Below are 56870 nucleotides of genomic sequence, written 5' to 3'. Positions count from 1 at the left end.
GGCAGGCGCCCCGTACGGCGTTCGCAGATGGGTCAGTCTTGTTCGGCCTGGAACATCCAGTATTGCTTCTCTAGGTCGGCGGTGACGGCGATGAGCAGGTCCTGGGTGACCGGGTCGGTGTAGGCGACCTCGGTGATCCGCTCGCGCAGCCCGGCGATGACCTTGGCGTAGGCGTCGATGAAGTAGGCCAGTACGTCGCGGTCGTTCTGCCAGCCGGCGGGTGCCACGCTGAGGCGGCTGCCGGCCGCGACGGTGGCGGCCCGCCCGTCGGGTGCCACGCCGATCGCGGCGGCGCGTTCGGCGACGGTGTCGGCGTGCCGGCGGGCGGTCTCGACGACCTCGTCGAGGTGCAGGTGCAGGGCGCGGAAGCGGGGGCCGGTGACGGTCCAGTGGGCCTGCTTGGCGACCATGCCGAGATCGACCAGGTCGACCAGGGTCTGCTGCAGCGCGACGCCGGTGACGTCGCGGGCCTGCGGTTCGAGCACGGATTCGATGCGCGCCATCGTTCGTCGTCCTCCTCTGCTGTGCCGATCTGCCTATGTTCTATGCGGTGGCCGGGCCGGTCGGGGTGGCCGGAGCCGGGCTGGGTGCGCGGTGATGCGGCGCGCCGCCGGTCAGCCGCCGCACCGGCGTGCGCGGCCGGCTGCGGCCGGCGAGCCCGCGACTCCGGTCGTGGGCCGCCATGCTGCGTCCCGCGCCGTCCCTCGCCGGCTGGGCCTCGCTGTGCGGCGGCCAGGGATGGTGGCGACACGTCGGGGTGCACCAGCGGGTCGGGTAGCCGCGCCGGTTCAGCTCGGCCCGGGCGACGCTCATCCACTCCGGTGGCCCGTAGGGGCTGCCGGAGCCGTGAAGGTAGACGGGGAAGGCCTCGTCGCCGTTGTAGCGGGGCTGTTCGTCGTCGATGCACAGCTCCCGCAGCACGGCGGTGACCTGGCTGGTGGTGGCGGCGACGTGCAGCACCCACCGGTTGGTCACCGGTGGCGGGCTCTGGAGCCACATCGTGATCACCTCCTCGAATGCTGTGCGATTGGGTATCCCCTACAGGTCAGGCTGCTTGAGCGCCAGGCTGCGGCGGGCTCTGCGATGGAGTCCAGGTGACGATCAACGCGGCGCCGGTGTAATCGACGACCACGGTGCTGCCGTCGACGACGTCGCCCGACAGCAGCGCCCGCCCGATGCGGGTCTCGACCTCGCGCTGCAGGTAGCGGCGCAGCGGCCGGGCCCCGTAGACCGGGTCGAATCCTTCGGCGGCAATGTGTCGGCGCGCCGCCTCGGTGAGCTGCAGGTCCAACTGCCGATCCGCCAGCCGCCGGCGCAGATCGGCCACGAGCAGGTCGACGACCTTCTCGATCTCGGACAGGGTGAGCGGCTTGAACAGCACCACGTCGTCGATCCGGTTGAGGAACTCCGGCCGGAAATGGCGGCGCAGCTCGGTCATCACCGCGGAACGGGCGTCGTCCTTGATCTCCCCTTCGCCGGTGACGCCCGCGAGCAGGTACTGGGAGCCGATGTTGGAGGTCATCACCACGACGGTGTTGCGGAAGTCGACCGTGCGGCCCTGCGCGTCGGTGAGCCGGCCGTCGTCGAGCAGTTGCAGCAGGGTGTTGAACACGTCCGGGTGTGCTTTTTCCACCTCGTCGAACAGCACCACGCTGTAGGGCTTTCGGCGGACGGCCTCGGTGAGCTGGCCGCCCTCGTCGTAGCCGACGTAGCCGGGTGGGGCGCCGACGAGCCGGGAGACCGTGTGGCGTTCCTGGTACTCGCTCATGTCCAGGCGGATCATGTTGTCCTCGGTGTCGAACAGCGCCGCCGCCAGGGTCTTGGCGAGTTCGGTCTTACCGACGCCGGTGGGGCCGAGGAACAGGAACGAGCCGATCGGTCGGCGCGGGTCCTTCACTCCGGATCGGGCGCGGATGACCGCGTCCGCGACGAGCTGGACGGCTTCGTCCTGGCCGATGACGCGCTCGTGCAGGATTTCATCCAGGCGCAGCAGCTTCTGCCGTTCCCCCTCAACGAGGCGGGAGACCGGGATGCCGGTCCACCGGGACACGATGCCCGCGATCTCCACGTCGGTGACCACCTCGCGCAGCAGCCGCCGCTCGCCTTGCTTGGCAGCCAGCCGCGCCTCCTCCGCCGCCAGGCGGCGCTCCAGTTCGGGGAGCTTGCCGTGGCGCAGCTCGGCGGCACGGTTGAGGTCGTAGGCGCGCTCGGCCGCCTCCGCCTCGTGACGGATCTGCTCGATCTCGGAGCGCAGCGCCTGGACCTTGCGGATGGCTGACCGTTCGGCCTGCCACTGCGCCCGCATCGCGTCGGTGTCGGCGCGCAGGTCGGCCAGTTCCTTACGCAGCTGATCCAGCCGCGCTGTAGAAGCAGGGTCGTTTTCCTTCGCCAGCGCGGCTTCCTCGATCTCCAGGCGCATCAGCCGGCGGCTGGCCGCGTCCAGCTCGGCCGGCTGGGAGTCGATCTCGGTGCGCAGCATGGCGCACGCCTCGTCGACCAGGTCGATGGCCTTGTCCGGCAGGAACCGGTCGGAGATGTAGCGGTGCGACAAGGTGACGGCGGCGACGAGGGCGGCGTCCTGGACGCGGACACCGTGGAACACCTCCAGCCGCTCACGCAGGCCCCGCAGGATGCTGATCGCGTCCTCCACACTCGGTTCGTCGACCAGCACCGGCTGGAAACGGCGTTCCAGGGCGGCGTCCTTCTCGATGTGCTTGCGGTACTCGTCGAGGGTCGTCGCGCCGATCATGTGCAACTCGCCGCGCGCCAGCATGGGCTTGAGCATGTTGCCAGCGTCCATCGCCCCTTCGGCGGCGCCGGCACCGACGGCGGTGTGCAGCTCGTCGACGAACAGCAGGATCCGCCCCTCGGCCGCGCGGACCTCGGACAGCACGGCCTTGAGCCGTTCTTCGAACTCGCCCCGATACTTCGCCCCGGCCACCAGGGAGCCCATGTCGAGGGCGAAGACGGTCTTGTCCCGCAGGCCTTCAGGGACGTCACCGTTGGCGATGCGCTGGGCCAGACCCTCGGCGATGGCGGTCTTGCCGACGCCGGGATCGCCGATGAGCACTGGGTTGTTCTTGGTCTTGCGCGACAGGATCTGCACCACCCGGCGGATCTCGGTGTCGCGGCCGATGACCGGGTCGAGTTTGCCGGCGCGGGCGTCGGCGACCAGGTCGCGGCCGTATTTGTCCAGCGCCTCGTAGGCCACCTCGGGGTTGGCCGACGTGACGCGCTGGTTGCCGCGGACACCCGTCAGGGCAGTCAGCAGGCGGTCACGGGTCAGGCCGTGCTCCTTCAGCAGGCGGCCGGCCGCCGTGGCCGAGCCCTCCTCCACCAGAGCGAGCAGCAGGTGCTCGACGGACACGTACTCATCCTTGAGGCGTTTGGCCTCTCGGTCCGCCGCGTCCATCAGCCGGGACAGGCGCTGGGTGACAAACACCTGGCCCGGTTCCACCCCGGGTCCGGACACCCGCGGGCGCCGGCCCAGTTCGGCCTCGACGATGGCGCGTACCGTGTCGGGGTCGGCGCCGGCCTGCGACACCAGGCGGGGGGCGAGGCCGTCGGCCTGGTCGAGCAGGGCGAGCAGGAGGTGCTCGCCGTCGACCTCCACGTGGCCGAAGCGCAGCGCCTTGGTCTGCGCGTCGTGCAGCGCCTCCTGCGACTTCTGCGTCAACCGGTTGGCATCCATCAGCTGATCACCTCCGATAGCCAGTCGGGCGGGCGCGCAGCGCCGCCTCCAACTCCTCGATGCGGTCCAGCAGGTCCAGCACCACGCCGACCGCGGTGTAGTTCAAGCCGAGCCCGGCACGCAGCCGCACGATCCGCGCGGCCCGCGCGACCTGCCCGACGGGAAGAAGTGCCGCACCGGCCGGGCCGGGGTCCGCGTCGAGCAGGCCGAGCGCGACCATCCGGCTGACCATGCCCGGATGCAGCCCGGCCGCCGCGGCGAACTGCTCCACCGTCAGACCCACTGAGGCGGCACGTCGGACGAGGGCGTAGCGGCTCATCGCCCGCCCCCTTCCGCCCCGACGCGCTGAGCACGCGGATCGAACCCGGAGGTGGCGGCCAGCTGCTGCCACAACTGCCGTTCCGCGTCACTCGGCTGTGGCGGCACGACGATCTTGACTTCGGCGTACAGGTCACCCGCCGACCCTTTGGGGTTGGGCATGCCGCGTCCCCGCAGCCGCAGCCGCCGCCCGGACGACGAGCCCGCCGGCACCTGCACCTGCACCGGCCCGCCGGGAGTCTCCACCGGCACGCTCGCCCCGAGCGCGGCCTCCCACGGCGCCACCGGCAGGTCCACGGTGATGTCCCGGCCGTTGACGCGGTAGCGCGAGTGCGGGGCCAGCCGCACGACCAGATACAGGTCCCCGCGGGCGTCGCCGACACCGGAGGCACCCTGCCCGGCCAGGCGGATGCGCTGCCCGTCGGTGACACCGGCCGGGATGCGCACCTCGTAGCTGCGCGGCCCGGCCGCGGTCTGCAACGTGATCCGCCGCCGGCCGCCGGCGTAGGCGTCCTCCACCGACAGCTCCATCTCGGCCTCCGTGTCGGCGCCGGGCGCCGACACGCGGGGCCCGCCGAAGCCGCCCGTTCTGCTGGTCCGCCCACCGAACAGACCACCGAGCAGGTCCTCGAAATCCACGCCGGCGAACCCGGCGTCACCGAAGCCGGGACCGCCGGTGTTGACGTACACCCGCCGCCCGCCGCCACTGTTACCGCCGAACGGGCCGACGCCGGGCACAGGGCCGTCGTAGTCTTCCGGGACTTGCCGCCACGCCTCGCCGAACCGGTCGTAGCGGGCGCGTTTCTTCTCGTCGGAGAGGACCTCGTAGGCCTCGTTGATCTGCTTGAACCGGTCTTCGGCGCCGGGGTCCTTGTTGATGTCCGGGTGGTACCTGCGGGCCAGCTTGCGGTAGGCGCGTTGGATGTCCTGCTGGCTGGCCGACCGGTTCACTCCCAGCACCTGGTAGTAGTCACCTGTCGTCGTGGCCACCGCTTCGCTCCCTTACTTCTCCTGCGACTCCCGCTCGGACTCGGATGCCTGAGCGACCGTGACGACCGCCGGGCGCACCAGCATGCCGGCGCCGTCGATCAAGCCGTGCCGGTGCACCTCCAGCACGGTGCCCGACTCGACGCCCTCGGCGGCGGGCACGACCCGGGCCGCCTCGTGCCGGGCCGGGTCGAACCGCTCACCCACCGGCTCGATGCGCCGGTATCCCAGCCCACCGAGGACTTCGAGGGCCTGGGCGTGCACGGCCTGCACGCCGGTCAGGATCGCGGTCGGGTCAGCGCTCGCGTGCCGCAGGGCCAGTTCCAGGTTGTCCAGCACCGGCAGGAACGCCGCGGCGGTGCGGGCGCGTTCGGCGCGTGCCTGCTCGGCCAGCTGCCGCTCGAATCGCTTGCGCAGGTTGTCCAGCTCCGCCACCGCACGCCGCCACCGGTCCTCCAGCTCCGCCGCGCTCGGCCCCTCGCCGGCCGGGGCGCCGGCCGGCGCCGTATGAGCGTCAGCCGGCACCCGCGGGTGCTCCTCGACGATCTGGCTATCTCCCTGACCGGCCGGCGTGGGGGTCGGCTCGCGGTCCTCCGACCGCTGCCGGGTGGGGTTGTGCGCGCTGCTCATCGTCGGTCACCTCCTCTCGCAGGCTCAGCTGGTCGGGGTGTAGTCGGCGTCGATCACGTCGTCCCCGCCGGCCGAGCCGCTACCGCCCGGAGCGCTGCCGCCGGCCGGGCCGCTGCTGGCCGACTGGCCGCCGGACTCAGCGGCGCCCGCACCGGTCAGGCCGTGCAGCATCTGCTGCAGATCCGCTGTCAGGGACCGGACTCGGTCGAGCGGGGCCTCGTCCTTGATCGCCTGCCGGGCGTCGCCGATGAGCATCTCGGCGCGGGCCTTGTCGTGCACCGCCACCTGCTCGCCCAGCTCGGCGAGGCGCCGCTCGACCTGGTAGGCGGCCGAGTCGAGGCTGTTGCGGGCCTCGACGGCCTCGCGCAGCCGGACGTCGTCGGCGCGGTGGCGTTCGGCGTCGGCGACCATGCGCTGCACCTCGGACTCGTCCAGTGTGCCGCTGCCGGAGATGGTGATCTTCTGTTCGGCGCCGGTGGCCTTGTCCTTCGCCGAGACGTTGAGGATGCCGTTGGCGTCGATGTCGAAGGTGACCTCGATCTGCGGTACCCCGCGCGGCGCCGGAGGAATGTTCTCCAGCCGCAGCCGGCCCAGCACGCGGTTGTCGGCGGCCTTCTCCCGCTCGCCCTGCAGCACCACCACGTCCACGGCCGGCTGGTTGTCCTCGGCTGTCGTGAACGTTTCGCTGCGCCGGGTGGGGATGGTGGTGTTGCGCTCGATCAGCTTGGTCATCAGCCCGCCGAGGGTTTCCACACCGAGCGACAGCGGGGTGACGTCGAGCAGCAGCACATCAGAGACCTCGCCCTGCAGCACCGCGGCCTGGACTGCGGCGCCGAGCGCGACGACCTCGTCGGGGTTGACCGACATGTTCGGTTCCTTGCCGCCGGTCAGCCGCTTGACGAGGGCCTGCACGGCCGGGATACGGGTCGACCCGCCGACCAGGATCACCTCGTCCAGGTCGTCGGCGGAGACCTTCGCGTCGGCGAGGGCCTGCCGGACCGGGCCCATGCACCGCTCGACCAGGTCGGCGGTGAGCTGCTCGAACGTGGCCCGTGTGACGGTCGTGATCAGATGCTTCGGGCCGGAGGCGTCGGCGGTGATGAACGGCAGGTTCACCTGCGTCTGCGCCACCGACGACAGCTCGACCTTCGCCTTCTCGGCCGCCTCGTACAGCCGCTGCAGTGCCTGCGGATCCTTGCGCAGGTCGATGCCGTTGTCGTTCTTGAACTGCTCGGCGAGGTGGTCGACGAGGCGGCGGTCGAAGTCGTCGCCGCCGAGGTGGGTGTCACCGGCGGTGGAACGCACCTCCACCACACCGTCGCCCACGTCGAGGATGGACACGTCGAAGGTGCCGCCACCGAGGTCGAACACGAGCACCGTCTCGTGTCCCTTCTTGTCCAGGCCGTATGCGAGGGCGGCGGCGGTGGGTTCGTTGATGATCCGCAGCACGTTCAGCCCGGCGATGCGGCCGGCGTCCTTGGTGGCCTGGCGCTGCGCGTCGTTGAAGTAGGCCGGCACGGTGATCACCGCGTCGGTGACCTTCTCGCCCAGGTGCTTGGCCGCGTCGTCGGCCAGCTTGCGCAGGACCTGGGCGCTGATCTCCTCCGGCGCGTACTGCTTGCCCCGCACCGAGAACCGCACCGCGCCCTCCGGCCCGGAGATCACGTCGTAGGAGACCTGGTCGGCCTCGTTTGTGATCTCGTCGAAGCGGCGTCCGATGAACCGCTTCGCCGAGGAAATCGTGCCCTTCGGGTTCAGCACCGCCTGCCGGCGGGCCAGCTGCCCGACGAGGCGCTCACCGGTGTCGGTGAACGCGACCACCGATGGCGTGGTCCGCCCGCCCTCGGCGTTGGCGATCACCTGCGGCTGGCCGCTCTCGTACACGGCGATCACGGAGTTCGTGGTGCCCAAGTCGATACCTACGGCGCGTCCCATGATCAACCTCCTTCTCGCTCTGGGATGTGCACCGGCGAGTAGCTGCCTCTACCCACTGATAGAACTTGAGCCTCATGGTGTCAACTCTTGCAAAGTCATCCCCGGCCAGAAGAGGCGGGACTTGCACTCGCCTCCGCTGAGTGCTAATACAGGTGTAGCGCACCTGATCCGGTTGCGCGGGGCCGGGACCGGTTCGGCGATGGCCCAGAAGATCATCAGCGCCCGCGGGGGCGATGAGCCCCTGCGGGCGCGCGACGTGCCGCTTCGATCCGCGCCCGGCGCCGGCGGCCGTGCACGTGACAGGGCTCCGCCGGCGGCAGCGTGGGCACATTCGGTGCTTCAGCAAACTTTTCCGCGCCCCCGTCGCGCGCGTGATCTCAGGACCGTCGGTGTGACCGCCTCGCCATCCGGGCACGGAGAGCGTCGAGTTCGGCGCGCAGCGACGCCACCTCGGATTCCAGGGCCAGGATGCGGCGGATGCCGGCCAGGTTGATCCCCTCGCCGGACAGGGCGGCGGCGCGGCGCACGACGGCCAAGTCGTTGCTGCTGTACCGACGCATCCCCCCGTCGGTGCGCCGCGGCCGCAGCAGCCCGGCCCGCTCGTAGCCACGCAGCGTGTGCGCGCCGACGCCGGTCAGCTCGGTGACCACCGAGATCGGGAACAGCCCCTCATCCGGTCCGACCGGGAACGACCCGCGCGCCGGAGAGGTAGGAGTTGACAGCGACATGAGTTCGTTGTATCCGTGGAATTAAGTTGAGTCAAGGGGACTCAACTGCCCGGTGACTCCCGGGCTTGAGGCTTTGGTGAAGGAGCACTGAAGGAGGAGATGACCATGCTGATGCGTACCGACCCGTTCCGGGACGTGGACCGCATGTTCGAGCAGCTCGTCGGCACGTCCAGCCGGCCCGCGGTGATGCACGTCGACGCCGAGCGCGACGGCGACTGGTTCCACGTCTCCTTCGACCTGCCGGGCGTCGACCCGGACTCGATCGACCTGACCGTCGAGCGCAACGTCCTGTCGGTCAAGGCGGAACGCCAGCGCCCGCAGAAGGACGGCGTCGAGACCGTGATCGCCGAGCGGCCGATGGGCGTGTTCAGCCGGCAGCTGTTCCTCGGCGACACCCTCGACACCGACAAGCTGGAGGCCAGCTACGACAACGGAGTGCTGACGCTGCGCATCCCGGTGTCCGACCGGGCCAAGCCACGCAAGATCAGCATCGGGTCGAACGGCAGCACCCGCAAGCAGATCCAGGGCTGACGGCGCCGCCGCGGCCCCTGACGCTCCGGGCTTCGCTCCTGGTCACCTCCGCAGCGGTCCGGCGCCCCTCCGCAGGAGGGCACCGGGCCGTGACTGGGCGCCTGGCCCGGGGAAGCCGCGAACCCCACCAGGCATCGAACCGACCGCGTGGAGGAGAACGATGACGCTTCCCGTGCTTCGACCCACCCAGCTGCGGTCCGCCGAGAACGGCGGCGCGCTGGACCCGCTACGCGAGATGGCGCAGCTTCACCAGCGGATCAGCCAGCTGATGAGCGCCGTGCTCGGTGCCGATCCCCTCGCCGGGACGACACAGGGGTGGACGCCGCTGGCCGACGTCACCGAGACCGACGACGCGTACCTCATCGACATCGAGGTGCCCGGGGTCAACCGCAAGGACCTCACCGTGGAGGTCGCCGGCACCGAACTGCGGGTCAGCGGCGAGATCGTCGAGAAGGAGAAGGTCGGCTGGCTGCGCCATCGCACCCGCCGTGTCGGCCAGTTCGCCTACCGAACGACCCTGCCCGGCGACATCGACGCCGAGCACATCACCGCGAACCTGGCCGACGGTGTGCTGACCGTGCGCGTGCCCAAGACCGAGACGGCCAAGCCGCGCCGGATCACCGTGAACGCCACCTGACACCACGCACTAACCGGTCCGTCACCGACACGCGAAGGAGGATGTCTCGCGATGACACCGACCTCCCACCACCCCACCGCCGCGCCCGCGCAGCGGGTGGTGGCCTCATACCCGACCTACGCCGCCGCGGAGCAGGCGGTGGACTACCTGTCCGACCAGCGGTTCCCCGTCGAGCACGTGGCCATCGTCGGTCGCGGCCTGCACTCCTACGAGCAGGTCACCGGCCGCATGACCTGGGCCAAGGCCGCGGGCTACCAGGCGGCCGGCGGCGCCGTCCTCGGCGCGCTGTTCGGCTGGATCCTCGGGCTGTTCGACCTGGTCAACCCCCTGGTCTCCGGGGCGCTGCTCGCGCTGTACGGGGCAATCGTCGGCGCTGTCCTCGGCGCCGTGCTCGGCCTCGTCGGACACGCCCTGACCGGCGGCCGACGCGACTTCGCCTCCATCAGCGCATTCCGCGCCGACAGCTACGACCTGCTCGTCGACGACACCCACGCCGCACAGGCCACCCAGATGCTGGCCGCACCCGGCGCCCCCAGCCGAACCTGAAGCCCTTGATCCCGGGCCTCGGCCACCCGGGGTGGCCGAGGCCGACCATGCTCGCCTTCACGCGGTGACCACGCCACGTCGAGGGCAGGCAGTCAGCTCCTCGTATCTCGGCGCTGTCCTGCACCTAGCTGTCCCCCGGGGTGCTGCTGTCGCGGCGCTGCCCGTGGCTCCGGTTGGTCAGCTCTATCGACAGATGCCCTGGTGCCGCACTATCGAAGCCGCGAGATCGGCCTGAGCGGACGGTGGAACCTGGTGGACACAGTCGCCCTCACCGACGGTGTAACCGGCAGGTCCAGCCGAGGAGACGCTGGCGGTTTCTGAACTACCCGACGGCGGCTAGGTCGCGGGCTGACAGGCCGTATGCAGATATCCCTCGTCTCATGGGCTAACCGATGCCAGTCGGCGGTCGGTGGGGCACCGTCACCCGTGGAACGTCGGGTCGTGGGCGAGTGCCGCAACCCTACGGTGTCAGAAATCCGTCGTTGTCCCGTTGATGAGACCGCGCGTAACGTCGGCTGTACATCCCGCTATGGAGGTGCCGTGCTCGACCCCGCCGCTCCGCAGCTAGTGGTGCATGCCCGCATGCTCTTGTTCAGCTGGCTGCCGGCGGACCCGGACGCGGCCGACGCCCTCGTACCGGCCGGCCTGCGGGCCGCGCCCGGTCACCCGGTGTTCATGAACCAGTACGTGGTGGACGACGACAGCCAGACCTGCGGCTTCGGGGCGTACTCCCTGACCTACCTGGGGATCACCCTGGCCGGCATGGAGGCGCCTGACGGGGCGACGCCCGGCGGTTGGTGGACGCACTACCTCAACTCCAGCCCCCGGGTCCGGCAGTACGCGGCCGCCCTGGGCGCCCCGGCCGCCCCCGGCCACACCACCCTCGAGGTGCGCCGGGAGAGCCTGGTCGCGGTCACAGAGGTCGACGGGGCGCCGCTCATCCGCACCCGGGCCCGTGTCGGGCACACGGGCCACGCCATCCGCAGCGGGCAGCACCGCTACCTCACCTCCCGCGACGGGCAGCTGCTCAGCGGCATCTACCCGTACATCGCCGAACCGGTCGACCCATTTGAGATCGAGTCAGTGGAGTTCCTCAACACGGCCCACCCGACCTACGCGCTGCGGCCCACCAACCCGCTGATGATCCTCTGGGGCTGGCACTCCCCACGAGCCTCTTTCGCCTACCCGGGCGGGGACAAGGTCCGAGGCAAGCCTGCGCTGGCCCACAGCTCCCGGCGCTGAGGGCCCTGCAGCGGCAGGACGTCCGGGTCGCAGACCAGCCAATACGCCGCAGCGAGAAAGCCGGGTATACCAGGGCAGCCGCTCCGGCTGGCAGTGGCGGGCGCGCGCGCCCGTCTCGATACAGCGGCGAAGAACTGAACACGCCACGGCGCCCAGCCGCCCCGGAACGATGGGCCGATCCTGCAGACCGCCGGCGATGTAGCCGCCGCCGGCGGTCCGCGTCCACCGAACCGGCGGCGTGATGGTTGATCACCGGGGGCCGAGCGCCCGGCGGAGGTGAATGCGGGTCTTGCTCGAAACGGCGTAGTGGCGGCGGCCACTTCTTTGCACGTTTTGACTTGTGGAAGTACTTTCGCGTGGCTTTGCACGATCACGGCTTCTCCCGGCTTAAACAGGTGCCTTCGGAACACGCCGTTGGCTGTAACATGGTTAGGCGGTAGAAAGTGGAGCAGGTCGTCAACCTCGGCGGAACTTGCTCGTCGGATTGATGACGGCGAATTGTCTGCCAGCTGTGGTCGCCGTGTTCCGGGCGTTGATCAAAGCACTGATGACGGTCGGGTCGATGAACGGGACCGCTTCGATGTCGACGTCGACCCGCTGCGTCGCGTGGATCGCGTTCTCGAGGAGGTCCAGGAGCTGGTCAGCTCGTTGACATCGATTTCCCCAGAGAGCAGGATCCTGCGGTCCGGCTCGACGCGGACCTGGTGCTGCCAGCTCGGCTGGGGGTTCATCGCTCGTTGTACTCCCCAAGGCTGCTGATCCTGTCGTTCTGCGGCGCTGCGGGTGCCGACTGGATGTCGGGGCTGTTCGAGGCCTCCAAGCGTACGGTAACCGTGGCGGTCACCCCGTCGGGTCGGCGGGTGATCATGAGCCCTTCGGTCAGCTGGTGCGCGAGCCACAGTCCGCGACCGCCGGCGACGTCCGCCGCCGGCGACCACGGGCAGTGTGTCAGCCGCCCCGCCGCGATCAGTGATCTCGCATATCAGGACGTCGTCCTGACGGCGCAGGTGCAAGGCACAGCTGAGTGATCAGGTACAGCAATGCCGCGGCTGATCCCCGTCAGGTAGCTCTCGAGTGGCCCTCGTGGAAGCGCCAACGGGCGGTGCGCCCCACCCGGGGTGAACGTCATGGGGGTGGACTGGAACGCGAGTCTTGACCTCGTCCTGCCGCCGGGCAGTCCCCACGCTCGCCCAAGCTGCGGCGGCCTCTCTACCTCCGCCAAGCCCCAGGGCCGTTTCTTGTTGTGCTCCTCGGGTACGGGCAGGGTCAGATGACGATGAGCGACGCCTTGGAGGCGGTGGTCCCGATGTTGCTGCGGTTGTCACTGGACCTGCCTCGTGACGCGGCGACCGTTGCCGTGGCCCGTCGCGCGCTCGACGGCGCACTGGCCGGCGTGGGAGTCGAGGACGACTGCCGGGCCGACATCCAGCTGGCGCTGACAGAAGCGTGCGACAACGTGGTCGCCCACTCGTTGGCGGCGGTCGACTACACGGTCGACGTCACCGTCGACGGTGACCGATGCACGATCGAGGTCTGCGACCAGGGCGATGGCTTCGTGCCTTCGCGCTCGAGCATGCCCGGCCCGTCGGCAACCTCCGGGCGCGGTCTGCACATCGTTGCCGCGCTCGTTGACCACCTCGACATCGTCTCCAGCGCCGGGGCGGGCACCCGGCTGCGCTTCACCAAGACGCTGACCTGGGCCACAGCCAGCCGGCCCGCCTGAGGAGGACCGGAATGGTGCCTACCCAGTGCGACACGGCCGGTCTGGGTGGTCGGTAGCTTTCGGCGCCCGAGCGTGCCACCCCCGATCCTTCACCTCAAGCTCGCTTGGCCCCGGTTCAGGCCACTCCCTCTCGTCTTCCTTCGGCGCATGTCGATTTCCTCGTGTGTCGGAGAGTGTCTCGCAAGACCGCGTCACAGCTGATCCGACACAGCGGTCTGCTGGTCGACGGCACATCGGGGGTAGGGGGATGACCGGCCGGTTCATGACTGGCGGAGACTGCCACCACGTTGATCGCGACGGCCAGGACACGGCCGCAGGTGCGCAGGCGCAGAGCAGGTCCAAGCGCGGACCCTCCGGACCACGTGTCCACCCCTCCGGCGACCCCAGCTGGCTGCAAACGCGGTGGCGTGCGGCGCATCCACAGGGGCCGGCGAGTTGCAAGCGCGGCGCAATTGCGGGTGCGGCGAACAGCACCAGGGCCCACCCATTCTCCGCGGCTCCCACTGCTCTGCCGCCCGGCGCCGAGTCCCTTCTCAAGGCGTGTCTGGTTCATCACGTAGGGAAATGTATGTCTGTCTCATTTGCTCGTGACAGAGATGCCCGCCTCGAATGCGGGATGGGCACGGGTTTCCTACGAACGAAGGCTTGGGTGCCGATGTCTAGACCATCCACTACACGACAGGGCCCCTGCGGCGGCTGCCGGTACAAGCCAGGAGCACCGCCCTCGTCCAGCGAATCCTGGACACCTGCGGTGGCCTCATCGACGAAATCGGCTACGACCGGCTGACCACAACCATGATCGCCGAACGCGCCGGCATCGCGATCGGCTCGCTCTACCAGTTCTTCCCCGACAAACGCGCCATCGCACAGGCGTTGCTGCTGCGCAGCCTGAACACCTACACCCAGAGGCTCAACGAACGGCTCGCCGACGATGGCCTCACACACTGGTGGGACGGCGTCGCGGCCGCAATCGACGAGTACATCACCCTGCACCGCACAGTTCCAGGAATCCGCATCCTGCATCACCCCAACGTGGTAGACGCGCATGCACTCGACGCAGTCGGCGACAACAACATCGTCCTCGCCGATCAACTCGCCCGCGCGCTGATCGAGCGGTTCGCCATAGCCGACACCCCGCGCATGCGCCTCACGTTGAAGATCGTTGTCGCGACGTCCGGCGCGCTGACCACGCTCGCCTTCCGCCGGCAGCCCGACGGCGACGAGAAGGTACTGAGCGAAGCGAAGGAACTGATCCGCGACTACCTGCAGCGCCAACTGGCAAGTCATGGCTGAACAGACGACGGTTCAACCACCGGTTCCGTGGACTATGGTCATGAAGTCCGGCTCCGCGTTATCAGGTCGGCGCCGGTGAGCCCGGGGGGTGGCGGCGCCCATGTGTCGCCGAGCCGGACAGAGCCGGAGTGACCTCCCCGGTTTCGCGGCGTTCGACGGCCCACGCCACGAACGTCACTGGTACCAGGAAACTGCCCAGCAGCACCAGGGTCGGCACGAGGTTGGGGTTGCCGGTGAGGAAGATGACCCCAGGGTGGCAATCCACAGCGCCAATCCGCCCGAAAAGATCCGCAGCCACGGGTCGTCGGTTTCCCCGCTTGGACGGGTCGCTGGACCCTTGGGCCACCGCTGCCTCCTCAGGTCCCTCGCGTCGTACACGTCCGGGGCGTCCACCACCGCTCGACGCAGGCGCTTGAGCTGAAAGCCGTGTTCCCCCGTCATGCATTGTAAAAGGTGCGTAGCGCACGGACGGGACGTTACGAAAGCCGGAGGCCGCCCTTACGCCGGCGTCACATCGCTGGACGTTTCGGCCTGCGGGCGATTGTTCAACGACCTGGTGGGGGCTAACGCCGCGCAAGCCGGCCCCCGGACCTGGATAGCTAGCCCTCGCCGAACGGTTGGCCAATCGGATCGATCAACACCATCCACCGCTCGCCGCCGATATCCCGGGGGAGGCCCGTCCAGGCACAGACGCCCCCGCCTCGGGCCTGTCACGATCAGGGAAGCCAGATGACCGCGCCGCAGGTAAATGGTGGGATCTGAGCCGGTCGCCGAACAGTTCGACCGGTTTGGGGGATGACGGGTCACCCGCTTGGTTATGCCTGCCGCGATGTGCAGACGGTGCGGGCGTGGGGGCGAAGCATCAGGTCAGGAAGCCACGAGCCTGGAGGGAACAGGAATGACTGCGGCGACGATGACCCGGAGCGATGAGCAGATCCAGCGAGATGTGCTGGCTGAGTTGAAGTGGGATGCCCGCGTCCAGCCCAATGAGATCGGGGTGTCGGCCAAGGACGGGGTGGTGACCCTGACCGGGTGGGTCGACTCGTTCGTGAAGAAGTGGGCGGCTGAGCAGGCGGCGTACCGGGTGCGTGGGGTGAAGGCGGTCGCGAACGACATCGAGGTGCAGTTGCCGACCTCGACGGAGCGCACGGACGCGGATCTGGCGGCGGCGGCGGCCCGGGCCCTGGAGTGGGATGCGCTGGTGCCGAGCCAGAACATCCACGTAACCGTCACCAGGGGATGGGTGACCCTGAGCGGCGAGGTCGAATGGGAATACCAGCGACGGGCCGCGGAGCGGGCGGTGCGCCGACTGTCCGGGGTGCGGGGAGTGACCAACCAGATCTCCCTGCGGCCGCGAACGAGGGTGGACCTGGCGGAGGCGCGGCGCCGGATCGAGGAGGCGCTCGTCCGTACCGTGGACACGCCCGGCGAGCGGCTCACCGTGACCATCGAGGGCGACAAGGTCATCTTGACCGGTGTGGTCCGGTCCTGGCGCGAGCGCGAAGAGGCAGCGCGGGTCGCCTGGTCGGCCCCAGGAGTGACGCAGGTGGAGAACCGCATCGTGGTCGTCCCCGAGGACTAGACGCGGCCCCTGTCGTTGTCCTCCGGCGTCCGCTGGCCCCGGTCGGACGTTCGCGTGGCGATCCGTCAGAGAGGGCCGCGCTGGCGTGGCCGCCTGCCGTCTCACATCGGCCCAGCCCTCTCTGACGACCCACGCCGCACCTGCGGATCCCGCCTAGGAACGTCGCCGCACCCTCGGCAGGTGCATGCACACGTGCTGCCGCTGGCAGCGGCGCGAGGCGAAGGCGGGGAGGAACCGACGCGGGGGACCGCGTTTCCATCGAGGAGTAGGGTGATGCGAAGTAGACAGGACGTCTGGTGGCAGGCCCTTCGGGGGGCCGCCGCGATCGTGTTCGGATTGCTCGCCCTGGCGTGGCCCTCGGTGACGGCGCTCGCCCTCGCTGTGCTGTTCGGCGTGTACGCGCTCACCAACGGAACGCTCAACCTGACTGGGGCTTTCAGCCGCGACAAGGCGGGCAAAGCTAGGCTGCTGCTTGTGCTGCGGGGTCTGCTCGGGATCGCGGCCGGCGTGGTGGCGCTGTTGTTGCCTGCGATCTCGGCCCTGGCGTTGGCTGTGGTTATCGGGGTGTGGGCGGTCGCCACGGGCGTCCTGGAAATCGGGACGGCGGTGGTAGTGCGGCAGCACGGCCGAGGGCTGCTCGCCGTGGTCGGGGTCTTGTCGATTGTGGCCGGCGTCCTCTTGCTGCTCCGCCCCGACGTCGGCGCTGTGGCCATCGCTCAGGTGATCGGCGCCTACGCCATCGTGGTCGGCGCGCTGACACTGGCAGAGGCCTGGCGACGGCGCCGCTCCGCAGCCAAGCCTGAACGCCACGTTGGCTAACACGAACGCCACCCCGACGAGACCTTGACTTGTAGGTGTACTGTCCCCGCCACCTCGGCGTACACCCGAACCGAGGCGGCCCTGGCGGCCACGTCCAAGATGCGTAGGCCGTCCAGGTAAGGAAACACCACGCGCACAAGATCGAGAAAGCTGACATAGCGGAAGAACATCGATCAACGAGTCTCGATCACCAAGTTCGTGCCAGAGGCAAATCTGATTGGCCGTCGACAGTATCCCAGCAGCGGGTCCTCCTGCCAGCGCAGCCGGGGCTGGCTTTGCACAGAACCGCACGTCAGCACGGCTGAACCCCTTTACGAGCCCGACACCCTCGCCAACGGCGCCCCATCCTTCAAGGGCCCGACAACGGCATCCCGGACCACCGCTGGCACGTGGTCGGGTGAGCCGTGCAGCGGCCCCGCCGACACTCGTCCGGAACGGGCAAGTAGGCACCCCAGCCACCGCCGCGTCTCCAGCGCCTCGGCCTGCGACGCACAAAGCGACGCGCATACCCGGGTGCCGAGCAGCGCGGTCAGGGCAGGGCCGCTACGACATCCAGAGCAACATGTGCGACATTGATCGTGTCGAGTCCGACCTCGTATCGAGCTCCCAGTTCATCCGCTTGATCGGCTGGAGGGATTTGCTCAAGCAGTCCTAGTCCTTCACGGCAGCGCGTCGGTAGATCGGCTCGTAGTCGCGGGCCATCCGCTGCGTGGAGAAGTTCTCCGCCACGTGGGCGACGCAGGCCGCCGGGTCGAGGGCCGTCGCCTCGTGCAGCGCCGCCGGCAATTCCTCGTCTGCCTCGCAGACCAGGCCGGTCAGGCCGGGTCGGACGAGTTCCGGGACGGCGCCGCGGTTGAGCGCGACCACTGGGGTGCCGGTCGCCATGGCCTCCACCATGACCATGCCGAAGGGCTCCTCCCACTGGATGGGCATGATCAGGCAGCGGGCGTCGATCAGCAGCTGCAGCACGGCCTCCCGGTCGGCGTTGAACACCACCGTGACGTCCTCGTCGAGTAGTGGCCGGATGACCTCGTCGTAGTAGCGGCGTTCGATCGGCTCATTGCACTTGCCAACCAGCATCAGCGGCAGGCCGGCGGCCCGGCACGCCTGGATGGCAACGTCCGGTCCCTTGTCCGGGCTGAAGCGGGCCAGCCAGAGCACCGGCCCCCGGCCGGGCGCCGTCTTGTGGGGGATGCCGGCGAGGTCCATCGCGTTGTGCACGGCGCCGACCCAGGGCAGCTGCGGATTCAGTCGGAGCTGGGCGTGCGAGATGGCGACCAGGGCGACGCCCTGGTCGGTGAGGCTGAGCACGTCGCCGTACTCGCCTACCGGGTTGCCGTGCACGGTCGCCACGGTGGGCACGGCGCGCCGGCCGGCGATGATCGGGCCGATGGTGGTGTGGTCGTGGATGACGTCGAAGTCGGCCGCGCTGATCAGGTGGGTGACCCGGGCCGCGTGGGCCAGCTCGGGCAGCGTCTCGCCGAGCCGCTCGTACTGCAGTTCGGGCACCGTCGAGACGAAGTCGGCGGCGGTGCCGTGCTGCCGCCCGGCGCCGAACAGGGTCACCTGGTGACCCCGATCGACCAGCGCGTCCACCAGCCCGGCCACCAGGTGCTCCACCCCGCCGTAGCCCGGTGGGGGCACCGACAGCCAGGGCGGGAGCACCATCGCGATCCGCAGCGGCCGCTTCTGCGAGCGTTCGGCCGGCCGGTGGTTGGTGGCCACTTAAGTCCTCCCGTTGATCCACTGAAGTGGATTCGATGTGCGCCGTGCTGTCGTTTCCCGTCGCCGCCAGAAGATAACGCCGGCTTCCCCGTGCAGGGATGCCGTGCAGGCAGGCCGCGTCCGGAACGTCGTCATCCCGGGTGGGCGCAGGTGGTGATCAGGTTGACTGACCCGAGGATGGTGCCGAGCCGGACAGCAATGGCCCCCCTTGGGCATGGTTGACCCCTGGGATGACTGGGGACGGCTGACTACCTGACCCTATGTCTAGCAAAGGGCAAGAGGTACGAATACCGGCGACAGCACTTCATCCCCATGCCTGTTCGGCCTGCAAGCCACGCACGGCAGCGCCCAAGTGCACGCGTACTACTGGATCAGCAGGCCGGCAGGTCGAGGCGGAAAGTGTCCGCGCGGTGCAGCGGTAGATGAAGCCGCTACTGGAGCGCGTCTAACGGGCGAGACCGACCCGACGAAGATCATCACCCACTCCCTGCCCTCGGTGAGGTGCCGCACGGCTTCGATATCTCCAAGCACAAGCGGGAGAACTGCGAGAGAGTCGTCCTCAAACCCTGATCGCGAATCGCGGCGACGGCCGGCGTGATCGGGTCGGCCACCGGGGCCGGCGCGGGCGGCAAGGCGACCTCCGACCGCATCGAACTGCCAGTGGGAGAGGACGGCGCATGCCAAAACCAACTACCCGCACCATGGAAGCGGCACCACAGACGCGGGGACGAATCCTGTCGACGCGTCGGGCACTGCTGTCCCTCGGCGTCGGCGTAGTCGGCGGCGCCATCACCGCCCTTCTCGGCGCGCCAGAGCTGATGTTCCTCGTCGGCTGGATCGCCGCCACCACCGTGATCCTCACCTGGGTGTGGCGCATCAGCTGGCCACAAGACCCGAGCGGCACCGAGCGCCTCGCCGAGGCAGAGAGTCGAACCCGCTCCACCGACTCGGCCGTGCTGATCGCCGCTGTCGTCAGCCTCGCCGCGGTCGTCGAGGCACTCATCCACTCCGGCGGTCAGGAGGACGCCGTCACCGCCGCGGCGGTGACCCTCAGCGTCGTTGCCGTCGTCCTGTCCTGGGCCCTGGTGAACACCGTCTTCGCCCTCAAGTACGCCCGCCTGTACTACCTCGACCCCGATGGCGGCATCGACTTCCACCAGCAAACCCCACCCACCTACAGCGACTTCGCCTACATGGCGTTCACCATCGGCATGTCCTTCGCCGTGTCCGACAGCGAACCCGCCAACCACCGGACCCGACGAGTCGCACTCGGCCACGCGCTGCTGTCCTACGCGTTCGGCACCGGCGTCCTCGCCGTCGCCATCAACCTCGTCACGAACCTCGGAGAGTCCTGACACCATGGCGGCACGGGCGCGTCGTCGGCCAGAACGAGGCCGTACGCGCCGTGGCGGCCGCCGTACGCCGATCGCGTTCCGGGCCGAGTGACCCCCAGCGCCCGGACGGGTCGGTCCTCTTTCTCGGACCCACCGGCGTCGGCAAGACCGAGTTGGCCCGGGCCCTCGCCGCAGCGTTCTTCGGCGACGAGACGAGCATGATCCGCTTCGACATGAGCGAGTTCCAGGAACGGCACATGGTTAGCCGGCTGGTCGGGGCCCCCGACTACGTCGGGTACGAGCAGGCCGGACAGCTCACCGAGGCGGTCCGTCGCCGGCCGTCCTCGAAGCTGCTCTTCGACAAGGTGGAGAAGGCGCACGCGGAGGTGTTCAACACGCTGCTGCAGGTGCTCGACGACCGCGCCGCACCGACGGGAAGGGTCGCAGGGCCGACTCCAGCAACATCATCCTGATCATGACGAGCAACGTGGGCGCAGACCGCATTCCCGCCGCACAGACGGCCGGGGCGTCCGGTCAACGATCTGCGCGAGGAACTGATGGGCCTACTCGGGCAGCGGTTCCACCCCGGGTTCCTCAACCCGATGGACGAGATCATCATCTTCACCGAGCTGGACCGTGATCAACTGCTGGAGATCACCGGCTTGTTGCTGGACCGCACCCGCCGCCGTTTGCACGCGCAGACATCAACCTGGAGGTCAGCCCCGAAGCCGTGCCGTGGCTGGCCAACCGGGCCTACCAGCCCGAGTACGGGGCACGACCACTGCGGCGCAGCATCCAATGCGAGCTGGAGGACCGGCTGTCGACCCTGCTGCTCGAGGACTGCGCAACCCAGGCGACACCGTCCAGGTCAGCGTCGTCGACGGCGAACTCGCCCTGTCCGTCAAGCCCGCCGCCGTGCCGTCCGGCGCCTGACCGCATGACCCCAGGCCAGCAGGTACAAGGCGGCGGGCAGGTTGTCCTTCGCGGTGGCAGCGACTCGGGCAAGTAGCTGAGAGATCGACGTTTCTTGTGCTGCAGGGCACGCACGGTGCGCCTGGCCATCTGCCTGCCTGTTCGTGTTCGCGGGCCCTGACCTGCGCGCGCTGTGGTCTTTCCCCGTCAGCCGACCCCGTGCTGGCGCAGGTGCTCGTCCCAGGACGGCACCAGGTAGACCTCGACGAAGCGGTCTCGGCACTCGCCCTCATGGAACCGCCCGCCCCGGTACGCTGCCGCGAACCACGGACCAGGACCATCGCGTGCACCGACATGGGCAGGTGCCGACGGTCGAGGGTGTGGGCCAGCATGCCGGCCGGTAACGCCGATGTTGGCGGCGCGAGCAGTGCCAGCCAGAGGTTGCGGTAGACCGCGATCCGCAGCGGCGCCAAGCCGAGACCGGACGCTCGGCGGGGGTGCTGTCGGCCGTCACCACCGCCCGTCCGCGCGCAGCACGCGCTCGCCGGAGACGTAGAGGTCGTCGGGGGCGAGCAGGAGCAGCCGTACGACCTCGCCGGCGACCTGCTCGGGCAGGGCGTAGATCTCGTCCAGGAACTCGTCGCCGACCCGTTCCTGCAGCCGGGTCGGCATCGGCCCGGGATGCACCAGCATCACCTTGATCTGGTTGCTGTGCTGCGCCTCGGCCAGCGACTCGACTAGGCTGCTGCCGTAGCTCTTGGTGGCCCGGTAGATCGGGATGCCGGGCCTGGGCTTCGCCACCGCCATCGCGCCGATGTACACCACGTTGCCGTACCCCTGCCGGTGCAGGTGGTGCAGCGTCTCCTTGAACACGTAGGTCGTGCCTAGCGCATTGATCTCCACGGCCCGCCGGATGCGCTCCGGGGCGAGGTCCGCCAGGTCACCGCCCGCCCACATCGAGGCACAGGCCGCCACCCCGTCGATCTCGCCGTACCGGTCGGCCACCTCGGCGAACGCCTGCCGAACCTGGTCGTAGGAGGAGACATCGCAGACGCAGCCCGCGCAGCCCAGGTCATCGGTCACCGCGGCAACCTCGTCCGGCGCGTCGCCGAGGACGACGACCTGGTGCTCGTCGATGAGCAGGCGGGCCACCGCCAACCCGAGTCCGCTGGTGCCACCGACCACCACGAAGGTTTTGGCTCCCATGTCCCTCCAGCCGTCGTAACCACGAGCCGTCGTGCAACGGCTCGGCCTTCCCGTTTTTGCCGGGTCCACACCCGGCCACGGTCCGGCGAAGGCCGGATCGCTCGTGGACGGACGGCGAGGGCTGGTGACCGGCCCGTCAGCGACACTGCCGGCAAGATCGACCGGATCGTGAGGTGGCTGCTGTGGTCGGTGGTCCAGTGCGCCGCGGACGGTGGGTGCCATGTCGCCGGCGTAGCGATGCAATGCCTGGCGCGGCGGGAGGGTCGGCGGGCCCGAGGGGGAGCGGGCGGGGCGGCTCGGGTCCGCGCGCAGAACTCTGCCCCTGCGATGCGCCGTCCCGCGTAGCCCTCTCAGCCCACGTGGTGGTCGAGCCGGTTGATCGCGTCTTCGCTGCGAGGGCGGTGGTGATTCCGGCGACGAACGCGAGGGCCACCAACACCGCCAGGACGCTGAGAACGAGGCCGCCGACCGCCAGTCCGCGGAGGCGGTGACTCTGGGGCGGCGGGCCATCCGCAGGCCGCGGACAACAGACCCAGACCCCGGCCTTTCGCACAGGGTCGAGAACCCGGCCACGCTGTCCACCTCGAAGCAGGACACCTGCCCGGCGGGGCGCTCCGGACGGCAGGGCCACCCGGGGTCGAGAGCCCCTGCCGCACCGGTTGGCGGGCTGCGCCGGCCGCTCGAGCGCCCGGTCGATGCCGCCGGTCCTCGGCCTTGCGCACGTAACAGTCCCGAATTCAAGCCGAGAACACCTCTTGACACTGAGTCTGGCTGGATTAGTGTTCAGACCACCTGCTCACCCGATCAGCTATCCGTCGATCGCGGCAGCGGCAGTGGTGCACGGCGCGCTCGGGGCCTGCGCCCCACAACCGAAGAACCCGGGCCTCCAGGCCCGCCTCAGACGCCAGAGGAGGAGCGATGTCTTCGCTCGACTTCACCTACGAGAACATCGACAAGGTCATCGACCGGTCGACCTGGGTAGCCTCAACGATCGACCGCGACAAGACGATGCTGCTGGTGCTGGACATGCAGAAGGCGTGCGCCCAGCCCGGTGGTGCCATGTACATCCCCAGCGTCGGCGGTGCCCCGGAGGGCAAGGACGTCGTCGAGCCGGTCGTGAACGTGCTGGAGGCGTGCCGCGCCAAGGGCATCCCGGTCGTCTGGTCGCTGTGGGGCCTGCGTGGCGACGGGAAGGACGCCGGCTACGCCGACAAGAAGTGGGGCCTCGAGGGCCAGCTGGAGAACTTCCCGGGCTCCTGGGGCAACGGCGGCGATGAGCTGGTCGACGAGCTCAAGCCGCTCGACGACGAGCCGGTGATCCGCAAGCACCGGTTCTCCTCGTTCTACGGCACGCCGCTGACCGAGTACCTGCGCCGCGCGGGCTGCGACACCCTCGTCGTTGCCGGCCTGTCCACCGGCAACTGCCAGATCTCCACCGCCATCGACGGCAACAACCAGGACTTCAAGATGATCGTCCTGGCCGACACCACCGCCGCCATCCCGGCGTCCATCCCCGGTGGCGCTGAGCAGCCGCTCGGCTACGGCCAGCACTGGGAGGCCCTGCGCAACATCCAGGCCAACCACGGCGACGTGCGGACCAGCATCGAGTTCCTCCAGATGATCGGGGCCTGAGCCCTCGCAGTTTGGACCGGCCGGCGGGCTCTTCGGGTCAGCCCGTCGGCCGCCGCATCCAGTACCACCGACACCGACAGCGCGAGAGAAGGACGTGAGATGTCGCTTACGGGCAAGCGTGTGGCCCTGCTGATCGAAGACGAGTACCAGATCCTCGAGGGCTGGTACCCGTACCTGCGCCTGCAGGAGGCCGGCGCCGACGTTCGCATCATCGGCAGCGGTACCAAGGACAGCTACGACAGCAAAGAGCACTACCCGATGAAGGCCGACGCCGCCGCGCAGGAGGTTTCCGCCGCCGACTTCGACGCGGTCGTCATCCCCGGTGGCTTCGCCCCCGACAACATGCGCCTGCACCCGGAGATGGTGGACCTGGTCCGCGACGCCTACGAGTCGGGCAAGCTGGTCGCCGCGATTTGCCACGGCGGCTGGATGCTCGCGTCGGCCGGGGCGACCAAGGGCCGCCGGATCACCGGCTACCTGCCCATCCGGACCGACGTGGAGAACGCCGGCGGCACTTGGGTCGACGAGCCGGTCGTCGAGGACGGCAACGTCATCACCTCCCGCACGCCGGTCGACCTGCCCCACTTCGGCCGGGCGATCGTCGAGTACCTCGAGCGCGCGTAGGCCGGGACGCTCGGCTGACGGCGACACCCGACCAGTAGACGACGATTCGCGACAGGAGAGGGCACGTGGTTGACCTGCAGGTGACATCCCCCGACAGCAAACCGCCGCTGGGCGGCTGGCTTCCGTCGATCCGCCTGACCGAGGTGCAGGCTGCTGTCCTCAACGCCGCCGCCGACGAGATGATCCCGGGCGGCGACGGCTTCCCCGTGCCCAGCCAGGTGGGGGTCGTGTCGTTCATCGCCAAGTACGTCACGCCCGCGGGCGTCGAGCCGAAGTGGTACCCGTTCCTCGGTGAGGGCGACCTGAAGGCCCGGCTCGACGCCCTGGGCGCGGAGTTCGCCGGTGCCTGCGGCGAGCAGAAGGTGCTCGCGCTGCAGGCGCTGGAGCGTGACGAGGCGGATTTCTTCACGCGGCTGCGGGACGTCGTCTACTACGCGTACTACTCCCGGCCGGAGGTCATCCGGGCGATCAACCTCAACCTCACCGCCGGTCGGGACTACCGCTACACCCCTCAGCCGTACGGCTACAGCGACAACTTCGACGACTGGGACGACGGACTGCTGAGCCGGGTACGCGGCACGTACAAGCGCACCGAGGATGTCAAGCGACTGCCGCTGCCCGCCGACCTTCCGCTGCGTCAGGTTTCTCAGCAACCGGGGGAGCGGGTCACCGCCGAACCGGCGGGCAGCCCCGCCTCCGGCGGATGACCCCCCGTGACCGACCACCTAGACGAGCGGGAGAGCGATAGGCGATGGCTGCATACACCGAGACCGACGTTCTGGTGATCGGCGCCGGTGCTGGCGGGGCGGCGATGAGCAAGCGCCTCAGCGACGGCGGGTTCAAGGTGGTCTGCCTCGAGCAGGGCGACTGGCAGCACCCGATGGACCACCCGCACTTCTACGACGGCTGGGAGCTCGAACGCAACCGGGCCTGGTCCTGGCACCCCAACGTGCGCATGTTCCCCGAGGACTACCCGATCACGGGCAACACCGCGCCGATGATGATGAACGGTGTGGGCGGGTCCACCCTGCACTACGCGGGCGCGTGGCCCCGGTTCAAGCCCGTCGACTTCCGCAAGGGCACCGAACACGGCGTCGAGGGCACCATCGACTGGCCGATCAGCTACGAGGAGCTCGAACCCTTCTACGCCATCAACGACGGCGAGATAGGTGTCGCCCGCCGCACCGGCGACCCGGGCAACCCAGCCCGTCCGCACGGCTGGGGACCGGCCAGCCGCGGCGGCAAGGTCGGCCACAAGATGGCCACCGGCTTCGACCGGCTGGGCTGGCACTGGTGGCCGGCGGACAACGCCATCCTCACCCGGCCCAAGGACGCCCGGCTGGCATGCAACGACTGCGGGTTCTGCCTGGGCGGCTGCCCCCGGCACTCCATCGCGTCGACCGACGTCACGTACTGGCCGAAGGCCCTGCGCAACGGCGTCGACCTGCGCACCAACGCCCGGGTCGAGTACATCAACGCCAAGAACGGCCGCGCGAGCGGTGCGGTGTACATCGACCGGCGCACCGGCGACCGGCACGAGGTGCGCGCGCAGATCGTGGTCGTGGCCGCCAACTCCATCGGCACGCCGCGCCTGCTGCTCATGTCGGCGCAGGCCGGCCACCCGGACGGGCTGGCCAACAGCAACGGCCTCGTCGGCACGCACCTGATGTTCCACAGCTGGTCGTTCGAGGACTTCTGGTTCGACGAGCCGCTGGAGGGCTTCAAGGGCCCGGAGCCGGCCGTGCTCTACAGCCAGGAGTTCTACGACACCGACCCGTCGCGCGGCTTCGTCAACGGCTTCTCGCTCCAGGTGGGCACCGCACTGGGCGCGGCCAACAGCGCGCTGGGCACCAACACCGGCAATGTCGCGCCGTGGGGCGCCGGCCACCGCAAGTTCTTCAACGAGCACTTCGGCCGGCACGCCCTGGTGTACGTGCAGGGCGAGGACCTGCCGGTGCCCACCAACCGGGTGACCCTCGACCCGGAGGTCACCGACTCCAGCGGCCTGCCCGCGCCGCACGTGCACTACGAACTGCACGAGAACGACCGGCGCCTGATCGAGTGGGGCCGTGCGCGGGCGATGGAGGCCGCCCAGGCCGCCGGTGGCGTGCTCCACACCGCGAGCACCGGCATCGGCGGCGTCGAGGGCCCGCCGCCCGGCTGGCACATCATGGGCACCTGCCGGATGGGCAACAACCCCCAGGACTCCGTCACCAACAAGTGGAACCAGACCTGGGACATCCCCAACCTGTTCATCACCGACGCGAGCTCGCTCACCACGGGCGCGGCGGTCAACCCCACCAGCACGCTGCAGGCCGTCGCCGTGCGCTGCGCTGAGTACATCAAGCGCCGCCACGGCAACATCGCCGCCCAGAAGACCACGCCGAGCAATGCCGACGCGCCGGGCTTCTGACCTCCTTACGAGCATCCATTGAGGGGATAGGGAAACATGGCATACACCCCCAGGCCCGAGCCGGTCGACGCGATCGTCGTGGGGCTCGGCGCGACCGGTGGCACCGCTGTCAAGGTGCTCGCCGAAGCCGGCCTGAAGGTCGTCGGTTTCGACCGGGGCCCGTGGCTGCGCGCCCACGAGCACTACTCCGGTGACGAGATCAAGTACGTCAACCGCAACTACCTCTGGCCGGACCCGAAGCTGTTCCCCCGGACGCTGCGCCACGACGAGAACTCCGTCGCCGAGGTGTTCCCGTTCTCGCCGACCCCGCAGCTCGTCGGCGGTGGCACCAACCACTGGGCCGGCTGGGTGCCGCGGCCGCGCGAGTCGGACTTCATCCAGCGCACGCTGCACGGCGACCTGGAGGGCGCGAGCCTCGCCGACTGGCCGATCCGCTACGAGCACCTCGAGCCCTACCTGACGAAGGTGGAGTGGGAGTTCGGCGTATCCGGCGTGGCCGGCGCGGACAAGTACGAGCCGTTCCGCAGCAAGCCGTACCCGAGCGAGCCGCTGCGCCCGACCCGCTTCGGCAAGCGCTTCTACGAGGCGGCCAAGAAGATGGGGATCAACGCGTTCCCGATCCCGCACGCGATGGTCACCAACAACCACAAGGGCCGCGACCCGTTCAACCGGACCAGCTTCTGGAACCAGTACGGCGACCCGAGCGGCGCGCGGTCGAACACGCTGACCACCTTCATCCCGGAGGCGGTGGCGACCGGCAACTTCGAGCTGCGCTCCGAGTGCTTCGTCCGGGAGATCAAGGTCGGCAAGGACGGCCGGGCGACCGGCGTCGTCTACATCGACCCCGACGGCCGCGAGGTCGAGCAGGACGCGAAGGTCGTCGTGCTGAGCCTCGGCGCCATCGAATCGGCGCGGCTGATGCTGATGTCGAAGTCCGCGCAGTTCCCCGACGGCCTGGCCAACTCCAGCGGCCTGGTGGGCAAGAACGCCACGTTCCACGAGTACGTGTTCGCCGTGGGTCTGTTCGACAAGGAGGTCGACGACCCGCTGTACGGCTGGGCCGGCAACTACATCAGCGGCGGCACGTTCGAGTTCTACGAGACCGACGAGAGCCGCGGCCACATCGGCGGCTGCCTGATCTCGGCCTCGCAGACGGTCCACCCGGTCAACTGGGTCTTCCCGGGCCGGCCGAGCTGGGGCGACGCCCTCAAGGACGCCGACCGCGACTACTTCAACTACGCGATGAAGATCGGCGCGATCCTGCACGACATGCCGCGCGAGTCCAACCGGGTCGACCTGGACCCGACGGTCAAGGACGCCTGGGGCCTGCCGGTCGCCCGGATCACGCACCAGCCGCACGAGAACGACGTGCGCATGAGCAAGTGGCAGGTGGACAAGAACGCCGAGATCCTCGAGGTCGCCGGCGCCCGCAAGACGGTCCCGGTGTACCTCGACCGGATGACCGGCAACACCTGCCACCAGCACGGCACGGCGCGCATGGGCAACGACCCGGCGAAGTCGGTGCTCAACGAGTGGTGCCAGACCCACGACATCGACAACCTCTTCGTCGTGGACGGCTCGGGCTTCCCGACCTCGACCGGCGTCAACCCGACGTTGACCATGATGGCCAACGCCTGGCGTGCGTGCGACTACATCGTCTCCACCTACGCCAAGGGCCGCGAAGAGCACATCACGGTCAAGTAGCCAACCGCATTTTCACCAAGGAAGGAGGACGTAGTGACCCTCAAGGCTGACTGGGAGATCGTCGGATCGCCGATCGACCACGACTCGAACGACCGGCTGTTCTTCACCGAGCACGAGTGGGAGACGATCGAGGCCGCCACCGCCCGCATCATCCCGACCGACCACGACCCCGGCGCGCGTGAGGCGCGGGTGGTCGTCTTCATCGACCGCTACCTGTCCGGCATCGACTACATCTTCGCCGCAGCCGACGGCAGCGGGTTCCTCAAGCTGACCGGCAAGTTCGCCGAGGCCTGGCGAGCCCGCATGTGGGACATGCAGCAGACGTACCGGCAGGGCATCCGCGACCTGGACGCGGTGGCCCGGACCAACTACAACACCGACTTCAAGAGCCTGACCGAGGAGCAGCAGGACAGCGTGCTGGAGATCTACTCCGGCGCGCCGAAGCCCACCAGGGTCACCCTCGGCACCACGGAGGCGGTGACGACCTTCCTGCAGGGCACCTTCGACGAGGGCATGGCCTTCTTCCCGGCGCTCTGCCTGCACAGCAAGCAGGGCTTCTACTGCGACCCGGTCTACGGCGGCAACAAGGACCAGATCGGCTGGAAGGTCATCGGGTTCCCCGGCCCGAAGTCGCTGAAGGACACCATGGACGGCACGTACGACACGAGCCCGTACTTCATGGAGGGTGACTACACCTGGGAGGACCTCGTGCCACACCTGCGCGAGAACCCCTTCCAGCCGGCTGGCGAGTAATCCGGAGCCGATTTGTTACCCGGCCTCCCGGCGAAGGCTTTGCCATTCGCCGGGAGGCCCTCGCCATGGGGGCGGTGTGACGGTGGTAGGCTGTGCTCAGATCATCAGACCAACTGCCGAAAAGAGTGATCCGTTGCAGGTGGGACTGTGAGTCCGGTCAGCGAAGGGGGTCCCGAGATGACCGGCACCCTTCCCGGTGGGATCCAACCTGTCCGCCGGCTGAAGGTCGCCGATTCGGTTGCTGCCCAGCTCGAGCAGCTGATCACCCGCGGCGACTACAAGCCGGGCGAGAAGCTGCCGCCGGAGCGCGTCCTCGCCGAGCGGTTCGGCGTGGGGCGCAGCTCGATGCGCGAGGCGATCCGGGTCGTCGAGGCCAACGGCATGCTGCGGACCGACCACGGCCGGGGAGTGTTTGTCGTCAGCGACAAGAAGGCCCTCCCGAAGCTGTCCGAGCTGCTGGTGTTCGACGACTTCACGGTGCCGGAGCTGTTCGAGGTGCGGTTGTCGCTCGAGCCGGACGCCGCGAGTCTCGCCGCCCGGCGCATCACTGCGCCGGAGGTGGCCGATCTCGAACGGATCCTGGCCGAGGCGGCCGATCCGCAGCTGAGCGACGACGCCTTCGTCAAGCTCGACGCCGAGCTGCACCGCGCGATCGTCCGCGCGACGAAGAACACCTTGCTGCTGCGGCTCATGGAGAGCATCGAGCCGCTCTTCTTCAAGTACTCGCACCGGGTCATCCAGCTGCCCGGACGGCGGGCACACGCGCACGACGGCCACGTCAAGCTGTGCCAGGCCATCATCGGCCACCGGGTCCGCGACGCCCGGACCGCGGCGCTCAACCACATCCGCGACGTCGAGCGCGACATCGCCGAGCACCTGGTGCAGGTGAATGAGCGGTCCTGAGGCCCGCTTCCAGCGTCGGTCGACGGCGTGCACTCGGCGAATCATGGTGGGCCCGGGCACGCGACGGTCGACAGCCGTTCGTCACTGCCGTCCGGCTTGCGCCGGTTGATCGCCGGGACGGCTGACCGGTCCGGGTGATTTAGCGCGGCCAGCCCGAGCGGAGAACGCCTGCGACAGGGCGCGCAAATGCGGCCGGGATCGAGCTGTGCCACCCATGGATCGGCGGGACCGCCCGGCTCGGATCCGGCGGTGGTTCACCCGGCCGGGGGTGCCGGACGTGCGGGTGGAGCTTGTCAGGGTTGCCGCTGCCGGCACTGCGACGGCTACGAACCCGAGGTGTCGATCCGGCAATGGCAGGAGCCTTCTGACATGATCCGGCCCCCATCGGTTCCCGGAGCGCTACGCGGGTCCACGGCGCCCCGCTGCTGCCGCGGGGACCCGCCCGGCAGCAGCGCAATCGGGGATCAGGCGCCGGCCGTGAGGTCCAGCAGGCCCCTTGTCCCGCGGTGCCCTGGGATGTGGTGGGCCGGCTTCCGCAGCGGCTCGGGTGCCTTGGGCAGGGCCTCGAACTGCGCCATGTCGTGACCGGTCACGATCAGGGCGTCCGTCGCGGCCGCCAGCGCGGTCAGCCGGTGCATCGACTGGACCGCCGTCAACGTGTCGGTGGCGATGCCCGGCGGGAGATCCGCCTCGATGCACGAGGCGGTGTTGATCGCGTCGCCAGCGAGAATGACGTTGCCCAGGTCGGGGACGTCCCAGAGCACCACCGACTGGTGCCCGGGGGTGTGACCCGGCGTCATCACCAGCTGGATCCCGGGAATCATGAGCCAGTCCCCGTCGGCGAGCGTCCACTGCGCCGTCGTGAAGTCCGCCGGGACGTACGCCTTGCCCGCGTGCCCGTCGGGGCTGAGCGCCCACCGGTGCTCCGCGCGTTGCACGACGTGAACGGCGTCGGGAAAGACGCGGCCGCCGCCGGCGTGGTCGTGGTGGAGGTGGGTGTAGACCACGGCCTTGACGTCGCGCGGTGAGAGCCCGAGCAGTTCGAGTTGGCGGGCCGGGTGGTTGTGCGGTTCCATGCGCGGTCGGGAGGCCTCCGCCAGGTCCGCTCCCCAGGTCGCGAGCGGGTCGGTGATCACTGCGGGGTCGTTGCCGGTGTCGATCAGGACGTACCCCGAACGGGTGCCGATCAGGAACATCTGGACCGGTACGACGATCCGGCGGCCGAAGTCGCAGCCGGGCACCACCACGCTCGACTCCACCTCCAGCAGGCCCCCGTCGAGCAGGTGGACCGACGTCACGGAGGTCTTCACGCGGTCGCCTCCGCGCCGGCGTGCAGGCACCGGAACAGCAGGGCCATCGAGGTGGCGCCCGCGTCGACATGGCCGCGGCTGCGGTCACCGAGGTAGCTTCCCCGGCCCATCCTGGCGACCATGCCGGCGGTGGCGTCGCGACCCTCCTCGGCGGCCGTCGCGGCGCAGTCGAGCGCCTCCACGAGGCCGCGGGCCTGGGTGTCGGGTGACTGCAGCGTGGTGACGGCCGGGTGGATCGCGTCGACCATGGTCTTGTCGCCCGGGGCTGAGCCGCCGAGTTCGCGGATGCCGGCCAGGGCGGAACCGAGCCCGTCGGCGAGACGGGCGAGGTCCAGCGCGTCCCGGCCCTCTCCGACGTCGCTCAGGCGGAGGAAGAACGCGCCGTAGAGCGCCCCGCTGGCGCCGCCGACGGAGTTGACGAGGGCCATGGCCACCGTCGACAGCTGCTCCTGGACGTCACCGAACTCGCGCTCCCGGAGCAGGGCACGCACCGCGGCGGCGCCCTGACTGAGATTCGATCCGTGCTCGCCGTCGCCGGTGGCGGAGTCGAGCTCGTTCAGGCGGAACTCCGCGGCGATGACCTCGACGCAGAAATGCTCGAGCCACACCGTCACGGCGTCCTTCGACAGTTCCGCGGTCATGTCAGACCCCCCAACGCAGCGACGGGGTGTGCACCGGCCGGTCCCAGAGGTCGAGCATGTCGTCGTCGACGTCGAGCACCGTCAGCAGTGCGCCGTGGGAGTCCAGCGAGGTGATGTAGTTGCCCACCAGGCTCCTGACGGGCTTGGCCCCGAGCTTCACCAGCCGGTCCCGGACCGCCGCGAACAACCCGTGCAGCTCGATGCTGGGGGTGGAGCCGAGGCCGCTGAGCAGGACCAGGGTCCGGTTGCCCGGCTGCAGGCCGAGTTCGCCGGCGACCTTCTCCAGGAGCACGTCCGCGATCTCGTCGACCGGCGGCAGCGGCCTGCGCTCGTGGCCGCGGTCGCCGCCGATGCCGACGCCGACCTCGTACTCCCCGTCGGGCAGGTCGAACGTGCGCCGTCCCGTCCTGGGGTGCGTGCAGGAGCTCAGCGCGACGCCGAACGTCCTGCTGCGGTCGACGACCCGGCGGGCCAGCCCGGCGACCTCGTCGAGCGAACGCCCCTCCTCGGCGGCGGCGCCGGCGATCTTCTCGACCAGCACCGTGGCGCCCAGGCCGCGCCGCCGGCCCGCGAGTTCCGGCGGGAAGGACGCGTCGTCGTTGACGAGGACCTTCTCGATGCGGATGCCCTTGCGGCGGCGAAGGATCTCGGCGGCGAGCCCGAAGTTCATCACCTCGCCGCCGAAGTTCTTGATGATGTACAGCACCCCGGCGCCGTGGTCCGCGCTCTCGGTGGCCGCCATGATCTGGTTCGGCACGGGAGAGGTGAACACCTCGCCGGGGCAGGCGGCGTCGAGCATGCCCAGCCCGACGTAGCCGGCGTGCAGCGGCTCGCAGCCCGATCCGCCGCCTGAGATGAGCCCCACCTTGCCCGGGCGGGCCGGTGTGCGGCGGACGACAATGCGGCTTTCCGGGTCGTATTCGACGACGTCGGGGTGGGCGGCTGCCAGTCCGCGCAGGTAGTCCGAGACGACTGCGGAGGCATCGCCCATGATCTTCTGCACCTGAAGGCCCCCTTTCTTCATGGATGAGCCGGGCACTGCCGGTACTGAGTCAGGACGAAGAAACCGGAACAACCTCTTGACTTTGCGGTCGGACGCTCAGGATATTGGTCCGACCACCCGATCACAAGACCAGTAGATCGCGGGAGAGGAGCAGGTATGAAGGCGCCGTCCCCAGTGCCCGCCGAGGCGCAGCAACCCGCCGAGGTGCCGCACCTGCGCATGACGGACATCCGTAAGCGCTTCCAGGGCGTCCAGGCCCTCGACGGGGTGAGCCTGCTGGTGCGCAGCGGCGAGATCCATGCACTGCTCGGTGGCAACGGCGCGGGCAAATCGACCCTGCTGAACGTGCTGTCCGGCATCGTCATGCCGGACTCCGGCACCATCGAGCTGGGTGGCGAGGTGGTGTCCATCGGCCACCCCCGAGAGGCCCAGGCCCTGGGAATCAGCACCATCCATCAGGAACTGTCCACCGTGCCGGACCTGACCGTTCTGGAGAACATCTTCCTCGGGCGGGAGGAGGCGTTGACCGGCATGGGATCGCTGTTCGTCAACCGCCGCCAGATCGCCCGCCGGGTCCAGAGCCTGGCGGCGGAGTTCGGCATCAGCCGGTCGGAGCTGTGGCGTCCGGTCGGTGAGTTCGGAGCCCTCAAGAAGCGGGCCATCGAGATCGTCAAGGCGCTGGCCGTACCACCGAAGATCCTCATCCTCGACGAGCCGACGTCGGGGCTCGAGGAGCACGAGAAGACGCTGCTCTTCGAGCACATGCGCAGCCTGCAACGGCGCGGCGTCGCCCTGATCTGGGTCACCCACCACCTCGACGAGGTGTTCGGGCTCGCGGACGTGGTCACCGTGATGCGCGACGGGCGCACCATCGCGCGCACCGAAACCGCCCGGCTCACCCAGCGCGAGTTGGCCATGCAGATGTTCGGTGGCGACGCCACGGAACTCATGGAGGCCGCCGACACCGTTCCCGCGCCGAGGAAACGGGCCGAGGACAAGAACGCACAGCCGCGATTGCGGGCGCGGAATCTCACTCGGCACGGGGTGCTCCGCGACATCTCCTTCGACGTGCAGCGCGGGGAGATCCTGGGCATCGCGGGCCTGGCGGGCGCGGGGCGGACCGAGCTGGTGCGGGCCCTGATGGGCCTGGACAAGCTCTCCTCCGGCAAGATCGAGATCGATGGGCGGCCCCGACGGATCCGGCATCCCAAGGTGGCCTACAAGGCGGGTCTTGCGATGGTGCCGGAAGACCGCAAGCAGATGGGCATCCTCCCGGACTTCTCCATCGCCGAGAACATCTCCATCTCCGAGCTCGGCTCGGTCACGGCCGCCGGCGTGCTGCGCGGGCGGCGCGAGCGGACGCTCGCCGACTCGTACATCCGCAGCCTGGGGATCAAGACTCCCGGCGCCGCCGAGATGATCCGCAATCTCAGTGGTGGCAACCAGCAGAAGGCGATCATCGCGCGCTGCCTGAACACCAAGCCGTCAATCCTCATCTTCGATGAGCCGACCCAGGGCATCGACATCCACGCGAAGGCGGAGGTGCACCGCCTCATCCGGGAAGTGGTGGAGGAAGGGACCTCGGTCGTCGTCATCGCCTCGGAGTTCTCCGAACTCATCAGCCTCAGTGACCGGGTGATCGTCCTGAATCGCGGAGCGCTCGTCGGCGAGATCCGCGACATCCCCCAACGGGTGGCGACAGAGGGCTACGACACCGTCAAGCAGGCCATCATCGACAAAGCATCGAGAGCTGACCGATGACAAAATTCCGCACGGGCGCCGCTCGCTTCCTCGGGATCGAGGGCGTTCCCATCCTCCTGGCCTTCACGGCGATCACCGTCTACTTCGTCCTGGGCGTGCCGTCGTTCGCCGACGCCGACTCCGTCAAGTACTACCTCAACGAAGAAGTCCCGATCTTCATCATCACGGCCGGGCTGGCCCTGGTCATCATCGCCGGCGGGATCGACCTCTCGGTCGGTTCCGTCCTGGGCCTGAGCGCGGGCACGTCGCTGTGGGCCTCGATGCACGGGTTCAACCCGGTGGTGTCCGTCCTCGTCGGAGTCGGGACCGGACTCGCCTTCGGCCTCGTCAACGGCCTGGTGATCGTCAAGTTCCGGCTCAACGACTTCATCGTCACGCTGGGCACGCTGAACGTCGGCGCCGGCCTGCTCGTGGTCCTCACCGACCACATCCAGCTTGTCGGGACCCAGGACTCGAAGTTCCTGGCCATCACGGGCACCTCCGTCCTCGGCCTCACCAGCGCCATGGTCCTGGCGATCGTCGTCATCGCGGTGCTGCACCTCGTCCTGGTCAAAAGCGCGTTCGGTCGCAAGATCCGGGCGACCGGCATGGGCAACGCCCCCGCGTTGGTGGCCGGGGTCGACGTCGGGCGGCTCAAGCTCTACGCCTACCTGGTGTCGGGCGCCCTGGCCGGATTCGCCGGCGTGCTGCTGGCGTCGCGGCTCAACTCCGTCCAGCCTGGCATGGCCGGCGGCTACGAGCTCGTCGCGGTCGCCGCGGCGGTGCTCGGCGGCGTGAGCCTCGCGGGCGGCCGGGGCGGCATCTGGCAGGCCGCGCTCGGCGCGCTGCTCCTGGTCACCCTCAAGCAGGGATTCCGGCTCATGGGCATCGACCCGCTGATCTTCTCCATCATCACCGGCGTCTGCATTCTCGTCGGGGTGGTCGTGGACCGCAGCGTCCGCCGCTTCGCCCTCACGCTGCGCACACCCGAACCCCTCCAGACACCGGCCAACGAACTGCAGCCCGCGACAAGTGAGGGACCATGACCACCACCATCGCAACCCAGCAGGCGTCCGCACCGCGCGCTGACCGGTGGTCCGCGCTCCGCGTCCGGGTGCTCCGGGATCCCTCGTTCGGGATCCTCGTGCTCCTGGCCGTCGCGGTGGCCGTGATGTCGTTGGTCGAACCGGCCTTCGCCACGACCGGCAACCTGACCAACATCGTCAACGCGATGATGACCGTGAGCTTCCTGGCCATCGGCATGACCGTGGTCCTCATCGCCGGCGGGCTGGACCTGTCGGTGGGGTCGGTGATGGCCCTCTGCGCCGGCGTGGCGGCCAGCTGCCTCAACAACGGGGCACCCCTGGCGGTGGCCTTCCTCGCCGCGCTGGGCGTGGGAGCGGGCATCGGGCTGATCAACGGCCTGCTGATCACGAAGCTGGGCATCCCGGACTTCATCGCGACCCTGGCCATGCTCGGACTGGCAGGCGGGTTCTTGCTGTACTGGACCGCCGGTGTGCCGATCCTCGGCTACATGACCGAGGCCTACTACTACACCGGCGGACTCCGCCGGATCGTCGGCCCGATCACCGTGCCGATGCTGCTGGTGCTGGTGGTCGGCGTGGGGGTCTCCGTCCTCCTCCGCCGCACCACCTACGGCGTGAAGTTCTACGCGGTCGGCAGCTCACCGACTGGTGCCATGCACGCCGGCATCCGCGTCGACGGGATCAAGATCACGGCCTACGTCATCAGCGGGCTCATGGCCGCCATCGCCGGCATCCACATCGCCGGCCGTACGACCACCGTGCCTCCCCTGATCGGCAACGGCTACGAGATCAGTGCCATCGCGGCTGCCGTAATCGGCGGCGCCTCCCTCTTCGGCGGCAAGGGACGTGTGATCGGCGCCCTCGTCGGCGCGCTCACGCTGACGCTGACCCGCAACATCATCAACCTGACCGGTGTCGAGTCGAGCTGGCAGGCCGTCATCACCGGCCTGGTGCTCATCCTCGCGGTCCTGGCGAACCAGGCCTGGAGCGGCATCGCCCGGTCGATCGGTGCTCCCCGCCGCTGATCCACAGACCCCATCGACAGACACCCCTACGGCACCCCAACAACACCCACAGTCAGAGGAGATCGACATGGCCAACTTCGACGGAGTCTCGCGCCGCCGGCTGCTTCGCAACGCCGGGCTGCTGGCCGGGGCCGGCCTGGGCGGCGCACTGCTCGCCGGCTGCTCGCCTAACGGCGGCGCGGCGGGCGCCGGCGGGGGCGGCGGGGCGGCCAGTGAGTCGTTCGACGAGGCCGTGAAGAAGCTCGTCAACGGGCGGGAGATCAAGGTCGGATTCACCCCGCCGGTCCTCTCGGAGAACTTCACCCAGATCGAGCACGCCGCCTGGCGCAAGATGCACGAGTACGAGCAGCGGTTCGGCTGCCGCTGGGTCTGGGAGCGCCAGGCACCCGTCGGCGACTTCAACGCGGTGCAGGGGACCCTCGGCATCGTACAGTCCTGGGTGTCGCGCAAGTTCGACGCCATCGCTGTGTGCACGGGCGCCAACTTCGCCACCGTCCAGAGCCTTTACCGCGATGCGTCGGCGAAGGGCGTCAAGATCTACCAGTTCAACCAGCCGGCCGAGCTGTACCCCGAGGACCAGCTGCAGACGGTCACCAACGTCGGCTACGACAACCGGTGGCAGTCCGGCTACCTCGCCGGCAAGTACATCGCGGACAAGCTCAAGGGCCAGGGCAACATCCTGCAGATTTGGGGCCCCTCCGGCAACGACTGGACGCGCGGTCGCAAGATCGGCTTCGACAAGGCCCTCAAGGAGTTCCCGGGCATCAAGGTGGTCGGTGAGGCCGACGGCGGGTACATGCGCGACAAGGGCTACGCCGCGGCCCAGGACCTGCTGACCAAGAACCGCGACGTCAACGCGATCTACGGCGAGAACGAGGAGATGGCCCTGGGCGCGTCCCAGGCGATCGACGCCGCCGGGCTCAAGCACTGGGACGGCTCGAGCGGGATCCTGACCCTCGGCGCCGACGGCCTCGTCTCCGGCTACAAGCAGATCAAGGCCGGGAAGCTGACCGCCACCGTGGACATCGGCGGCGTCGACCAGGGCCAGAACCTCATCGAGGCGATCTTCGTCTCGGCCGTGCTCGGCCAGTCGGTGACGCAGTTCATCAACAACCCCACCCAGGCCGTCGACAAGTCCAACGTCGAGTGGCACCTGGCCTACACCGAGTGGGCTCTCGCGGCCCCGAAGAAGTACGGCGCCTGAGCCGTCGCAAGCGCGGTGGGTCGGCGCTGTCCAGCCGCCGGCTCACCTCCACCTCCAGCAGTACCAACTAGGCGAATGGTGAGTTGAGCATGAAGATCGCGGGTGTACGGGCGTATCCCGTCGGGCTACCCCTGGAAGAGGAGCTGCGGTGGGGCGCGATGGCGGTGAGCACCAAGGGCGGCATCATCGTCGAGGTCAGCACCAGCGATGGATTGGTGGGCATCGGGGAGGCTGGCTTCTCGGCCGAGTACTTCCCGACCGTCGGTCCGCTGATCAACGGGCAGCTCGGCCCGTTGATCAGCGGTCGGGACCCGCGCGACATCGGCGCGCTGTGGCACGACATGATGCGGGCGACGCACATGTGGGGCCGCCGCGGCGTCGAGACGTACGCGCTGAGCGGCATCGACATCGCGCTCTGGGACCTGCTAGGCAAGATCACCGGGCAGCCGGTCCACCGGCTGCTCGGGACGTCGCAGCACTCGGTGCGAGCCTACTTCGCCCCGTCCCTGAAGCCGGTGGACCAGGCCGTCGCCGAGGCCCGGGAGGCGGTGGCCGCCGGGTACACGGCGATCAAGCTGCGGGTCGACGGTGACCTGTCCCGGGCGGTCCATCTCGTGGAATCGGTGCGCTGCGCCGTCGGCGCGGACATCGACCTGATGGTCGACGCCAACATGGCCTACGAACGCAGGGGCGCCCTGGCGCTCGCGAAGGAACTCCACAACCTGCAGGTGGCGTGGCTGGAAGAGCCCATCATGTCGCGCAGCCTGTCGCAGTACGTGTCGGGCCACTCGTGGCTGGCGGACCGGGTTGACATCCCGCTGGCCGGCGGGGAGTCGCTGCTGACCCGCTACGAGTACATCGATCTGATGGCGAAGCTGCCCTTCGACATCATCCAGCCGGACGCCGCCAGCGTCGGGGGCATCTCCGAGCTCAAACGGATCGCGGACATGGCCAGCGCCTGGAACCTGCGCTGCGTCCCGCACATCGGCTGCTCGTCGGGGACCGGCATCGGCATCTACGCCGGCCTGCAGGTCATCCTCAGCTGCGACAACGCGCCGTTCATCGAGTTCGACGCCTACGGCGGCCTCGGCTGGGAGGGCTTCCTCGCCAACCCGCCGCTGGTCACCGACGGCCGTGTCTGGGCGAGCGACGAGCCCGGCATCGGCGCACGCATCGCCGACGGCGCGGGCGAGAAGTACAGCGTCAACATCGGGGAATGACGGGGTGACTCGCCGGCGGAGGCTAGAATGGGCGGGACAGGCTGCTTGATCGCTGGCCGGTCCGGGTAGTTCGGGGGTTCGTTCCTGGGTTGACCAGGCGAGCAAGATCGAGCCGGTCAACCAGCTCAAGCTCACCGACGCCGTGGCGACCCAACTCGAGGGCCTCATCCGGAAGGGCCACTGCGACGAGGGTGGCCGGCTGCCGTCCGAGCGTGAGCTGGTCGACCGGTTCGGTGTCGGCCGGGGGAACTTGCGGGAGGCCGTCCGCAACCTCGAAACGCTCGGCACGGTCGTCCAGAACCAGGGCGTCGGCACATTCGCGGTTATCCGCCGCGCCCTCCGGCGGAGCGGACGACGGTCCTCGTGGCCGGCGACGTCACTGCCCTGATAATCGCCTGGCAGGCGAGTGTCCGCAGATCAAAGCGGTAATGAGTTAGTGGCTCCTTGGGCGTTACGAGTGGGTCCAGATTGGGTGCAGCTCGGCGAAGTGGTCACCGCGTCCGAAGTGCTCACCGAGGCCGTACGCAGAGGAATGCCCCGACCTGCGGCGATGCGGTCGGGCGAGTCGGGATGACCTCCCAGAGCAGATCGATGTGGTCATCTGCCCGGCGCGGGGGCGCTGAGCAACCTCAGGTAACGAGTTGATGGCTGGGGCGCCCCGGCGATGCGGCCAGGTGATAGGTCTCTGTCTCTGCGTGCGGTTATCTGTCGGTCTCGAGCCGTCCTGCCTTCTGGAAGATCAATCTCGGCCGTACCGCCTTGACCACGGCTTCCGGCTCGGTGACTTCTTCGGCGAACCCGAAGAAGTCACCGAGCGAGGACTCACCCGAGTCACCGGGCTGGCCGGGCCGGTCAATTAGCGCTGTACTCGCGCGTTGGCGCCGCGCATCAGGGCCTCGACCTCTTTCAGGTTGGCCATGGAGGTGTCGCCCGGGGTTGTCATGGCGAGGGCGCCGTGGGCCGCCCCGTACTCCACCGCGCTGGCCAGTTCGCCGTCTTCCAGCAGCCCGTAGATCAGACCGGAGGCGAAGCTGTCACCGCCACCCACCCGGTCCATGATCTCGAGGCCGGGCCGGTGGGTCGCCTCGACGAATCCGGTATCGGCGGACCAGGCGATGGCACCCCAGTCGTTGACCGTGGCGGTGCGCACGGTCCGTAGCGTGGTGGCGACCACTTGGAAGTTGTCGTGCTCCTTGACGACCTCTTCGATCATCCGGTGGAAGTTGGCTACCTCCAGCTCGGACAGGCTCTCGTCGGTGTCGGGCACGGTGAAGCCCAGGCTGGCGGTGAAGTCCTCCTCGTTGCCGATCATCACGTCGACGTGCCGGGCGAGCCGCCGGTTGACCTCCTGGGCGCGCGTCTGCCCGCCGACCGCCTTCCAGAGGCTGGGCCGGTAGTTCAGGTCGTACGAAATGATCGTGCCGTGGCGGCGCGCCGCGGTCATCGCCGCCTCGATGGTGTCGGGGGTGGTCGCCGACAGCGCGGCGTAGATGCCGCCGGTGTGCAGCCACCGCACCCCGAGCTCGCCGAACAGGTGGTCCCAGTCGATGTCGTCGGGGCGCAGCTGGCCGGCGGCCGTGTGGCCGCGGTCGGAGGTGCCGACGGCGCCTCGCAGGCCGAAGCCGCGCTCGGTGAAGTTGAGCCCGTTACGCACGGCGCGGCCGACGCCGTCGTAAGGCAGCCACCTGACGAACGACGTGTCCACCCCGCCCTGCAGGATCAGGTCCTCGACCAAGCGGCCCACCTCGTTGTCGGCGAGCGCGGTGACGATGGCGGTGCGCAGCCCGAAGCAGCGGCGCAGTCCGCGGGCGACGTTGTACTCGCCGCCGCCTTCCCAGGCCCGGAAGCTGCGGGCGGTGCGGACGCGCCCCTCACCCGGGTCGAGACGGAGCATGACCTCGCCGAGGGAGACCAGGTCGTAGCGGCATTGCTCAGCGGGGCGTAGGTCGAACGGCGACATGGCTCCTCGTCAGCATTCCCGGGCGGCGGACACGGCCGCGGCGGTCAGGTTGGTGACCTCGTCCCACTTGCCGGCGGAGAGCAGGTCGGGGGCGACCATCCAGGTGCCGCCGACCGCGAGGACGGCGGACTGGGCGAGGTAGTCGCGCAGGTTTGCGGGGCTCACACCGCCGGTCGGGATGAAGCGCACCGAGCGGAAGGGTCCCGCCAGGGCTTTGATCATCGCGACGCCGCCGAGCTGTTCCGCCGGGAAGAACTTCACCGTGTCGAGGCCCGCGTCGAGCGCCATCTGTATCTCGGTCGCCGACGCGACGCCAGGGAAGACGGGGATGCCCAGCGCCTGGCAGTGGTGGACGACGGCAGGACTGAAGCCGGGGCTCACGACGAACCGGGCGCCGGCTTCGACGGCCCGGTCCACCTGGGCCCGGGTCAGGACGGTGCCGGCCCCGACGAGGAGGTCAGGGTTCTCGGACATGGCGCGGATGGCGTCGGCGGCCGCGTCGGTGCGGAAGGTCACCTCGACACTCCGGAGTCCGCCGGCGATCAGCGCGTGCCCCGTAGGGGCTGCGGCCCGGGCGTCCCGGAGGACGACGACCGGGAGGATCCGGCCCGCGGCAATGGCCTCCACGGTGCTGCACTCTCCGCGTCGGTGTTCAGAAGCATGAACGTCGGTCACATACATGACCATAGCGTTGCTTCGCGCCATGTCAATCCCGCTACAGTGGCGACGTGGTGTCAGGGGCGGGGTTCCAGCCGGTCAAGTCGGCCGACCGCACGCTGGAGGTGCTGGAAGCGCTGGCCGCTTCGGGGCAACGGCGGTCGTTGGTCGACCTGTCGCGGTCGCTGGACATTCCCAAGAGCAGCCTGCACGGCATCCTGCGGACGATGATGCAGCGCGGCTGGGTGGAGGGCGACGAGACCGGAACCCGGTTCGGGCTCGGTGTGCGCGCCCTCCAGGTCGGCGCCGCCTACCTGGAGACCGACGACTCGGTGAGCCTGCTGGCCGGTGTGCTCGACGACCTGTCCCAGCAGTTTGGCGAGACCGTCCACCTCGGCCGCCTCGACGGCCCGTACGTCGTCTACATGGCCAAACGGGAATCAGTGCATCCGTTGCGGCTCTACAGCGCGATCGGCCGGCGGTTGCCGGCGCACGCCACCGCGCTGGGCAAGGTGTTGCTCGCCGAGCGCACCGACGAGGCCGTCGGCGGTTTGCTGACGTGGCCACTGGTGGCCTTGACTCCGCACACGATCGCCGCCCCCGATGCCCTGTACGCCGACCTGGCGACCATCCGAAAGCGTGGCTACGCGATCGACAACCAGGAGAACACCGAAGGCCTGGTGTGCTTCGCAGTGGCGGCACCGCTGCACAGCCCGGCCGTTGACGCGGTGAGCCTGTCCGTGCCGATCGCGCGGCTCGACCCCGGACTCGAGGAGCGAATCGTCGCGGCGCTGCGCCGCTCGGTCGACCAACTGCGCGCGGCGTGCGGCCTGCTCTCCGACCACCCTCGCCCGGCCGATACCTCGATGTAGCGGGCGGGGCCGGTCGAGCCGCACCCCGCGCCCGAGTGTCGGACCACGTCACAGACCAGCGAGTCATCCCCGGGGCGAGGCTCTACCCGCCCCGAGCCGTCACCGTGGCACACCGCGTTGATGACGAGTTCATGCACGGCCAGGACGAAGTCTTCGGCCTCGTCACCGGTCAGGCCCGCGGCAGCGACCCGCGCCGCCACAGCATGCCGTACCGCCGTCACCGTGGCAGCGGTAGAAGGGCTGCGACCACAACACGCCTGGGCCGTCAGGGTCGGAGATGACCGGAGGGTGGATCATTGTCGTGCGAAGAGCCGCCGGTGCTCATGGCGGGCATGATACCTGTGATCCACGAATCCGCCACCGCTGCACAACCGCAAATAACAGCAGTTCAGAGCGGGTCTTTCGGGCGAGCTCGCCTCGAAGCCCCGCTGCACCGCGTCGCCCACCATGGTCGTCGCGGTGAACGGCACGATACGCGTGGGCCGCCTGCTCAAGCAGCAGGGGCCGCGCCGTCAGATGGGCCCTGCCGGTGACCCGGCTGCTTGGCGGTGTTCGCACCGCGCCGCAGACGACCATCACCGGCCGAGCATGGTCCGCCTCGAGCGTGTCACCCTGGGGGTTCGCCCTGAGCGCCAATCGGTCGGGGTCGGAACAGGGGGAGCCTGGGTGAGCGGCTTGGAGTCGTTGCGGCAGCTGCTGCGGCAGGTGCACCATGCGCGGCCGGAGGACCTACCGCAGATGGCGATGCGGGTGGCGCCGCTGCTGGACGCGACGGCTTTGGTGATCTATCTGGTCGACCATCAGCAGCGGCTGCTGCTGCCGCTGCCGGGCGGTAGCAGCCCGGCCCGTACACCGATCGGAATCAACGACACCCTGGCCGGCCGGGCATACAGCACGGTGACGACCTGCACCGCTGCCAGCGACGACGGCGGGCACCGGGTGTGGGTGCCGTTGGTCAATGGTGGCGAACGCATGGGCGTGCTGGAAGTGGTTGCCGACCATCCGCTCGCCGACGAGACGGTCGAGGAGTGCGGCGAGGTGGCGTCGCTGCTCGCGGAGTTGGTGGTGACGCGCAGCTTCTACAGCGACACCATCGAGCGGACCCGGCGCCGCCAGCCCATGCGACTGGCCGCGGAGATGCTCCGCGCGCAGCTGCCGCCGCTGACGTTCTCCACCGGGCACCTGATCATCAGCGGCATCCTGGAGCCGTGCTACGACGTGGGCGGCGACGCGTTCGACTACGCGGTCAACGGCGACACCGCGCACCTGGCGTTGTTCGACGCGGCCGGGCACGGCTCGGCCGGCGGAATGCGCGCGGTCGTGCTCGCGTCCATCGCCCTGGCCGCCTACCGCAACGCCCGCCGCACAGGCCTGGACCTGACCGCCACCTACCACCACATCGACCAGGCGGTCCGCGACCACGACCGGTTCGGGATGATCACCGCCGTGCTCGCCGAACTCGACCAACGCACCGGAGTCCTGCAGGTCATCTCCGCCGGCCACCCGAGTGGGATCGTGCTGCGTCACGGCAAGGTCGTGAAGGTCCTGCCCACCCCGACCGCGCTCCCCGTCACCCTGGGTGATCGGCGTCCACCCGTGGTCGTCGAGGAAGCCCTCGAGCCCTGGGACCAGGTACTGCTCTACACCGACGGCATCATCGAGGCCCGCACACCCGACGGTGAGACGTTCGGCTTCGACCGGCTCGTCGACTTCGCCACCCGAGCCCTCGCCGACCAGCTGCCCCCGCCCGAGACCGCCCGCCGGCTCGTGCACGCCATCCTCGAACACCAGGACGACTGCCTCCAAGACGACGCCACCGTGCTACTCGCCCAGTGGCGCAGTCCGGCACCGCCACACTCGGACATGGAAACGCTCCAGGCGCCGCCCCACCACCCCCTCGACGTGCAGCCATGACGTGCGCCAAACCCATCCGCCTGCTACTCACCGCACACGCCGGCGAACCGGGTCGGGGACGGGACCGGCCGGTAGCGGTGGAACGGCCGCGGCCGTGCCGCCCGGGAGCAGGAACGCGTCCCCGAAAAAGCAGCGCGTTCTCGGTCCGGTTCCGGGCGGCGGGCGCTCCGGCCGCAGGGAACGACCGGGCCATGAGCATGAGCACGGGTGGCCGCGTCATCAACCCGGCCACCCAGGCGGCGGCGTCGTCGCGGTCGTTACCTACCGGACCTTCGGCGGCGACGTCGGCGAGGTGTTCAGGCTGACCTTGTCGCCGCCGGCCGGTAGTCGGCCATTCCCATGGCCCGGTTGTGCTCCGCTTCCGGATCTTCAATGCGATGGCGGCGCTCGGCACCTGGCTGTCCGCGCCCGGGTCGCCCCCTCGTACAACAGCGTTGACAGGCTGCCCGTCGACGAGCACATCGACGGGCTGCCCGGGACGCGGCTGCGTCCTTGTCGGTGAGGGCGTGCCCGTGGTCAGCAGGCGTAGGCAGCTCGTTGAGATGCAGGCCGACCAGCAGGGCGGCGTGCGAGGTCGGCGGTGCAGCCGGGTGTTCAGGGCTTGTGCTGGTGCGCGGACGGAGTGGATTTACGGGCGGTGAGCACGCAGACGACCTTGCCGAGGATCTGCGCGAGGTCGTCATCGAACGTACGTAGTCGGGGGCGAAGCGGCTCCGCGAGCAGACGCTCGGCCTCCGTGAGGGTTTGCCACGCTTCGTTATGGCCGCTGCCGCTACGTCGACACTGCCCGGGAACGCGACCGCATCTCCGTCGACAATTGTCGGCGCGAGAGATGGCCGGACCGTGAGGCGTGCTGAATGGGGCAAGCATCAACGAGCGGGCGCACTCGTCGTTAGCTTCGAGCCTGCGTGATCAGCAGCCGGAGCGGGTGGGGAGCCCGGCTGCCCTGCGCTGGGGTCCAGTGATGGCACCGGAACGCCGGACTCGGCTAGGAACAGTGCTTAAGGTAGTTCACCTATCGATCGCTTCGCTCGTTCGGATGGCAGTGTAGATGTATCGCCAGCGTTCTTTGGTTCGTGGGGGTTCGCCTCGGAATTGGATGGCGCTGAGCATTCGGACGTCGGCCTCGGGGAGCTTTTCTTCCTCGGCGAATTCGCGGAGGCTGGTGGGGATCTCGGTGGCGGCTGCTGGGAGTAGCTTTCGTCCGAGCAGGTCGGACATGGTTACGCCGAGTGCTCGGGCGATGGTGTAGAGGGTTTCGGCGGAGGGTCGTCGGGCTTGGGGATCGTTCTCAAGCGTCGACAGGTAGCCCTTGCTCACTCCGGCCTGTTCGGCGAGCTGGCTCAGACTGAGCGCGCGGTCTTGCCGGTACCGGCGAATCCTGCCGCCGACGCTGCCCTCGCTGCTGTCTTCCGGCTTGCCGGGGATGCCGGGGTCAGTGTCCACGGCTTATCCCTGGCTTAGGGCGGGCAGGTGTGATCAGTGCGAGGACGCGCATGTGTTGCTCCCCTCGATGGTCGGTGTACGGGTAGCAGCCGGCGCTGATGTGGATCGGGTCGGTGGCGCTGTTGACGAGAATGCCGAGGGAGGCCGTCTCTTCGACGCGGTCGCCGTCGAGGGCCCGCCCGAATGGGCTGTCGTCGGGCACTGATTTGTGCTTCGGCACGAATAGCCAGCGACCGCTGGCGTGCACCCACTGCACTCGCAGGACGGGTTGGGCGTGCGGGTCACTCGGCTTACATGCAGGCTCCAACGCGACGAGCATGGTCGACTCCGGGTGTAGCGATACAAGGCGGCGGGCGGTTGCTTCCAAGCTGCCGTCGTAGTGGTCGGCCAAGGCTTCAACGAGCCGCATGCTGCGCGTGTTGCCGGCAAGGTCGCTGAGGAACGGGCTGCTAGGGAAGAGCAGCTCCGCGGCACTGAGGTCGCAGAGCGTCTCGAGGTGGGGGTGGCCGCTGCGGCTGGCCTCTGGCGTGACCGGGTCGCAGCGGTACTGGGCGGCGGCGCTGAATCCGGGCAGGAAGGTGTGGCTCACTTCGTGGAACGCGGTGAAGCGCTTCTTGCCCCGGCAGTCCGTTGCCCGCAGGGTCATCAACAGGCCGGCCGGCCCTGGCACGAGGCAGCCCGCCCAGGGGATGAGGTCCTCTTCGATGTTGATGATGTCTCGCATCGACGCGACGATCTCGTGGTTGATGGGCGGCTGCATGGCCATCTCGTCGAGGGTTCGCTGGGCGAGCTGGATGACCAGCTGTGCGTCCGGAGTTCCGGGCGAGTCCAGCCGGGCGAGTTCGAGGTCAGAGAGCAGCAGCATGTTCTCTCCCACGCTAGCGCGTTCCCGATAGAGAACAGTAGGGTAGGGTGTTCTCGATCGGGAACAGATAGAGTGGAAGGGCGAACGCGTGGCGGGAGAGGGCGAGGTCAAGGGACGTGCTGCCTGTCGTCGTCGGCCGCTCCGCTCGGCGTCGGGCCGGGAGAGCCGATAGGGCCTAAAGGGCTGGGGGGCTTGCCGCTTGCCGCCGATTGCCCACCCGGTTCCACTCGCCTCAGCGCGGGCGCATGAGGTTCCGGCCATCAATTTGTCAGGAGATTTCGTATGCGAGTTCACGGTTCCGAGGTTCGTGGCAGTAGGGACGCATTGCTGTCGCCGCTGCATGAAGGGCGCTTCGGGCGGCTGTTCCGGCGTCTCCAGCCGGCACCGTCCTACGGTGATGATCAGCTTCAACAGCTCGCCGAGGCGATGCGCGAGCAGTCGTCCTCCGGCGGATGGAACGCATCTGCGCCGATCCAGGACGGCGACAACCCTTCGATCTCGGCCGGATACACCTACTTCGGCCAGTTCCTCGACCATGACCTGACCTTCGACCCGGTATCAAGCTTCCAGCACCAAGACGATCCCGACGCACTGCGAGACTTCCGCAGCCCGCGGTTCGACCTGGACTCCCTGTACGGCTCTGGCCCGGCGGATGAGCCCTTCCAGTACGAGTCGGTGCCGACCGGCACCTCCACCAAGCTTTTGATCGAAACGAATGCCAACGGCGTTGAGGATCTGCCTCGCAACAAGCAGGGCATCGCTCTGATCGGTGATCCCCGCAACGACGAGAACGTTGTCGTTTCGCAGGTGCAGCTGGCATTCCTGAAGCTTCACAACAAGCTGCTCACCGAGGTGGAACCCCCCACTGCGCCGCTTTCGCAGGACGAGCTTCAACGTCACCAGTTCGAGGCTGCTCAGCGGCTCACTCGATGGCATTACCAGTGGCTGGTGGCCTTCGACTTTCTGCCAAAATTGGTTGGCGAGGAGACGATGACCAAGGTCTGGCCAAAGTGGAAGCAACACATGGACAAGCCGAGCTCGCCGCCCGACATCAAGCGGCGCTTCTACAAGCCTCGCAACAATCCCTACATGCCTGTCGAGTTCTCGGCAGCCGCTTTCCGCTTCGGCCATAGCCAAATTCGGCCCACTTACGCACTCAACGACGCAGTCCCGGCCCGTCCGATCTTCGTTCCCGGCGACGCGGTAAACCCCGGGCAGGACCTCCGAGGCTTCCGTCCGCGAGACGCCGACTCGACCATCGACTGGAGCCTCTTCTTCCCCACCAAGCAAGACCGCACACCGCAGCCAAGCCGCCTGATCAACACGCGACTCAGTGCCGAACTGTTCGACCTGCCGCACATCGGCGATCCTGACATGCGGATGCACTCGCTTGCCTTCCGAAACCTCAAGCGCGGCCAACACCTCGCGCTGCCCTCGGGCCAGGACGTCGCCCGAGCGACGGGGGAACAACCATTGACCGGCTCGGAAATCGGTAGCACGCTCGACCCCACTCCACTGTGGTTCTACATCCTCGGCGAGGCCGGCAAGGCGGGAGAGGGCAAACACCTCGGGCCGGTCGGTGGCCGCATCGTCGCCGAGGTGCTGCTCGGGCTGCTCGAGATCGATACCCGGTCGTTCCTCCAAGCCGAGCCAACCTGGCAACCGCGCGAGGACCGCCGGACGGTCGGAGCCGTCATCACAGACGCTGGGGCGTAAGAAGGTTCTACTGTCATCCACGACTCGTCAGCAAGAAGGTCTCAGACCGGGTCCGCATTTCTGCCCCGGTCTGAGACGTTAAGCGGGTGAGTGTGCCGCAGGAACGCCTACCTGGTCGAGCTTGAGACGCCGCCGTTCGTCGCCGAGTTCCTGCCACGCCGCGACGGCCGGATCTCCGATGCGTCCGCGGAGCACGGCGGGGATCCCGGCCTCGGCGGCGCGCTGCTCGTACTCGGCGATCTATGCCAGCAGGCCCTCCTCGGCGCCCGTGTAGGTGGTCGCGGTGAGGCGCCCTCCTCGCCCAGCTCGCGCCACTCCTCCAACTCCCGTGCAACCGTTGCGCCTCCGCGCGGGGTGGATCCGGGTTGCCTCAGGCGGTCCGCGTCGTCTCCAGCTGCAGCGTCGGCGCTTCCGGCGGTGAGTGCCGTAGGAGTTCGATGTAACGGCGTCGGGGGGCTCGTCGCCTGTCGCTTGTGGAGGGCGAATGTGCCGTTGTTAACCCGCGACCAACGGCGTCGCCGCAGGCGGAGGCCGCCTATCGCGGCTGCTATGTCCATAGCTCGCGCGTGACGGGTTGATTGAAGCCTCTCGTCGCCGGTTAGAACGACTGTGGCACAAGGGCGCCGGCGTCGCATGGGGCGAGGAGGTTCGAATGCAACCGCAACACGTCAAGGCACTCCTCATGGGTGCGCGTACTGGGACACTCGTGAAGTACTGCCTTCCCGTATCAGAAGAGGTACCGGTGGGGTTCCGCTGCCAGCCGAGCGATCCGGTAGAGGCCGACAATGCGTTACCGGCGCTGTGCCGGTCGTGTCGCCTCCTCGCTCTAGATCCGCAGCAGCTGCAGGCGCAGGTGATGCGGCAGGTATCAGAGGGTTGGTCTGAACACGAGCGGATCGGAGCGGTGGTGGTCGGTTGCTGACGCCTTCGATGGCGAGCAGCCGAAGTCCAGCAGAGGCGGCGTCTTGACCCTGCATCCGTATCGGTAGGGCCGAGACTGAAACAGCGGGGCACTGTGGGGTTGCCCTGGGCAAGGGTGGCTGCCGTTCCCGTTGAGCTAACCCCGTCGGGTGGCCGATAGTCAGGGCTCTGGGGCCTGATGAAAGACCCGACTGTTGGCTTGTCAGTCTCCCCCGGTGGGGGCCGGGACCGCAGTTCGTCGCGACCCGTGTCACGGTGAGAGGAGCTGACGAGGGTTGAACGTCCTGCGTCGTCTGGCAGGGCTCAGCGGTCGTTGTCGTCCTTCTCGGCCGGTGGCAGGGTGTCGGCGAGCTGGTTGAGGCTGTTCTGCACGGCGTCGTATCCGGCGGTGTTGATTTTTTCGTCGCGGTGCAGTTTGTCGAGTTTGCTGCGTAGGTCGGCCAGTTTCTCGGCGGCTTTGCCGGGGTCGCCGTCGCCGAGTTCCCGGTCGACTTCGTCCAGCTTCTCGGTCAGCTCCTTGGCGGTCTTGGCGTCGAGGTGGCCAGCTTGTCGTTGATCATCGATCAGTGCGCGGACGGCGGCGATGCGCTGTGACGGGTCGGTGCCGGGATTGCCCGCCGGGGCGGCGGTCGTGCTGACGGCGGGTGGGCTGCCGGTAGCCGTCGAGGCGGTGTCCGTGCCGCCGCCTTGAGAGGTGAGGATCAGTGCGACGGTGAGCGCGGCGAGGACGGCGGCACCGAGGGCGGCTGCGGCGATCCCGGCTGGGCCGAGACGGAACTGACCGCCGAGGGCGGCCGGTGGTGCGTCGGCGCGGTCGACGACCGGCAGTGTCCGTGTTCGGGAGATCACCGGGACCGCGGCGCGCGGCGGTGGGGCAGTCGCTGTGTGGCGCGCGGCGCCAGCCACCAGCCGGTTCCGCACGTCGGTGGCGGTTGCGGGCCGGTCGGCGGGGTTCTTGGCGAGCAGGTGACCGATCAGCGCGTCAAGGTGAGCGGGTGTGTCGGGACGCAGGGACGCTACCGGCGGGGCGGGTTCGTGCTGGTGCTGCCAGAGCACGGCGAGCGGATTGTCGCCGGTGAACGGTGGGTGGCCGGTGAGCATGGCGTACAGCAGGCAGCCGAGCGCGTACAGGTCGGTGCGGGCGTCCACCGCGGTGCCGCTGGCTTGTTCGGGGGCCATGTAGGCGCTGGTGCCGATAGCCGTGTGCGGGGCGGTCAGGTCGGCCTGCTGCTGGTGGGTGAGGCGGGCGATGCCGAAGTCGCAGACCTTCACCGTGCCGGTGGCGGTGAGCAGAATGTTGGCCGGTTTGATGTCGCGGTGGACCACTCCTTGGGCGTGGGCGGCGGCGAGCGCGTCGCAGATCTGGCGGGCGACGTCGACCGCTTGGTCGATCGGCAGCGGACCGCCGGCGAGCAGCGCGGCGAGGCTGGTCCCGTCGACGAGTTCCATGACCAGGTACGGCACGCCGTCATCGGTGCCCACGTCGTGCACGGCCACGATGTTGGGATGGGTGAGGCGGCCGGCGGTGCGGGCCTCCCGGTCGAACCGCTGCAGCGTGGTCGGGTCCGCCGCATCGGCGCGGTCGAGCAGCTTGACCGCGACGGGGCGTCCGAGTCGTTCGTCGACGCCGCGCCAGACTGTTGCCATCCCGCCGCGGCCCAGCACGGCCTGAAGCCGGTAGCGGCCGGATACCATCTGCCCGTCCATGATCCCATCCTGATACATCGACCACGATGCGTTTCGCGACGCTTGCCGTTGCGGCGCCATCTTTCCCTGCAGCCCTTGCGCCTGAACCATGGCCCCTGCTTGCGGTCCTGGTTCCTGCCAAGGGAGCGGTGCTGTGCCGTTGCGGGCGTCGGGCGAAATGATGTTGCGGCGTGGGTCGGCCTGGGAATGTGGTGGGCCGGGGCAGGTGGGGCTCGGTGTTGGGGGGAAACACCAGAGCCCAGCCGCTGAGGGGAAGGGCAGCTGCATCTGCCCCGGCTACCTGAAGGGGCGCATCGGCGCTGGCCAGCGTTTCCAGCTGTTGTCTACCGGACACCACCGAGGCCGCACCCACCAGGGACGCCGCGGCAAATGCCGTAATTGTTCGGCTCGTGTTCGGCTGGGAGGATCCGCGAGTCGAATGCGGTTCCACGAGGTGTAGCGTGCGTGGCTTGTCGGCCGGTGCGAGCAGACCGAGCGGTACCGATGGGGGCGGCGTCGCCACATGCACGAAGACAATCTGGACGGCGCGTTGTCGGCGGCGCAGGACGGCGACGAGGCCGGTTTTGCCGCGCTGTTCCACACGCTGCAGCCGGCCGTGCGCCGCTACCTGTGGGTCATGGTCGGTGACGCCGTCGACGACGTGGCGCAGGAGGCCTGGCTGCAAGCGGTACGCGACCTGCCGCGCTTTCGGGGCGACGCGGTGGCGTTTCGCATCTGGCTGTTCCGGATCGCCCGCAACCGCGGGGTGGATTATCTCCGCCGGGCGGGTCGCCGGCTGGAACGCCCGGACGACGAGGCCTTGCAGGAGCGGGCCAGCGTCCACGACACCGTGCAGGAAGTGTTTGACGGACTGGATCTGGCATGGGCGCTGCGTGTCCTCGCGTCCCTGCCCCGCCACCAGGCCGAGGCGCTGATGCTGCGGGTCGTCGCCGGCCTGGACGTCCCGCAGACCGCGCAGGTGCTGGGCAAGCGTCCCGGCGCGGTGCGCCTGGCGACGATGCGCGGGCTGCGCACTCTCGCCCGCCACCCAGAGGTCCTGGCCCGACAGGCAGCCCGCCGCTCGCGACCGCAGGCGGCGCGTCTGGCCGGCGAGCCGAGCTGGCGTTTGGGGAGGTAACGCGGTGAACGCTTGGCTCGCTCTTACTCACGCTATGCACACCGCAGTGACAGCGGTGCGACGGCGACCGCCGCGCATCGGCCGACAGGAGGCACAACAGCTGATCGGTGGAGGGCCGGTCAGCCCCGACCGGCGGGCGCTGGCAGAGGTTCTGCACACCATTGCCGGGCCGGCGCAACCAGATGAGATGCGCGGCCAGGACGCGGTCATGGAGGCGTTCCGGCAGACACGCCCCGAGTTGCGCACCGGCCCTGCCAGGCGGCGCGCCAGCATGTGCACAGCAGTAGTGGTCAAGCTTGCCGCCGCTGTCGCGGCCCTGCTGGTGGCAGGAAGCGCGTGGGCGGCACACGCCCGCACCTTGCCCCCGCCCATGCAGCAGATTGTTCACGACTGGCTCTCCGGGGCTGGCGTTCCGGCGCCCCGACCGTCCGACCCAATCGAAGGCGGAACCAACGACGGCGACCCCGTCGGCACCCCAACCCACGAGCGGGGCGCCGCCTCATCAGCTGGTGCGCAACCGACCCCCAGCGCGCCCCCATCCACCAGCGGCGCGGAGCCGGGGCGGGACACGCCGCCGATCGTCCAGCTGTGTCGCGCCTACCGGACTCACCAGGACAACCCCGATGGCCCGCCGATGGACCCGGCGATGCTGGACCGCCTCACCGCCACCGCAGAGGGGGAAGCAAACATTGGCCCCTACTGCGGGAGGATCCTCACCGACCACGACCGGGACCGAGACGCGCCGCGCGCCAGCGGCACCCCTGAGAAGGCACCGCCGGACAGCACACCGGCCGACAGCACGCCAACCGGCGGCACTGTCGTCCTAGGGGATGACGAGGCGCCTCGCGGCGACGAGTCCACACCCGGCGGCGGCCGCGAGTCCTGGCGGGCCGTCACCGAGACGCTCCAGGGTAGGCGTTTGTAGGAGTCGTGCCCGCCGCACGGCGGGCGCATGCCCGTGCCGGCCCGTTACGCGCGCCGCGCGGTTTCCGCATCAGGCGAGAATTCGAGGGCGTCGCATGGGTTGGCCTGACGTGGGCGGGCGGTGACGTGGTTACGGTGTCCGGCGTGCGTCACGTCTGGACCATGATCGCCGCTGTCGTCATCGCGCCGCTGGCCTGGCTGCTGCTCGCGTACGGGCAGGAGCGGTCCCTGCAGGCGTTCGCCGATCAGGCCAGCACCGGCGGGTTCACCCACGGGGTCTTCGCCGGCCCGGCGCTGTGCCTGGCCGCTGCGGGGCTGCTGCTGGGCCTCATCGCGACGCTGCGGCTGTCGCCCACCGGCGCCGTGCTCACCGGAGGCGTCTACACGGCCAGCTACCTGGCCCTGCTGGTCAACCCCGACGCCGTGCTGGATGTGTTCCCGGCCAGCATGTCGGTGGCCGGCCGAACCGCCGACCCGACCCTGCCGCTGCGCACCGGAGTCAGCCTGTTGCTGGGCGGGTTGCTGCTGGTCAGTGTCGTAAGCGTCGGGCGGTGGCGGCGATGGCCGGTCACCAGCGACGTTCACCCGCGCGAGAGCATCGGCAGCGCGGTAACGCTGCCTGAGGACCGTGCGTCCGGTGCGGAGGGCCCGGGCCTCGCGCCGGCGTCGGATGCCGCCGAGCCGGTGCGCGAAACCGCGCCAGTGCCGGCATCCGAACCAAGCATCCGAGCCTGAGCGGCCCCCAGGCACGCATCAGGCCGCTACCGATCTACGCAAGAGCGGTCGCACGGAAGGGGCGGCCGCGGTGCGGCAATCCGTGCTCCGGCAGCCCGAAACCCTTTCGCCAGGGCCACGGCAGTGCAGCGACCGGGAGGGCGGACCGGCCGACGCTGGCGGATGCGCCCGTGGAACCGCCCGGCGCTCGTCGTGCGGCGCTGGGACGACGCGTCGGCTCAGGATGACGTCCCGGACCGGTAGGTGAGGATTTTGAGAGAGGCAAACAAATGACCGGCTCGACCCCGCTGCCCATGGACAAGCCTGCCCCATTGGCCCGGCGCCGCGGTGTCATGGCCACCATCGCCGATGTCATCGTGGCCTCAGCGCACGGCAGAAGCTTCCGGATCGCCGTCCGAGGGGCCCAACCCCGTCAGATCGGCTTCGCCGATGAACTCACCCGAGCCCTGCATGCCCGAGGTCGCCCCTGCCGGTGCCTGCACAGCAGTCCCCAGCCGATCCTCGTCGGAGAGGAAACGTCGCCGCTCGACCATGTCGATGCATCGCCTGTTGCCGTGATCGTCGGCCGGCTACCCGGACCCGAGGACCCGGATCTGCGCCGTATCGACATCCAGTTAGGCGCGGCTACCGGCGGGGACCAGATGTCTGCGTCCGATTGCACCCCCAGGGACCACTGCCGCGAGGCGGACATCATCCTCGACTATCCGTTCGGTGACGGTCCGATCATCGAACACATTGCGCCCGCCCTGAGACTGTCGGTGACCGCCTCGTGAACACCAGCCGGCGAGTGACGTGAAGGGCGCCGCTTACCGCCGGGTAATCGGGCCGGGTCGGGTTGATGCGTGGGCGGGTGTAGCGTGAGGGGGCCGGCTCGAACGGTTCCCCCCGTGACCGGTCGAGCCGGCCCAATCCCGCCTTGTTCCGCAGGACGAGCCTGGCCGGCTGAGCAGCTTACCGCTGGGCTCCGAGCGGAGCTGGGGCACCTCCATCGGCCGGGGCAGCTGCAGGCGGCAGGAGAAGAACCCATACCCGCTTGCCGCCCTGGTGGTCCTGTACGCCCCACCGCTGTGTCAGTGCCTCGATGATCCCCAGGCCGCGCCCGCCGTCGCTGTCGGCGGCGCGGCGCTGGGGGGCGGCTGCCGAGCCGTCAGCCACCGAGATCGTCACCTGATCCCGGTCTGCATGTACCTGCAGCACCAGGCGGCCACCCCCATGCCGCACGGCGTTGGCGACCAGCTCGTCGGCGACGAGCACGGCGTCCTCGACCCACTCCGGGTCGAGGAATCCCCACGCGGTGAGCGTGGTCTTCACCATCCGCCGCGCCGCCGCCGGCGCCTGGAGGTCCACTGGCAGGTCGAGACCCGCGGTCAGCTCGCTCACGGCCATGATCCGGTCTCCCCAGGGCCAGCTCCTCTACTCCAAGAGCCGCTACCCCGACCCTGGGCAGCGAAAACGTGCAGCGAACACTCGACCCTGCCGATGTGAGGATGAGTCCGCTACCTGCCGACCAAGCCGGCTCGGGCGCGTCGTTGCCGGCAGTCGTGCGCCCCAGGCGCTCGTCATAAGGGGCTCGGTTAGTTGGGGCTGGCTGGGCCTTTCCCGCGCTGCGTGCGAGAATGACCGAGTGGCCGAGGACAGTCTCCTGAACTTCGTAAAGAAGTTCCTGAGCAATAGCGGCTACCCGCTGGAGATGCAGGTGGCCCGTACGTTCCGGCGCAAAGGCTTCGTAGTAGAGCAGGCTAGATCATACATTGACGTGAAGACCGACGCTTTGCGTGAGGTGGATGTGCTGGCCTACTCGTCCAGCGCAACGTCGCTATATCCCGGCACGGGCTCGGCGGAGCTCCGCTTGGTTCTCGAATGCAAGCACTCGGACAAGCCGTGGCTCATGTTCATCGGCGACGATAGGTTCACCCGCTCAGAACCGCACTTCGAGAGCCTGGACATCGTGGGTTACGACCAAGCAAAGTTGACCGAAGCACGTTCCGCGGATGACATGCCCGTCATATCTCATGTCGGGGACATCGCGTACCGAGTCAGTACGGCCGCTCAAAGGGATGACGCCTTTGCGGCTGTCCAGCAGGTCAACAGCGCGGTACTCGGAGTCAAGCGCGACCTAGCCGGGCCAGAGGGTCACCGAGAAGGTCCAAGGGTGGTCGTCCTAGTGCCAGTCGTCGTCACCGATTCACCGCTGTTTGCGTGTCGACTCGACTCCAGCGGGGAGATTGTTGCCAACGCTGTCGATAAGGGTCTGCTCCTGACGCGGCTTCGCCCGGAGGACCGCCTTCACTCCGTCTGGATCGTGAACGACCAGGCCCTCGAGGACTTTGCAGGCCTTGCGCGGAGCACTGTGGACAATATGAGAATCACGATCTAGGTCAATGCGGGTTCCCCAAGCTCGGTACGCGCTCTTCTACCCGCGGCGCGGCTCCCCGCTTCCTCGGCGGCGGTAGCGGCCGTCAGCCAGCCGTTCAAGGTCGTCGTGCGAGCGTTGTGGTCAGGCGCATTGGCACACATGCGGCTGATCAGGTGCGGTCAGATGGTTGAAGGCGCGTACATGCTTCCCTGTCGCCGCACCTCATCGATCGCATCCTGCGGGATGAAGGTTCCATCGAACGTGCGGCACAGACCGCCGCGAGAACCGAGAGAATCTCGTCTCGAAGCGGTCATGAACACATCCTGTGCCAGCGCGTCTTGCGAGTCGAGCTCCTGACGCCCGCTTCTGTCGCTGACCGAGCGTCCTACCGTGACGCCAATGGTCCTATGCCGCGTCCTGGGGACGTGGCCGAGGAGGTGCTTCATGCCTGCCGGGGCGCGGGCACTTACGTTGGCGGTTGGTGACCGCCGTGGTCTGTTGCTCCGGGACGTCGTTCGGTCGGCCAGGTGTCGGCGTACGAGTCCAGGGGTCCAGGTAGGTACGAATGAACGGGACCAGGTGCGGCGTGTCGGCGGGGCTGCTGGCTGTCCGATGAGTGAGAC

At 69.0% G+C, this 56870-nt stretch carries 50 protein-coding genes and 2 pseudogenes; 31 read left to right on the top strand and 21 right to left on the bottom strand.

Annotated elements, in window-relative coordinates:
• Nucleotides 1-32: 32 nt before the first annotated feature.
• From ACGFI9_RS19350 to ACGFI9_RS19315, 8 genes are all read right to left on the bottom strand, one after another.
• Nucleotides 33-503, bottom strand: coding sequence for a Dps family protein (locus ACGFI9_RS19350; protein WP_393179483.1), 471 nt, complete (start codon nucleotides 501-503; stop codon nucleotides 33-35).
• Between the two features lie 40 nt (nucleotides 504-543).
• A complete protein-coding gene (locus tag ACGFI9_RS19345) occupies nucleotides 544-1008 on the bottom strand; it encodes a hypothetical protein (RefSeq protein WP_393179481.1) in 465 nt (154 codons plus the stop codon).
• Nucleotides 1009-1045: 37 nt separating this feature from the next.
• The gene (gene clpB / locus ACGFI9_RS19340) at nucleotides 1046-3691 is read right to left on the bottom strand and encodes an ATP-dependent chaperone ClpB (RefSeq protein WP_393179479.1); all 2646 of its coding nucleotides are present in this window, start codon (nucleotides 3689-3691) and stop codon (nucleotides 1046-1048) included.
• Nucleotides 3692-3698: 7 nt separating this feature from the next.
• Complete coding sequence (locus tag ACGFI9_RS19335; protein ID WP_393179477.1) at nucleotides 3699-4010, bottom strand: chaperone modulator CbpM; 312 nt, start codon at nucleotides 4008-4010, stop codon at nucleotides 3699-3701.
• Nucleotides 4007-4999, bottom strand: a complete 993-nt coding sequence (locus tag ACGFI9_RS19330) for a DnaJ C-terminal domain-containing protein (RefSeq protein WP_393179476.1) — start codon at nucleotides 4997-4999, stop codon at nucleotides 4007-4009. Before ACGFI9_RS19330 ends, ACGFI9_RS19335 begins: the two co-directional genes overlap by 4 nt.
• Before the next feature lie 12 nt (nucleotides 5000-5011).
• Nucleotides 5012-5626, bottom strand: coding sequence for a nucleotide exchange factor GrpE (locus ACGFI9_RS19325; RefSeq protein ID WP_393179474.1), 615 nt, complete (start codon nucleotides 5624-5626; stop codon nucleotides 5012-5014).
• Between the two features lie 24 nt (nucleotides 5627-5650).
• On the bottom strand, nucleotides 5651-7561 hold the full coding sequence (dnaK, locus tag ACGFI9_RS19320; RefSeq protein WP_393179472.1) for a molecular chaperone DnaK: 1911 nt from the start codon (nucleotides 7559-7561) through the stop codon (nucleotides 5651-5653).
• Nucleotides 7562-7938: 377 nt separating this feature from the next.
• Nucleotides 7939-8289 (bottom strand): MerR family transcriptional regulator, encoded by a 351-nt coding sequence (locus tag ACGFI9_RS19315; protein ID WP_393179470.1) that lies wholly within the window; start codon nucleotides 8287-8289, stop codon nucleotides 7939-7941.
• Nucleotides 8290-8394: 105 nt separating this feature from the next.
• On the opposite strand from ACGFI9_RS19315, the gene ACGFI9_RS19310 reads away from it, so the two are divergent.
• The 4 genes from ACGFI9_RS19310 (at nucleotide 8395) to ACGFI9_RS19295 (ending at nucleotide 11245) form a co-directional block, all read left to right on the top strand.
• Complete coding sequence (locus ACGFI9_RS19310) at nucleotides 8395-8820, top strand: Hsp20/alpha crystallin family protein (RefSeq protein WP_393179468.1); 426 nt, start codon at nucleotides 8395-8397, stop codon at nucleotides 8818-8820.
• Nucleotides 8821-8980: 160 nt separating this feature from the next.
• Complete coding sequence (locus ACGFI9_RS19305) at nucleotides 8981-9457, top strand: Hsp20/alpha crystallin family protein (protein WP_393179466.1); 477 nt, start codon at nucleotides 8981-8983, stop codon at nucleotides 9455-9457.
• A 51-nt stretch (nucleotides 9458-9508) separates the two neighbouring features.
• Nucleotides 9509-10003 carry a general stress protein gene (locus ACGFI9_RS19300; protein WP_393179464.1) on the top strand — a complete coding sequence of 165 codons (495 nt, stop codon included), beginning with the start codon at nucleotides 9509-9511 and terminating at the stop codon, nucleotides 10001-10003.
• Nucleotides 10004-10585: 582 nt separating this feature from the next.
• Nucleotides 10586-11245 (top strand): hypothetical protein, encoded by a 660-nt coding sequence (locus ACGFI9_RS19295; protein ID WP_393179463.1) that lies wholly within the window; start codon nucleotides 10586-10588, stop codon nucleotides 11243-11245.
• 456 nt (nucleotides 11246-11701) lie between these two features.
• Here ACGFI9_RS19295 and ACGFI9_RS19290 read toward each other — a convergent pair whose 3' ends face one another.
• A complete protein-coding gene (locus ACGFI9_RS19290; RefSeq protein WP_393179461.1) occupies nucleotides 11702-11995 on the bottom strand; it encodes an STAS domain-containing protein in 294 nt (97 codons plus the stop codon).
• Between the two features lie 520 nt (nucleotides 11996-12515).
• Here ACGFI9_RS19290 and ACGFI9_RS19285 point away from each other — a divergent pair.
• The 4 genes from ACGFI9_RS19285 (at nucleotide 12516) to ACGFI9_RS19270 (ending at nucleotide 16662) form a co-directional block, all read left to right on the top strand.
• A complete protein-coding gene (locus ACGFI9_RS19285; RefSeq protein WP_393179459.1) occupies nucleotides 12516-12968 on the top strand; it encodes an ATP-binding protein in 453 nt (150 codons plus the stop codon).
• Nucleotides 12969-13703: 735 nt separating this feature from the next.
• Nucleotides 13704-14261: a TetR/AcrR family transcriptional regulator gene (locus tag ACGFI9_RS19280; RefSeq protein ID WP_393180137.1), complete on the top strand. Its 558-nt coding sequence runs from the start codon at nucleotides 13704-13706 to the stop codon at nucleotides 14259-14261.
• Between the two features lie 898 nt (nucleotides 14262-15159).
• The gene (locus tag ACGFI9_RS19275) at nucleotides 15160-15843 is read left to right on the top strand and encodes a BON domain-containing protein (RefSeq protein ID WP_393179457.1); all 684 of its coding nucleotides are present in this window, start codon (nucleotides 15160-15162) and stop codon (nucleotides 15841-15843) included.
• A gap of 273 nt (nucleotides 15844-16116) precedes the next feature.
• Nucleotides 16117-16662 carry an HdeD family acid-resistance protein gene (locus ACGFI9_RS19270; RefSeq protein ID WP_393179455.1) on the top strand — a complete coding sequence of 182 codons (546 nt, stop codon included), beginning with the start codon at nucleotides 16117-16119 and terminating at the stop codon, nucleotides 16660-16662.
• Between the two features lie 651 nt (nucleotides 16663-17313).
• Here ACGFI9_RS19270 and ACGFI9_RS19265 read toward each other — a convergent pair.
• Nucleotides 17314-18330, bottom strand: a complete 1017-nt coding sequence (locus ACGFI9_RS19265) for a glycosyltransferase family 4 protein (protein WP_393180135.1) — start codon at nucleotides 18328-18330, stop codon at nucleotides 17314-17316.
• Nucleotides 18331-19064: 734 nt separating this feature from the next.
• Between ACGFI9_RS19265 and ACGFI9_RS19260 the strand changes: the two genes are divergently transcribed.
• The gene (locus ACGFI9_RS19260; RefSeq protein WP_393179453.1) at nucleotides 19065-19742 is read left to right on the top strand and encodes a DUF1345 domain-containing protein; all 678 of its coding nucleotides are present in this window, start codon (nucleotides 19065-19067) and stop codon (nucleotides 19740-19742) included.
• A gap of 11 nt (nucleotides 19743-19753) precedes the next feature.
• Nucleotides 19754-20654 (top strand): annotated as a pseudogene (locus ACGFI9_RS19255) (AAA family ATPase); the annotation flags it as partial.
• Nucleotides 20655-21143: 489 nt separating this feature from the next.
• Here the strand turns inward: ACGFI9_RS19255 and ACGFI9_RS19250 are convergent.
• Nucleotides 21144-21839 carry an SDR family NAD(P)-dependent oxidoreductase gene (locus ACGFI9_RS19250; RefSeq protein WP_393179452.1) on the bottom strand — a complete coding sequence of 232 codons (696 nt, stop codon included), beginning with the start codon at nucleotides 21837-21839 and terminating at the stop codon, nucleotides 21144-21146.
• Between the two features lie 918 nt (nucleotides 21840-22757).
• Here ACGFI9_RS19250 and ACGFI9_RS19245 point away from each other — a divergent pair.
• From ACGFI9_RS19245 to ACGFI9_RS19215, 7 genes are all read left to right on the top strand, one after another.
• Nucleotides 22758-23471 carry a cysteine hydrolase family protein gene (locus ACGFI9_RS19245; protein WP_393179450.1) on the top strand — a complete coding sequence of 238 codons (714 nt, stop codon included), beginning with the start codon at nucleotides 22758-22760 and terminating at the stop codon, nucleotides 23469-23471.
• A gap of 99 nt (nucleotides 23472-23570) precedes the next feature.
• Nucleotides 23571-24095, top strand: coding sequence for a type 1 glutamine amidotransferase domain-containing protein (locus ACGFI9_RS19240; protein ID WP_393179448.1), 525 nt, complete (start codon nucleotides 23571-23573; stop codon nucleotides 24093-24095).
• A 65-nt stretch (nucleotides 24096-24160) separates the two neighbouring features.
• Nucleotides 24161-24802 (top strand): gluconate 2-dehydrogenase subunit 3 family protein, encoded by a 642-nt coding sequence (locus ACGFI9_RS19235; RefSeq protein ID WP_393179446.1) that lies wholly within the window; start codon nucleotides 24161-24163, stop codon nucleotides 24800-24802.
• A 44-nt stretch (nucleotides 24803-24846) separates the two neighbouring features.
• Nucleotides 24847-26508 (top strand): GMC family oxidoreductase, encoded by a 1662-nt coding sequence (locus ACGFI9_RS19230; RefSeq protein WP_393179444.1) that lies wholly within the window; start codon nucleotides 24847-24849, stop codon nucleotides 26506-26508.
• A 36-nt stretch (nucleotides 26509-26544) separates the two neighbouring features.
• Entirely contained in the window at nucleotides 26545-28212 is a 1668-nt protein-coding gene (locus tag ACGFI9_RS19225; protein WP_393179443.1) for a GMC family oxidoreductase, read from the top strand.
• A gap of 33 nt (nucleotides 28213-28245) precedes the next feature.
• Nucleotides 28246-28965: a gluconate 2-dehydrogenase subunit 3 family protein gene (locus ACGFI9_RS19220; protein ID WP_393179442.1), complete on the top strand. Its 720-nt coding sequence runs from the start codon at nucleotides 28246-28248 to the stop codon at nucleotides 28963-28965.
• 177 nt (nucleotides 28966-29142) lie between these two features.
• Complete coding sequence (locus ACGFI9_RS19215) at nucleotides 29143-29868, top strand: FadR/GntR family transcriptional regulator (protein ID WP_393179440.1); 726 nt, start codon at nucleotides 29143-29145, stop codon at nucleotides 29866-29868.
• A 464-nt stretch (nucleotides 29869-30332) separates the two neighbouring features.
• Here the strand turns inward: ACGFI9_RS19215 and ACGFI9_RS19210 are convergent, their stop codons facing one another.
• From ACGFI9_RS19210 to ACGFI9_RS19200, 3 genes are read right to left on the bottom strand one after another with little or no spacing between them, the layout of a single operon-like run.
• Nucleotides 30333-31178, bottom strand: a complete 846-nt coding sequence (locus ACGFI9_RS19210) for an N-acyl homoserine lactonase family protein (RefSeq protein ID WP_393179438.1) — start codon at nucleotides 31176-31178, stop codon at nucleotides 30333-30335.
• Nucleotides 31175-31819, bottom strand: coding sequence for a dihydroxyacetone kinase subunit DhaL (gene dhaL / locus ACGFI9_RS19205; protein WP_393179437.1), 645 nt, complete (start codon nucleotides 31817-31819; stop codon nucleotides 31175-31177). Before dhaL ends, ACGFI9_RS19210 begins: the two co-directional genes overlap by 4 nt.
• A 1-nt stretch (nucleotide 31820) precedes the next feature.
• On the bottom strand, nucleotides 31821-32822 hold the full coding sequence (locus tag ACGFI9_RS19200) for a dihydroxyacetone kinase subunit DhaK (protein ID WP_393179435.1): 1002 nt from the start codon (nucleotides 32820-32822) through the stop codon (nucleotides 31821-31823).
• A 174-nt stretch (nucleotides 32823-32996) separates the two neighbouring features.
• Between ACGFI9_RS19200 and ACGFI9_RS19195 the strand changes: the two genes are divergently transcribed.
• The 6 genes from ACGFI9_RS19195 to ACGFI9_RS19170 all read left to right on the top strand — a co-directional run bounded on the left by ACGFI9_RS19195 (nucleotide 32997) and on the right by ACGFI9_RS19170 (nucleotide 39445).
• Nucleotides 32997-34583, top strand: coding sequence for a sugar ABC transporter ATP-binding protein (locus ACGFI9_RS19195; protein WP_393179433.1), 1587 nt, complete (start codon nucleotides 32997-32999; stop codon nucleotides 34581-34583).
• A complete protein-coding gene (locus tag ACGFI9_RS19190; RefSeq protein ID WP_393179431.1) occupies nucleotides 34580-35608 on the top strand; it encodes an ABC transporter permease in 1029 nt (342 codons plus the stop codon). Before ACGFI9_RS19195 ends, ACGFI9_RS19190 begins: the two co-directional genes overlap by 4 nt.
• A complete protein-coding gene (locus ACGFI9_RS19185) occupies nucleotides 35605-36633 on the top strand; it encodes an ABC transporter permease (RefSeq protein ID WP_393179430.1) in 1029 nt (342 codons plus the stop codon). Before ACGFI9_RS19190 ends, ACGFI9_RS19185 begins: the two co-directional genes overlap by 4 nt.
• Nucleotides 36634-36700: 67 nt before the next feature.
• The gene (locus tag ACGFI9_RS19180; RefSeq protein ID WP_393179429.1) at nucleotides 36701-37837 is read left to right on the top strand and encodes a sugar ABC transporter substrate-binding protein; all 1137 of its coding nucleotides are present in this window, start codon (nucleotides 36701-36703) and stop codon (nucleotides 37835-37837) included.
• 89 nt (nucleotides 37838-37926) lie between these two features.
• Entirely contained in the window at nucleotides 37927-39057 is a 1131-nt protein-coding gene (locus ACGFI9_RS19175; protein WP_393179427.1) for a mandelate racemase/muconate lactonizing enzyme family protein, read from the top strand.
• Nucleotides 39058-39199: 142 nt separating this feature from the next.
• The gene (locus ACGFI9_RS19170; RefSeq protein WP_393179425.1) at nucleotides 39200-39445 is read left to right on the top strand and encodes a FadR/GntR family transcriptional regulator; all 246 of its coding nucleotides are present in this window, start codon (nucleotides 39200-39202) and stop codon (nucleotides 39443-39445) included.
• Between the two features lie 468 nt (nucleotides 39446-39913).
• Here the strand turns inward: ACGFI9_RS19170 and ACGFI9_RS19165 are convergent, their stop codons facing one another.
• Nucleotides 39914-41017: a sugar kinase gene (locus ACGFI9_RS19165; protein WP_393179424.1), complete on the bottom strand. Its 1104-nt coding sequence runs from the start codon at nucleotides 41015-41017 to the stop codon at nucleotides 39914-39916.
• A 9-nt stretch (nucleotides 41018-41026) separates the two neighbouring features.
• On the bottom strand, nucleotides 41027-41644 hold the full coding sequence (eda, locus tag ACGFI9_RS19160) for a bifunctional 4-hydroxy-2-oxoglutarate aldolase/2-dehydro-3-deoxy-phosphogluconate aldolase (protein ID WP_393179422.1): 618 nt from the start codon (nucleotides 41642-41644) through the stop codon (nucleotides 41027-41029).
• Between the two features lie 101 nt (nucleotides 41645-41745).
• On the opposite strand from eda, the gene ACGFI9_RS19155 reads away from it, so the two are divergent.
• The gene (locus tag ACGFI9_RS19155) at nucleotides 41746-42546 is read left to right on the top strand and encodes an IclR family transcriptional regulator (protein WP_393179420.1); all 801 of its coding nucleotides are present in this window, start codon (nucleotides 41746-41748) and stop codon (nucleotides 42544-42546) included.
• A gap of 86 nt (nucleotides 42547-42632) precedes the next feature.
• Here ACGFI9_RS19155 and ACGFI9_RS19150 read toward each other — a convergent pair.
• Nucleotides 42633-42815 (bottom strand): annotated as a pseudogene (locus tag ACGFI9_RS19150) (ATP-binding protein); the annotation flags it as partial.
• A gap of 397 nt (nucleotides 42816-43212) precedes the next feature.
• Here ACGFI9_RS19150 and ACGFI9_RS19145 point away from each other — a divergent pair.
• Nucleotides 43213-44460 carry a PP2C family protein-serine/threonine phosphatase gene (locus tag ACGFI9_RS19145; protein ID WP_393179418.1) on the top strand — a complete coding sequence of 416 codons (1248 nt, stop codon included), beginning with the start codon at nucleotides 43213-43215 and terminating at the stop codon, nucleotides 44458-44460.
• A gap of 1011 nt (nucleotides 44461-45471) precedes the next feature.
• On the opposite strand, the gene ACGFI9_RS19140 is transcribed toward ACGFI9_RS19145, so the two are convergent.
• Nucleotides 45472-45906, bottom strand: a complete 435-nt coding sequence (locus ACGFI9_RS19140) for a helix-turn-helix domain-containing protein (protein WP_393179416.1) — start codon at nucleotides 45904-45906, stop codon at nucleotides 45472-45474.
• Entirely contained in the window at nucleotides 45896-46771 is an 876-nt protein-coding gene (locus ACGFI9_RS19135; RefSeq protein ID WP_393179414.1) for an ImmA/IrrE family metallo-endopeptidase, read from the bottom strand. The genes ACGFI9_RS19140 and ACGFI9_RS19135 overlap by 11 nt, the downstream gene beginning before the upstream one ends.
• A gap of 282 nt (nucleotides 46772-47053) precedes the next feature.
• Here ACGFI9_RS19135 and ACGFI9_RS19130 point away from each other — a divergent pair, with 282 nt between their 5' ends.
• Nucleotides 47054-48487 (top strand): heme peroxidase family protein, encoded by a 1434-nt coding sequence (locus tag ACGFI9_RS19130; protein ID WP_393179413.1) that lies wholly within the window; start codon nucleotides 47054-47056, stop codon nucleotides 48485-48487.
• A 1224-nt stretch (nucleotides 48488-49711) separates the two neighbouring features.
• Here ACGFI9_RS19130 and ACGFI9_RS19125 read toward each other — a convergent pair.
• The gene (locus tag ACGFI9_RS19125) at nucleotides 49712-51115 is read right to left on the bottom strand and encodes a protein kinase (protein WP_393179411.1); all 1404 of its coding nucleotides are present in this window, start codon (nucleotides 51113-51115) and stop codon (nucleotides 49712-49714) included.
• 502 nt (nucleotides 51116-51617) lie between these two features.
• Here ACGFI9_RS19125 and ACGFI9_RS19120 point away from each other — a divergent pair.
• From ACGFI9_RS19120 to ACGFI9_RS19105, 4 genes are all read left to right on the top strand, one after another.
• Nucleotides 51618-52232: an RNA polymerase sigma factor gene (locus ACGFI9_RS19120; protein ID WP_393179409.1), complete on the top strand. Its 615-nt coding sequence runs from the start codon at nucleotides 51618-51620 to the stop codon at nucleotides 52230-52232.
• Between the two features lie 34 nt (nucleotides 52233-52266).
• Complete coding sequence (locus tag ACGFI9_RS19115) at nucleotides 52267-53157, top strand: hypothetical protein (RefSeq protein WP_393179407.1); 891 nt, start codon at nucleotides 52267-52269, stop codon at nucleotides 53155-53157.
• Between the two features lie 5 nt (nucleotides 53158-53162).
• Complete coding sequence (locus ACGFI9_RS19110) at nucleotides 53163-53891, top strand: hypothetical protein (RefSeq protein WP_393179405.1); 729 nt, start codon at nucleotides 53163-53165, stop codon at nucleotides 53889-53891.
• A 269-nt stretch (nucleotides 53892-54160) separates the two neighbouring features.
• On the top strand, nucleotides 54161-54664 hold the full coding sequence (locus tag ACGFI9_RS19105) for a hypothetical protein (protein WP_393179403.1): 504 nt from the start codon (nucleotides 54161-54163) through the stop codon (nucleotides 54662-54664).
• Between the two features lie 178 nt (nucleotides 54665-54842).
• Here ACGFI9_RS19105 and ACGFI9_RS19100 read toward each other — a convergent pair whose 3' ends face one another.
• A complete protein-coding gene (locus ACGFI9_RS19100; protein ID WP_393179401.1) occupies nucleotides 54843-55271 on the bottom strand; it encodes an ATP-binding protein in 429 nt (142 codons plus the stop codon).
• 244 nt (nucleotides 55272-55515) lie between these two features.
• Between ACGFI9_RS19100 and ACGFI9_RS19095 the strand changes: the two genes are divergently transcribed.
• On the top strand, nucleotides 55516-56268 hold the full coding sequence (locus ACGFI9_RS19095) for a hypothetical protein (RefSeq protein WP_393179399.1): 753 nt from the start codon (nucleotides 55516-55518) through the stop codon (nucleotides 56266-56268).
• The last annotated feature ends 602 nt before the right edge of the window (nucleotides 56269-56870 follow it).

It is taken from the genome of Micromonospora sp. NPDC048930 (assembly GCF_043197935.1).
Lineage (GTDB): Bacteria > Actinomycetota > Actinomycetes > Mycobacteriales > Micromonosporaceae > Micromonospora.
This window is presented reverse-complemented; position numbering and strand designations above follow the sequence as displayed.

Excerpts from the sequence above, each read along its gene's own strand:
- ACGFI9_RS19260 (WP_393179453.1), top strand. The coding sequence starts at position 19,065 with ATGCCAAAACCAACTACCCGCACCATGGAAGCGGCACCACAGACGCGG.
- ACGFI9_RS19265 (WP_393180135.1), bottom strand. The coding sequence starts at position 18,330 with ATGGTGCTCCCGCCCTGGCTGTCGGTGCCCCCACCGGGCTACGGCGGG.
- ACGFI9_RS19310 (WP_393179468.1), top strand. The coding sequence starts at position 8,395 with ATGCTGATGCGTACCGACCCGTTCCGGGACGTGGACCGCATGTTCGAG.
- ACGFI9_RS19115 (WP_393179407.1), top strand. The coding sequence starts at position 52,267 with ATGCACACCGCAGTGACAGCGGTGCGACGGCGACCGCCGCGCATCGGC.
- ACGFI9_RS19250 (WP_393179452.1), bottom strand. The coding sequence starts at position 21,839 with ATGGGAGCCAAAACCTTCGTGGTGGTCGGTGGCACCAGCGGACTCGGG.
- ACGFI9_RS19120 (WP_393179409.1), top strand. The coding sequence starts at position 51,618 with ATGCACGAAGACAATCTGGACGGCGCGTTGTCGGCGGCGCAGGACGGC.
- ACGFI9_RS19130 (WP_393179413.1), top strand. The coding sequence starts at position 47,054 with ATGCGAGTTCACGGTTCCGAGGTTCGTGGCAGTAGGGACGCATTGCTG.
- dhaL (WP_393179437.1), bottom strand. The coding sequence starts at position 31,819 with ATGACCGCGGAACTGTCGAAGGACGCCGTGACGGTGTGGCTCGAGCAT.
- dnaK (WP_393179472.1), bottom strand. The coding sequence starts at position 7,561 with ATGGGACGCGCCGTAGGTATCGACTTGGGCACCACGAACTCCGTGATC.
- ACGFI9_RS19285 (WP_393179459.1), top strand. The coding sequence starts at position 12,516 with ATGACGATGAGCGACGCCTTGGAGGCGGTGGTCCCGATGTTGCTGCGG.
- ACGFI9_RS19230 (WP_393179444.1), top strand. The coding sequence starts at position 24,847 with ATGGCTGCATACACCGAGACCGACGTTCTGGTGATCGGCGCCGGTGCT.
- ACGFI9_RS19300 (WP_393179464.1), top strand. The coding sequence starts at position 9,509 with ATGACACCGACCTCCCACCACCCCACCGCCGCGCCCGCGCAGCGGGTG.
- clpB (WP_393179479.1), bottom strand. The coding sequence starts at position 3,691 with ATGGATGCCAACCGGTTGACGCAGAAGTCGCAGGAGGCGCTGCACGAC.
- ACGFI9_RS19245 (WP_393179450.1), top strand. The coding sequence starts at position 22,758 with ATGTCTTCGCTCGACTTCACCTACGAGAACATCGACAAGGTCATCGAC.
- ACGFI9_RS19225 (WP_393179443.1), top strand. The coding sequence starts at position 26,545 with ATGGCATACACCCCCAGGCCCGAGCCGGTCGACGCGATCGTCGTGGGG.
- ACGFI9_RS19270 (WP_393179455.1), top strand. The coding sequence starts at position 16,117 with ATGCGAAGTAGACAGGACGTCTGGTGGCAGGCCCTTCGGGGGGCCGCC.
- ACGFI9_RS19125 (WP_393179411.1), bottom strand. The coding sequence starts at position 51,115 with ATGGACGGGCAGATGGTATCCGGCCGCTACCGGCTTCAGGCCGTGCTG.
- ACGFI9_RS19305 (WP_393179466.1), top strand. The coding sequence starts at position 8,981 with ATGACGCTTCCCGTGCTTCGACCCACCCAGCTGCGGTCCGCCGAGAAC.
- ACGFI9_RS19180 (WP_393179429.1), top strand. The coding sequence starts at position 36,701 with ATGGCCAACTTCGACGGAGTCTCGCGCCGCCGGCTGCTTCGCAACGCC.
- ACGFI9_RS19350 (WP_393179483.1), bottom strand. The coding sequence starts at position 503 with ATGGCGCGCATCGAATCCGTGCTCGAACCGCAGGCCCGCGACGTCACC.
- ACGFI9_RS19335 (WP_393179477.1), bottom strand. The coding sequence starts at position 4,010 with ATGAGCCGCTACGCCCTCGTCCGACGTGCCGCCTCAGTGGGTCTGACG.
- ACGFI9_RS19215 (WP_393179440.1), top strand. The coding sequence starts at position 29,143 with ATGACCGGCACCCTTCCCGGTGGGATCCAACCTGTCCGCCGGCTGAAG.
- ACGFI9_RS19105 (WP_393179403.1), top strand. The coding sequence starts at position 54,161 with ATGACCGGCTCGACCCCGCTGCCCATGGACAAGCCTGCCCCATTGGCC.
- ACGFI9_RS19190 (WP_393179431.1), top strand. The coding sequence starts at position 34,580 with ATGACAAAATTCCGCACGGGCGCCGCTCGCTTCCTCGGGATCGAGGGC.
- ACGFI9_RS19240 (WP_393179448.1), top strand. The coding sequence starts at position 23,571 with ATGTCGCTTACGGGCAAGCGTGTGGCCCTGCTGATCGAAGACGAGTAC.
- ACGFI9_RS19325 (WP_393179474.1), bottom strand. The coding sequence starts at position 5,626 with ATGAGCAGCGCGCACAACCCCACCCGGCAGCGGTCGGAGGACCGCGAG.
- ACGFI9_RS19165 (WP_393179424.1), bottom strand. The coding sequence starts at position 41,017 with ATGTCGCCGTTCGACCTACGCCCCGCTGAGCAATGCCGCTACGACCTG.
- ACGFI9_RS19275 (WP_393179457.1), top strand. The coding sequence starts at position 15,160 with ATGACTGCGGCGACGATGACCCGGAGCGATGAGCAGATCCAGCGAGAT.
- ACGFI9_RS19185 (WP_393179430.1), top strand. The coding sequence starts at position 35,605 with ATGACCACCACCATCGCAACCCAGCAGGCGTCCGCACCGCGCGCTGAC.
- ACGFI9_RS19175 (WP_393179427.1), top strand. The coding sequence starts at position 37,927 with ATGAAGATCGCGGGTGTACGGGCGTATCCCGTCGGGCTACCCCTGGAA.
- ACGFI9_RS19135 (WP_393179414.1), bottom strand. The coding sequence starts at position 46,771 with ATGCTGCTGCTCTCTGACCTCGAACTCGCCCGGCTGGACTCGCCCGGA.
- ACGFI9_RS19315 (WP_393179470.1), bottom strand. The coding sequence starts at position 8,289 with ATGTCGCTGTCAACTCCTACCTCTCCGGCGCGCGGGTCGTTCCCGGTC.
- ACGFI9_RS19295 (WP_393179463.1), top strand. The coding sequence starts at position 10,586 with ATGCTCTTGTTCAGCTGGCTGCCGGCGGACCCGGACGCGGCCGACGCC.